At 44.9% G+C, this 57671-nt stretch carries 25 protein-coding genes (1 of these 25 cut by a window edge); 10 read left to right on the forward strand and 15 right to left on the reverse strand.

Annotated features, from left to right (window positions below; translation table 11 throughout):
• Positions 1-330: 330 nt before the first annotated feature.
• The gene (ppsA, locus tag QZW82_RS16500; protein WP_293149983.1) at positions 331-2808 is read right to left on the reverse strand and encodes a phosphoenolpyruvate synthase; all 2478 of its coding nucleotides are present in this window, start codon (positions 2806-2808) and stop codon (positions 331-333) included.
• Between the two features lie 332 nt (positions 2809-3140).
• Positions 3141-3473: a hypothetical protein gene (locus QZW82_RS16505; protein WP_293149985.1), complete on the reverse strand. Its 333-nt coding sequence runs from the start codon at positions 3471-3473 to the stop codon at positions 3141-3143.
• A gap of 112 nt (positions 3474-3585) precedes the next feature.
• On the opposite strand from QZW82_RS16505, the gene QZW82_RS16510 reads away from it, so the two are divergent.
• The 4 genes from QZW82_RS16510 to QZW82_RS16525 all read left to right on the forward strand — a co-directional run bounded on the left by QZW82_RS16510 (position 3586) and on the right by QZW82_RS16525 (position 20386).
• Positions 3586-10062, forward strand: coding sequence for a PAS domain S-box protein (locus QZW82_RS16510; protein WP_293149987.1), 6477 nt, complete (start codon positions 3586-3588; stop codon positions 10060-10062).
• A 368-nt stretch (positions 10063-10430) separates the two neighbouring features.
• A complete protein-coding gene (locus QZW82_RS16515; RefSeq protein WP_293149989.1) occupies positions 10431-11678 on the forward strand; it encodes a response regulator in 1248 nt (415 codons plus the stop codon).
• 1193 nt (positions 11679-12871) lie between these two features.
• A complete protein-coding gene (locus tag QZW82_RS16520; protein WP_293149991.1) occupies positions 12872-17881 on the forward strand; it encodes a PAS domain S-box protein in 5010 nt (1669 codons plus the stop codon).
• Positions 17882-18808: 927 nt separating this feature from the next.
• Entirely contained in the window at positions 18809-20386 is a 1578-nt protein-coding gene (locus QZW82_RS16525; RefSeq protein ID WP_293149993.1) for a reverse transcriptase domain-containing protein, read from the forward strand.
• 207 nt (positions 20387-20593) lie between these two features.
• Here the strand turns inward: QZW82_RS16525 and QZW82_RS16530 are convergent, their stop codons facing one another.
• The 9 genes from QZW82_RS16530 to QZW82_RS16570 form a co-directional block, all read right to left on the reverse strand.
• On the reverse strand, positions 20594-22261 hold the full coding sequence (locus QZW82_RS16530; RefSeq protein WP_293149995.1) for a diguanylate cyclase: 1668 nt from the start codon (positions 22259-22261) through the stop codon (positions 20594-20596).
• Between the two features lie 560 nt (positions 22262-22821).
• Entirely contained in the window at positions 22822-23289 is a 468-nt protein-coding gene (locus tag QZW82_RS16535) for a response regulator (protein WP_293149997.1), read from the reverse strand.
• Positions 23286-23435, reverse strand: coding sequence for a hypothetical protein (locus QZW82_RS16540; RefSeq protein ID WP_293149999.1), 150 nt, complete (start codon positions 23433-23435; stop codon positions 23286-23288). Before QZW82_RS16540 ends, QZW82_RS16535 begins: the two co-directional genes overlap by 4 nt.
• Before the next feature lie 342 nt (positions 23436-23777).
• Positions 23778-25685 (reverse strand): ATP-binding protein, encoded by a 1908-nt coding sequence (locus tag QZW82_RS16545; protein ID WP_293150001.1) that lies wholly within the window; start codon positions 25683-25685, stop codon positions 23778-23780.
• Positions 25686-27623, reverse strand: a complete 1938-nt coding sequence (locus QZW82_RS16550) for a response regulator (protein ID WP_293150003.1) — start codon at positions 27621-27623, stop codon at positions 25686-25688.
• 978 nt (positions 27624-28601) lie between these two features.
• Positions 28602-31760, reverse strand: a complete 3159-nt coding sequence (locus tag QZW82_RS16555) for a PAS domain S-box protein (protein WP_293150005.1) — start codon at positions 31758-31760, stop codon at positions 28602-28604.
• Positions 31757-32155, reverse strand: a complete 399-nt coding sequence (locus QZW82_RS16560; RefSeq protein WP_293150007.1) for a response regulator — start codon at positions 32153-32155, stop codon at positions 31757-31759. The genes QZW82_RS16555 and QZW82_RS16560 overlap by 4 nt, the downstream gene beginning before the upstream one ends.
• Positions 32156-32207: 52 nt before the next feature.
• Positions 32208-34760: a CBS domain-containing protein gene (locus tag QZW82_RS16565; protein ID WP_293150009.1), complete on the reverse strand. Its 2553-nt coding sequence runs from the start codon at positions 34758-34760 to the stop codon at positions 32208-32210.
• 409 nt (positions 34761-35169) lie between these two features.
• Positions 35170-41256 (reverse strand): trifunctional serine/threonine-protein kinase/ATP-binding protein/sensor histidine kinase, encoded by a 6087-nt coding sequence (locus tag QZW82_RS16570; protein ID WP_293150011.1) that lies wholly within the window; start codon positions 41254-41256, stop codon positions 35170-35172.
• A 1385-nt stretch (positions 41257-42641) separates the two neighbouring features.
• On the opposite strand from QZW82_RS16570, the gene sds reads away from it, so the two are divergent.
• Positions 42642-43613, forward strand: coding sequence for a solanesyl diphosphate synthase (gene sds, locus QZW82_RS16575; RefSeq protein WP_293150013.1), 972 nt, complete (start codon positions 42642-42644; stop codon positions 43611-43613).
• A 303-nt stretch (positions 43614-43916) separates the two neighbouring features.
• Here sds and QZW82_RS16580 read toward each other — a convergent pair whose 3' ends face one another.
• Positions 43917-44381: a hypothetical protein gene (locus tag QZW82_RS16580; protein ID WP_293150015.1), complete on the reverse strand. Its 465-nt coding sequence runs from the start codon at positions 44379-44381 to the stop codon at positions 43917-43919.
• Between the two features lie 169 nt (positions 44382-44550).
• Complete coding sequence (locus QZW82_RS16585; protein WP_293150017.1) at positions 44551-45819, reverse strand: transposase; 1269 nt, start codon at positions 45817-45819, stop codon at positions 44551-44553.
• A gap of 634 nt (positions 45820-46453) precedes the next feature.
• Between QZW82_RS16585 and hetZ the strand changes: the two genes are divergently transcribed.
• From hetZ to QZW82_RS16610, 5 genes are all read left to right on the forward strand, one after another.
• Positions 46454-47635: a heterocyst differentiation protein HetZ gene (hetZ, locus tag QZW82_RS16590; RefSeq protein ID WP_293150019.1), complete on the forward strand. Its 1182-nt coding sequence runs from the start codon at positions 46454-46456 to the stop codon at positions 47633-47635.
• The gene (locus QZW82_RS16595; RefSeq protein ID WP_293150021.1) at positions 47628-48701 is read left to right on the forward strand and encodes a hypothetical protein; all 1074 of its coding nucleotides are present in this window, start codon (positions 47628-47630) and stop codon (positions 48699-48701) included. Before hetZ ends, QZW82_RS16595 begins: the two co-directional genes overlap by 8 nt.
• 202 nt (positions 48702-48903) lie before the next feature.
• Positions 48904-51297 carry a transglutaminaseTgpA domain-containing protein gene (locus tag QZW82_RS16600; RefSeq protein ID WP_293150023.1) on the forward strand — a complete coding sequence of 798 codons (2394 nt, stop codon included), beginning with the start codon at positions 48904-48906 and terminating at the stop codon, positions 51295-51297.
• 609 nt (positions 51298-51906) lie between these two features.
• Positions 51907-52515, forward strand: a complete 609-nt coding sequence (locus QZW82_RS16605; protein WP_293150025.1) for a Uma2 family endonuclease — start codon at positions 51907-51909, stop codon at positions 52513-52515.
• A 401-nt stretch (positions 52516-52916) separates the two neighbouring features.
• Positions 52917-56783, forward strand: coding sequence for a CHAT domain-containing protein (locus QZW82_RS16610; protein WP_293150027.1), 3867 nt, complete (start codon positions 52917-52919; stop codon positions 56781-56783).
• Here the strand turns inward: QZW82_RS16610 and QZW82_RS16615 are convergent.
• Together QZW82_RS16615 and QZW82_RS16620 are read right to left on the reverse strand one after the other, a co-directional pair.
• The gene (locus QZW82_RS16615) at positions 56780-57166 is read right to left on the reverse strand and encodes a hypothetical protein (RefSeq protein ID WP_293150029.1); all 387 of its coding nucleotides are present in this window, start codon (positions 57164-57166) and stop codon (positions 56780-56782) included. The two genes, QZW82_RS16610 and QZW82_RS16615, sit on opposite strands and share 4 nt — an antisense overlap.
• A 98-nt stretch (positions 57167-57264) precedes the next feature.
• A protein-coding gene (locus QZW82_RS16620) for a type II toxin-antitoxin system PemK/MazF family toxin (protein WP_293150031.1) crosses the window boundary here: on the reverse strand, positions 57265-57671 show its 3' portion. The gene runs 208 nt beyond the window's last position; the window shows 407 of its 615 coding nt (coding positions 209-615); its start codon lies beyond the right edge, outside the window; its stop codon occupies positions 57265-57267.

The following is a 57671-nucleotide window of genomic DNA, read 5'->3' on the forward strand; positions in this document are numbered from 1 at the left end:
CGTAGTGAGGACTTTAGTCCTTTCTAAATCAGAGGACTAAAGTCCTCACTACGAAGGGTAATAGGTTCGTAGTGAGGACTTTAGTCCTTTCTAAATCAGAGGACTAAAGTCCTCACTACGAAGGGTAATAGGCGTAGTGAGGACTTTAGTCCTTTCTAAATCAGAGGACTAAAGTCCTCACTACGAAGGGTAATAGGTTCGTAGTGAGGACTTTAGTCCTTTCTAAATCAGAGGACTAAAGTCCTCACTACGAAGGGTAATAGGCGTAGTGAGGACTTTAGTCCTTTCTAAATCAGAGGGCTAAAGTCCTCACTACGAAGGGGAGATGGATTAAACTTTAGCAACCTGGGCCGCTAAATCCATTACCGTACCGGAAGCCTCCACCTTAGCAACATCAAGCAAAGTCTTCAAAACCGAATCGGGATTCAAACTAATCGAATCAATTCCCAACTCCACCAAAAAGCGAGCAAACTCAGGATAATCGCTGGGCGCTTGGCCGCAAATGCCTATCTTGCGATCGTACTTTTTGGCGGCTTTAATGGCAATTTCGACCATCCGCTTCACAGCTTCATTGCGTTCGTCAAAGATGTGGGCGACTAAGGCAGAATCCCGGTCTAATCCTAATGTTAGCTGAGTTAAGTCGTTAGAGCCGATCGAGAATCCGTCAAACACCCTGGCAAATTCGTCAGCAAATATGACATTGCTGGGCAATTCGCACATCACGTACACCTGCAAGCCATTTTCACCCTTGACTAAACCGTGTTTTGCCATCTCGGCCAACACTTTGCGGCCTTCCTCCGGCGTGCGACAAAACGGAATCATCGGAATCACATTTGTCAAGCCCATTTCGTCGCGAACGCGCTTCAATGCCTTGCATTCCAAAGCATAAGCTTCGCGGTAATTCGGGTCATAATAACGAGAAGCGCCGCGCCACCCGATCATCGGGTTTTCTTCCTTCGGTTCAAACTGCCGCCCTCCCAGCAGATTAGCATATTCGTTGCTCTTGAAATCGCTCATCCGCACGATGACAGGATTGGGATAAAATGCGGCGGCGATGGTGGCAATTCCGCGGGCTAGTTTGTCGGTAAAGAAATCGGGTTTGTGTTTGTAAAGTGCTGTGAGTTTGGCAATTTGGCGCTTGACTGATGTGTCGGTCAATTCGTCAAAGTGAATCAGTGCCAAGGGATGCGCTTTGATGTGGTTGGCGATGATGAATTCTAGCCGCGCTAACCCTACGCCATCGCAAGGAATTGCTGACAAACCAAAAGCTTCTTCTGGGTTGCCGACATTCATTAAAATTTGAGTGCGGGTGCGGGGCAAATTGTCGATCGCAGTTTCTTGAATTTCAAAAGGCACTAAACCAGAATAAACTTTGCCTTCCTCTCCTTCGGCACAAGAAACAGTAATTTCTTGATTGTTTTGCAAGACTTTGGTACCGTCGCCGGTGCCGACAATGGCGGGGATTCCCATTTCCCGGGCAATGATCGCAGCATGGCAAGTACGGCCGCCGGAATTGGTGACAATCGCGCTGGCTTTTTTCATGATCGGTTCCCAATCCGGGTCAGTTTTGTTGGTAACAAGAACTTCCCCTGCTTCAAAGTCAGCGATTTGGTGAACGTCTAAAATTACGCGGGCTTTACCTTGTCCGATAGCTTCACCAACGGCACGCCCTGTTGCCAAAACTGCGCTGGAACCTTGCAATTTGTAGTTGCGTAAAACTGTAGCAGATTTTTGTGCTTGTACTGTTTCCGGCCGCGCTTGGACGATGAATAGTTCGCCTGTATTGCCATCTTTTGCCCACTCGATGTCCATCGGCGTGTAGGTGCCGCGGACTTGAGAGTAGTGTTCTTCTATCTGTACGGCCCAACGTGCTAGTTGCAGAATTTCTTCATCGTTAAGGGCGTATTTGCCGCGTTCTGCTGGGGCTACCGAGAGGTTTTTGGTGTATTTGGAACCGCCGAGATCGTACACCATTTTGATGTCTTTGGTGCCGAGGCGTTTGTCGAGAATTGGGCGGAAACCTTGTTTTAATGTGGGTTTAAAAACTAGGTATTCGTCGGGATTTACTGCTCCTTGAACGATGTTTTCTCCTAATCCGTAGGCGGCGGTGATTAAGGCGGCATTTTTGAAGCCGGTTTCGGTGTCGATGCTGAACATGACGCCGGAGGATGCTAAGTCCGATCGCACCATTTTCTGCACGCCGACGGATAAGGCGACTTCAAAGTGGTCGAAACCTCGCTGTTGGCGGTAAGAAATCGCTCTGTCGGTGAAGGTGGAGGCGAAGCATTTGTGGCAGCATTGGAGGACGCTGGTGCAGCCGTGGACGTTGAGGTAGGTTTCTTGCTGTCCGGCGAAACTGGCGTCTGGTAAGTCTTCGGCGGTGGCGGACGAACGGACTGCTACGTCTGTACTGTCGCCGTAGCGATCGCACAGTCGATCGTAAGCATCTGCGATCGCCGCTTGCAAGTCTCGCGGAAACGGTGTATCGAGAATTAACGCCCGCGCTTGCTTCCCTTTGATGCGGAGGTTCTGGAGATTTTCTACGTCTAAATCGGCAAAGATTTCGCGCAATTTTGCTTCTAAACCCGCTGACTCGATGAAGTACCGATAAGCGTATGCTGTAGTTGCAAATCCATTGGGGACGCTGACTCCTTTGGGGGTTAACTGTTGAATCATTTCCCCCAATGAAGCATTTTTACCCCCTACTAATGGGATGTCGGCTATCCCGACTTCATCAAACCACAATATTAAGGCTTTTTCTTTGGGAATTAAAACTTGTTTTTCTTGAATTGCTAATTTTTCTGGCATTATTTTTTTCCTCAATTTCAGCTCAGTTCGCTCAGAGAATTTGAGATTTGATATGTGAGATTTACTCCACCACAGATGAATCTGCTAGCTTGAACAAGAGTCTAAAATTTTGCGCTGCTGGCGACTCGTTTTGGGAGCCTGTCTCCGTTTTTTGGTGGGATAAAAGGACGGTAAACCAAGGACGGTCATTTTTTTAATGTCGTTCTGTTTCGCCAACTGTTTCGCCAATTATCGGATGTTTCGAGAGGCGGTATCCACCCGAGTTTTTGATTGCCTCTATTTCAATATTATAACTTTTTTCCTAAATGGCAATACCCCAAGGGAAGATTTATTTAATAAATTGCAAATAGTAAAGAAATGGCAGTGGGGAGTTTCTGTAAGCTATCATAAAAAAGAGGAGTAAAAATGTGAACATCAAAAATAATTCCTACCGTTTTTTGGGCGGGCGCAGTGGTGCGGGGATACCGCTCGGATTGTGTTGGTAGTGTAAAGGGAAACCAAGGGGCCGTTGCCGGGGGCGATCGGCTGCCGGGGGCGATCGCCCAAAAAACACAACACCAAGCAGCTTCGTTTACCTCAAAAAACCTAGCTTCTAAAAAATGTAAAAGTTTGACCTCTAATTGAGTTGACGTACTTGGAGCAAAAACACAGTCGATGTAGAGCATTGTAGTTATTGAACAAAAAATATCTTATTTTTTATAACCGAGATTTTTGGCATTCAATTATTTTTATGCTATAATAGTTAGCTCGACTGCCTTACGATCATTAACAAGGTATATGATATCAGTTTTGAGCTCAACCGCAAAGCGAAACGGCTTTAAGGTTCTCCTGGTCGAAGACAATCAAGCCGAAGCCGATCTAATCGAAGAATTGTTATTAGAAACAAATGTCAGCCGAGCCGAACCCCAAAGGCTGTCAGTAAGCTGTACAGACCGTCTCAGCAAAGCGCAGCAAATTTTGCTCGGCGAACATTTTGATGTGATTTTACTTGACCTTTCGCTGCCCGACAGCCAAGACATAAGTACAATTGTTAACATACAAGAATACAGCCTCAATACTCCGATCGTCGTACTGACGGCGCACAACGATGAAGAACTCGCCGTGCAGTCAATCCAAGCAGGAGCTCAGGATTATCTAGTCAAGCGAAAAATCGACAGTGAGGTGTTAATGCGATCGCTCCGCTACGCAGTTGAGCGGCAGCACAACCAAGAAGCTTTGCAAAAAAGTGAAGCAAAATATCGCTCCGTAGTCGAAAATTCCCTCGTCGGAATTGCGATTATTGCTCCTCCAGTTTCCCTCTCAGAACCCACACAATGCCAGTGGTTGGAAGTTAACGATGCTTTGTGCAATTTGCTGGGATACGAGCGCCAAGAACTTTTGCACGGAAATTGGGAACAGTGGGGCTATCCTGAAGACTGGCAGGCTAGTTTAGAGCAGTTAAATAAAATTTTTGCCGGGGAGAGCGAAGGCTATATTTTAGACAAAAGATGGCGCAAAAAAGATGGAAAAATAGTTTATACTCGGGTTTCCCTGCGCTGCATCCGGGGCCGCGACGGCTCGATCGACCGGATGATTAAAGTAATTTTGGACGTGAGCGACCGCTATCACTACGAAGCCGAACTAAAAGCATCAGAAGAGTTTTTAAATCACACGATTAATGCTACTCCTGACCCAATTTTTGTCAAAGACGAGCAACATAGGTGGGTTGTACTAAACGATGCTTTTTGCGAATTGATGGGAAAAGGGCGATCGGAACTTATAGGTACGTCGGGATACGAGTTTTTGGGCGCAGCACAAGCCAAAGTTTTTGAGCAACAAGACGAGCAAGTATTGCAAAGAAGTATTCCCAAACAAACGGAAGAGACTTTTACAGATAGCGCAGGTCAAGAACGCATTATATCTACCAAAAAAACAGTTTTTAATAAAGCTAACGGCACTAAAATGTTGGTCGGAATCATGCGAGATGTGACCGAATACAAGCGCCAACAAATAGCATTGCAGGAAAGCGAAGCTCGATTTAAGATAATCAGCACCAACGTGCCGGGAATGATTTATCAATACAGGCTTTATGTGGATGGCAAAACATCTTTTACTTATGTTTCTTCTGGGAGTTGGCAGCTCTACAATTTAAGACCTGAAGAAATAGAAGAAAATGCCAGCTTGGCTTTTGCTACAGTTCACGCCGATGACATCTCAGACTTGCATCGAACGATCGCAACTTCAGCGGCGAGTCAGGAATCTTGGCAGCACCAGTGGCGACAAGTTACGGGAGAACGAGTGAAATGGCTGCAAGGCGCGGCTAAGCCCTCCAAGCAAGCCAATGGGGATATAGTTTGGGACGGTTTGGTGATGGATGTCACCGAATTAAAACAAACACAACAAGAGCGCGATCGCTTCTTTAGCATTTCGCTAGATTTACTTTGCATTGCAGGTTTTGACGGCTATTTCAAACGCTTAAACCCTGCTTGGTCAAATGTATTAGGTTACAGCCGAGACGAACTTCTAGCCAAACCTTTTATAGAATTCGTGCATCCAGAAGACAGAGCAATAACTATAGCAGAATTAGAAAAACTTCAAAATTCTCACCCCGTTATTAACTTAGAAAACCGCTGTATTTGCCCAGATGGTACTTATAAATGGCTGTCGTGGACGGCATCACCTTTTGCTGAAGAAAGTTTAATTTATGCAGTTGCCAGAGATATTACATTGAGCAAGCAAGCTGAAGCTGAATTGCGTAAAAGCGAAGCCACTAATCGCGCTCTTTTAAACGCGATACCCGATATGATATTCCGCTGTCGCGCCGACGGCACTTTTGTAGACTTCAAACCCGCAAAAGATATCCAAACCCTGGTACCGGAAAACATATTTATTGGTCAAAAAGCACAAGACATCTTGCCTGCTGCCTTTGCTAAAAAAATCTTGTCCGGCAATCAACAAGCGATCGAGATCGGCGAGATTCAAGTTGTAGAATATCAACTGCCAATTCAGGATGTACTGTGCGATTTTGAAGCGAGAATAGTCTTCTGTACGGATGACGAAATTATTGCGATCGTCCGGGACATCACCAGCCGCAAGCGTTTTGAGTCAAAACTCCAGCGACAAGCAGCAGCAATGGCTGCCGCTTCCGAAGGTATCGGTATTGTCAATGCCAGCGGAGAGCTGATTTATGCCAACGCAGCTAAACTCAAAATCTACGGTTACAATGCCCTAGAAGAAATATTGGGTAAAAGTTGGAAAATATTTTATGAAGGTGCAGAACTCGCAAGGTTTGAGCGGGAAATTATGCCGACTTTAGCGCGCCAAGGTTATTGCAGCACAGAAGCAGTAGGCTGCCGCCGCGATGGCTCTCAATTCCCTCAAGAAGTCTCGCTGACAGTCCTGCCTGAGGGCGAAATAATTTGCATTGTTCGCGATATTGCTGAGAAAAAGAAAGCAGAAGCAGATTTGGAAGATAGCAAGCGGTTCGGCGATCGCATTGCTGAGGCAAGTCCTAATATTTTGTATGTTTACGACTTGATAGAACAAAAAAATATTTATGCGAATGCTTCTATCTCTCAGATTATTGGCTATACAGTAGATGAGATTCAGGCAATGGGGCCGTTGATGTTAACTTTAATGCACCCGGAAGATGCCATCAAAATGCCTGATTATTTACAGCAAGTCGCAACGGGTACAGAAGGAGAGATCTTTGAAATTGAATACCGCATCCGGCACAAGGATGGTTCTTGGCGCTGGATTGTCAGCCGAGATACTGTATTTGCAAAAACAGCAGATGGCAAGTTAAAACAAATTCTCGGCACGGGAACTGATATTACAGAAAGCAAGCAAGCAGAAGATGAAATTAAGCTGTTGCTTGCAGCAACTCAAGCCATTAGTAAGTCTGTAGATTTTCACAGCGCTCTCCCTGATATCCTCCGGTTGCTGTGCACTGCGATCGGCTGGAATTTTGCTGAAGCTTGGATACCAGTTGCTAATGGTACTGTTTTGGGACACAGCGAAACTTGGTATGCTAGCGATCGCGATTTAGATAGGTTTGGCCACGAAAGTAAGAAAATTAGGTTCGCGCCTGGATTGGGAGTACCCGGACGGATTTGGTCAACCAAAAAGATGGAATGGATTGAAGATGTTTCTGTAGTCAATAATGCATTTTTTGCCCGATCGCAAATGGCGGGAGCAGTCGGATTGAAAGCTTGTTTCGGAGTGCCGATTCGCGCCAATTCAGAGGTGCTGGCAGTTTTACTGTTCTGCAAGCGCGATCGATCGATTATGGAACCGCGTATAGTAGAATTGGTCAATGCGGTAGCGACTCAGTTGGGTTCTCACATTCAGCGCAAACAAGCCGAAGAAGAATTGCGTAAAAGTGAAGAACGCTGGCAGTTAGTTCTTAAAGGCAATCAAGACGGAATTTGGGACTTGAATCTTCAAACAGATGAAGCTTTTCGATCGGCCCGCTGGCAAGAAATTATGGGTTACGCAGACGGCGAAATCGACAGCAGCAACAGCGAATGGATCGATCGCATCCATCCAGACGATCGCGATCGAGTGCAAGCCACAATCCAAGATTATCTCGATCGCCAAACCCCCAATTACGCCGCCGAATACCGCTTGCAGTGCAAAGACGGCAGCTACAAGTGGGTGCTCGCCCGCGCTCAAGCAGTCTGGGACGAAGCCGGAAACCCCCTGCGGATGGTGGGTTCGATGACCGATATCAGCGATCGCAAAGCAGCAGAATTAGCTTTGCTGCGGGTCACTCAAGCTGTGGAAAGTACCAGCGACGCGATCGCGATCGCCGACTTGAAAGGGCAGTCTATTTACCACAATCAAGCCTTCATTCAGCGTTACGGCTACACCGTGGAAGAACTCAACGAATTAGGCGATAGCGCCGCGCTTTACATCCGGCCTAAAAGTTACAAAAAAATCTATAAAAACATTCGCAAAGGTCGCTCTTGGTGCGGCGAAGTTGCCCTGCGAACCAAGAGCGATGAAGCTGTTACCGCTCTAGTGCGAGCCGATAGCATTAAAGACACAAACAACCATTCGGTTGGGTTAATTGCCGTCATTACAGACATCACAAAACGCAAAGAATCAGAAGCATTTTTGCGCCAGCAATTAAAGCGCGAACAGTTGGCAGTAGCCATGCTGGAACGCATTCGCTCTTCTCTTAATTTAGAACAAATCCTCACCAAAGCAGTTGAAGAAGTTCGCCAGTTTTTGCAAGTAAACCGGACTGTAATTTACCAATTTAATCCGGATTGGAGCGGGTTTGTTGCAGTCGAATCTGTTGACGAAAATACCCTATCAATTATAGGAATGGAAATTTATGACCCCTGTTTTGGGGAAGCCTACGTTCCTCTTTACCTAGATGGCAGAATTAGAGCTACAGAAGATGTTTGCAATGCCGGCCTCGCCGACTGTTACTTGAGTTTGTTGACTCGCCTCCAAGTGAGAGCAAGTCTAGTAGTCCCGATTTTGCAAGGCGAAAAATTGTGGGGGCTGTTGATAGCCCACCACTGCACTGGCCCCCATCCCTGGCAAAAATTGGAGGCAGAGTGCCTGAAACAATTGGGCGTGCAGTTGGCGATCGCCATTCAGCAATCGACCCTATTTGAACAAGCACAAATCGAAATAGCCGATCGCAAACAAGCAGAAGCCGCCCTGCAATTAGCCAAAGAAGCCGCCGAAACTGCCAACCGCGCTAAAAGCGACTTTCTCGCCAACATGAGCCACGAATTGCGGACGCCTTTGAACGGGATTTTAGGATACATTCAACTGCTCAAACCGGATAAGAATTTAACTGCGGAGCAACAAGAAAGTCTCAACAACGTTCACCAGTGCGGCAACCACCTGCTAACCCTGATTAATGACGTTTTAGACCTCTCGAAAATCGAAGCTAGTAAAATGGAACTGTCACCGACAAACCTGCATTTTCCTAGCTTTGTTAAAAGTATTGTCGATCTGTTCCAGATGCGCTCCCATCAAAAAGGAATTGCGTTTAATTACGAGCAGGTGTCGGCGCTGCCAGACTACGTTTTTGTTGATGAAATCAGATTGCGCCAAGTTTTGATTAATTTGCTCAGCAATGCGGTTAAGTTTACGGTGAGCGGTGGCGTGACCTTCAAAGTCGGTTACGCAGAAAATTATCCTCAAACCCACTGTGCGAAGTCTAGTTTGACAGCAGAAGTTGCTACTCAAACAATCAATTTGACTGCGAATGCAGACGATCCGAAAAAGTCGATCGCCCTGCGGGAAACCACAGAAGCGCCCGAAGCGATCGCCACAACTATTGGCGATCGGGCCCCAACCGCTAAAATTCGCTTTCAAATCGAAGATACCGGGATCGGCATCCGGCAGAATAAACTAGAAGAAATATTTTTGCCTTTTCATCAAGTGGGCGATCGTAACAATTTCGTCGAAGGTACCGGACTAGGACTTTCCATCAGCCAAAAATTAGTCAAAATAATGGGCAGTGACATTCACGTCCAAAGTACCCCCGGCAAAGGTAGCATATTTTGGTTGGATATAGACTTGCCCGCAGTCGCCGAATATTCTGAAACCCCCTCCACACAAGAAAAACGCCGGCTTATCGGTTTTAGAGGCAGCCACCGGAAAGTCCTGATCGTAGACGATCACGAAGTAAATCGTGCCATGCTGCACAGACTGCTTTCTCGTTTGGGCTTTGACATTGCAGAAGCCACAGACGGCGCAGACTGTTTGCACAAAGCACAGGAATTTCTACCGGATCTAATTTTAATGGACTTGCTGATGCCAGTAATGGACGGCTGGGAAGCCACCAGGCGGCTGCGACAGTTGCCGGAATTAAAAGATGCGGTTATCCTTGCTTTGTCCGCTAGCGTTTACGAGACTACCAGGCAAAAAAGCATACTTGCAGGTTGCGATAATTTTGTCACCAAACCGATTCAAACTAACGACCTTTTAGAATTATTGCGCCTGCATTTGAGACTAGAATGGATTTACGAAGAGGGATCGGAAACCAAAAAACGCAAAGCTCAAACTCCCAAAGCATTATCGGAGATTGCGATTGCTGACTCAACAATAGTGTCTCCTGGTTCAGAGTCAGTCTTTGTCTTGTTAAGATTGGCTGCTATGGGCGATATTGAAGCTATTCTGGAGGAAACTGCTAAACTAGAAAATTCTGACCCGACATTAGTCCCTTTCGTTCAGCACGTTCGCCAACTTGCTAAAGGATTTCAGCTCAGGCAAATTCGAGATTTTTTGAAGCAACATTTGCCCTAAAATTGAGGGTAGCCAACCGATAAATTAAAATCAGTTAAATCTCACGCCCCGATCGTGATTGTCAATAACGCAATACGCTTGGATTAAACCCGATCCCCCCTTAGCTTGCCCCCTACTCGACCCCTACCCCCCTTAAAAAGGGGGGTACAGGATTCTTCTCAAAGTCCCCCGACTATCCGGGGGATGCGAGGGGGATCTCCGGAAAATAAACACTGTTAACTGAACAGTATTGCCCTATAAAGAGGCTATTGCCAACGTCGGCATCTACCCAGCAACCTGGTTTCTAGAAGCACGGAAAATCCCTTGAATCTGATGTAAAATTACAACCGACAACTCACAACTCAATCATTTTAATTTTTACCTTGAATATGAACGATAAGAATTCCGAAAGAAGCATCATACTAATTGTCGATGACAACCAAACAAATCTTGACGTACTTTTCGAGTTGTTAAGAAATTACGGATTTAAAGTATTAGTGGCTCTAGACGGCGAAAGTGCGATCGAGCAAATTGAATACATCCATCCCGACTTGATTCTTTTGGATATCATGATGCCCGGAATTGACGGTTTTGAAACTTGCCTGCGTTTGAAAGCAGACCCGTCAACCCGAGACATTCCAATCATCTTCATGAGCGCCCTTTCCGAGACCCTTGATAAAGTAAAAGGCTTTCAGACAGGAGCAGTTGACTACATCACTAAGCCTTTCCAGCACGAAGAAGTGTTGAGCCGCATAGAAACTCACTTGACAATCCGCAACTTGCAACAAAAACTCGAAGAAAAAAACCTAGAACTAGCCCAGCTCAACCAAAATCTGGAAAGACTTGTCGAACAAAAAACCAAGCAATTAATCGACCAGGAAAAAACAGCCATCATCGGACGTTTGACCCAGGGAATGGTGCACAACCTCAAAAGCCCGCTACAAGTGATCCAGACTAGCGTCGATTTGATTGAAACAAAAGCCACAAAAATTCAAGAAGACTCTTTTTTAAATTATACCAAATACATCTTTCAAGCTGTCTCAAAAATTAATCAGATTATGGATACTCTGATGATGAAAAGCAGGAAAGAACAAAACCAAGATTTGCATCCTGTAAATATCAACGATTTAGTCCAGCGAGAAATTCAACTATTGGAAGGAAATATGTTTTTCAAGAATAAGATTAGAAAAAAATACTTTTATGACGAACAGATTCCGAACCTTCCCTTAATTTATTCCTATATGTCTCAAGTATTTTATAACTTAATAAATAATGCAATGGATGCTATGTGGGAAAGAAAAAGTAGGGAACTAACTATCGTGACTCGGCAAGATAACTCGAACATATACATGGATATTGCAGATACGGGATGCGGCATAGCACCTGAAGATTTGTCAAAACTTTTTGACCCTTTTTATACGTCGAAGCCACCTAAAGGGGAAGAAAAAAACGAAGGGGAACCAACAGGAACTGGCCTCGGACTTTATACTTGTATTGAACTTTTAAAACCTTTTAATGGCGAGATTGCTATTAGCAGCAATCTCGGTCAAGGCAGCGTATTTACAGTCGTGCTTCCCAAACAGCCGAAAAATTTATCTGCTCAACTCAGTAAAATCCCCTCCGGTGAGAAAACCTGAATTAAGTTCGGCATCAGGTTCGTAGTGAGGACTTTAGTCCTTCTTTATTAAGGGTTCGTAGTGAGGACTTTAGTCCTTCTTTATCAAGGGTTCGTAGTGAGGACTTTAGTCCTTCTTTATTAAGGGTTCGTAGTGAGGACTTTAGTCCTTCTTTATCAAGGGTTCGTAGTGAGGACTTTAGTCCTTCTTTATCAAGGGTTCGTAGTGAGGACTTTAGTCCTTCTTTATCAAGGGTTCGTAGTGAGGACTTTAGTCCTTCTTTATCAAGGGTTCGTAGTGAAGACTTTAGTCCTTCTTTATTAAAGGTTCGTAGTGAGGACTTTAGTCCTTCTTTATCAAGGGTTCGTAGTGAGGACTTTAGTCCTTCTTTATTAAAGGTTCGTAGTGAGGACTTTAGTCCTTCTTTATTAAAGGTTCGTAGTGAGGACTTTAGTCCTTCTTTATACAAAAGATAGGAATAAAGTTCTCACTACAAACTGGCGTTACTTGTCAGTAATTCAACCGAGACAATTTGATAGTATGTTCCGTAAATTCACTGTAACTGAGCTAGGTTCGCAGTCAGGAATGTAGTCCTTCTCCATCTGCGATGTTTTGCCCAGTCTCTTGCTATTTCCTTGCCAAAAGTTGTAAATTAAAATAGAGTAGATTTGCAAGATCGCTAAAACTACGATAAATTTGGGTCACCAGGTTTGGAGTGAGGCCGACAAATTGCAGCAAATAGCTCAATTATATAGTAACCGCCACATCGGCGCGGACGTAAATAACCTCATCAATAAAGCCTAGACTTGTTTATGCCTCAACGCTTTAATTCCCCTACTTAAATGTCAACTGTCCCAGGTCAACTGTCAAGGCATACAAATAAATCTCGGGCGTCTGCAAGCACTCAGCCACCCTACAGCCTGCGGTTCAAGTTTCCCAAAAATGATGCCATTCCCTCAAAAGAATGCAACTCGCCGTACTCTCAACCATGAGAGTCATCCACTATTTCCAATTATTCAATTTTTAAAATTTTTAATATAAAATGATAGGAGCTAGGTAGCTGCATCCGCAGCAGTTTTTATTGGATAAATAAAAGTAGCAAACTGATATCGCTCGAAAAAAATAATGCAACTTTAGACAAGCGCGAAACCGGACACTCATCAGTAATTCCCAAATCTAAAATCTAAAATCTAAAATCTAAAATCTAAAATGGTATGACCTCTGTTCTTGAATCAACTTTAACGCCTGCTTGCTTGAAAGTTCTTTTAGTAGAAGACTGTGCCCAAGATGCAGCACTAATTCAAGAACTGCTGTCCGACGATCGCGAACTGAGAGTATCAATTGAGACAACCAATGTAGTTCGCATCGGGGAAGCGATAGAAATTTTAACCAGCGATGTTTTTGATGTAATTTTATTAGATTTAACCCTCCCTGATAGCCCAAAATTTAATACTTTCTTCCGCCTCCAAGATGGCGGAATCAATATTCCGATCGTCATTTTGATAGGGGCGGATGAAGAAGAATTGGCTGTCAATTTAATTGCCGCCGGCGCTCAAGATTATCTGGTGAAAAAAGAATTAGACAGCCGACTGCTGGTGCGGACGATCGAGTGCGCGATCGCCCGCCAGAAGCGACAAGCAGAATGGCAAAAAAGTCAAGGAAAATACCCCCAGGTTTTTGACAAGATCAAAGAAGTAGTTTTTGAAACAAATATTGCGGGCAATTGGACTTTTCTCAATCTTGCTTGGACGAAAATTACCGGATTTACGGTTGATGAAAGTTTAGGAAATTCCTGTTTGAGTTACATTCATGTTGACGACCAACACCAATATTTAAATTCCTCTAAAAATCTGACCAAAAATCAAGAAATATCCTGTTGCTATCAAATTCGATATCTTACCAAAAATGGCGAAATTCGCTGGGTAGAAGTTCAGGAATTTTTGATTTTTGGCGAAAACGGCGCGGCGCAGGGAACTACTGGAACTATTAACGATATTACGGAGAAAATTTTAGCCAGAGAGGAAGCGGAAGCTAATAAATCTTTTTTGAATTATACGATCGATGCAGTTGCCGATCCAATTTTTGTCAAAGATGAACAGCACCGCTGGATACTGTTAAATGATGCTTTTTGCAAGCTGATAGGCAAGCAGCGCGAGGAACTGCTAGGTAAATCGGATTACGATTTTTTTCCCAAAGAAGAAGCTGATTTTTTTTGGGAGAAAGACGAACAAGTGTTTGGAACCGGGGAAGAAAACAACAGCGAGGAAATATTTACGGATGTGAGCGGTGCTAAGCACATTCTGTCTACAAAAAAAACCGTATTTAAAAATACTGACGGCAGTAAAATACTCGTCGGAATAATTCGAGAGGTAACAGAGGATAAGCGGAAACTATTAGCACTGCAAGAAACCCAAGCTAGACTCCAGCAAATTGCTGCCAATTTGCCGGGAGTAATTTATCAATTTCGCTTCTCAAGCGACGGCAAACAATGTTTTCCTTACATTTCTTCTGGCAGCCGCGATTTATATGAATTGGAACCTGAAGATATTCAGGAAAATTCCGAACTTATGTTCAGTTGCATTCATCCAGATGACCTCCCAAAAATTCAAGAATCTATTGTTTATTCTGCGGCAAATATGGAGCCGTGGCAGCAGGAATGGCGCGCGATTATGCGGTCTGGAAAACTTAAATGGATGCGAGGTGTTTCGAGACCGGAACGAGTTAATTTGACGGCGCTCATAGGGGCCGAAGGCGATATTGTTTGGGAAGGGATGATACTGGATATTACTGATTTAAAAGAGACGGAAGCGGCTTTGCGGGAGAGCGAAGCAAGATTTCGATCGCTAATTGAGAATATTCCGGGCGCTATCTGCCGCAACTTATACGATGCTGATTGGACGATGGTGTTTGTGAGTGACGAACTTGAGGCAATTAGCGGCTATGCTGCTGGGGATTTTATTCACAACAACCGCTTGAGTTTTGCTAGCATCATCCATAAGGCAGACGGGGAAATGCTCGATCGACAAATCAGAGCGGCGGTAGACTCGAAACAGCCGTATCATGTAGAATACCGGATTGTGCGCGCTGACAGGTCGGTGCGCTGGGTGTCCCAAAGGGGTAGGGCGACTTACAATCCAGAAGGGTTGGTTTTGTGGCTTGACGGAGCGATTTTTGATATTACCGATCGCAAAAACGCCGAATATACCCTGTGTTTGGTAACTCAAGCTGTAGACAGTGCTAGCGATGCGATCGCGATCGCAGATTTAGACGGCTATTCAATTTATCACAATCAAGCATTTATTCAACGCTACGGCTATACAGTTGAGGAACTAAATAATGCCGGTGGCCCAGCAGTAATGTACGCCAAATCTCAAGAGTTAAGAAAATTATTTAAAGTCCTGCGGAAAGGTTTGTCATGGAGCAATGAAATTGCACTCAGGGCTAAAAACGGCGAAATTATCGAAACTCAATTGCGAGCTGACTGCATTAAAGATAGCGCCAGCAAACCAATAGGAATGATGGCAATCATTGCTGACCTTACAGACCTAAAACGCGCCGAATCAGCCTTAAAATTCAGTCAAGAGCGATTGCAGTTAGCGGTTTCAGGCAGCTCTTTGGGGCTGTGGGATTGGAATATAGCTACTGGCGAAACTTATTTCGACTCGCAGTGGAAATCAATGCTCGGTTACGCAGACACTGAAATTGACAACAACTTCCAAGGTTGGGAAAATTTGCTGCATCCCGAAGACAGAATCAGAGCAAGAGAATCTTTAAATTTATATTTTGAAGGTGGCATCGAGATCTATGAATTTGAATTTAGGCTCCTCAACAAAGCCGGAAATTGGCAGTGGATTTTGGGGATGGGCAAAGTAGTCGAGTACGACGAATGGGGTGCGCCATTGCGGATGACGGGTACTCACAAAGATATCAGCGCCCGCGTTGAAGCCGAAGCCGAAAAAACGCAGTTAATCGCATCTCTACAAGAACTTGCCGACCAATTGCAATATGCACAAGAAATTGGCCGCATGGGAAATTGGGAATTCGACATAGATACCGGTATTGTTAATTGGTCTACCGAAGTGTTTCGCATTTACTGTAGAGAATTTAATTGGCAGCCGACAATGACACAAATTTTAGAGCAAATTCATCCCGATGATAAGGAAAGCGTTACAGAAGCTTTGCAAAAGGCGGTGAATGAAGGGATAGCTTTCGACATCGACCACCGCATATATTGTCCACCAGCAGAAATCCGGCACGTTAACTGTAAAGGACAAGCTGTTAAAAATGACTTCGGTCAGGTGGTGCGACTGTTTGGCACGGAAATCGATATTACCGATCGCAAAAAAGCAGAAATTGCTTTGCAAGAAAGCGAACAGCGATTTCGGGCTGTATTTGAACAAGCGGCGATCGGGATTGTTAAAGTGTCGCCCGAAGGTAGTTTCTTGAATGCAAATCAAGGCTTCTGCAAGATTATCGGATACTCAGAATTGGAACTAAAACTGCGAAATGTTTGGGAAATTTCTCACCCCGAAGATGTAGAAGCAGATGTCGAGTCTGCCCAAAGACTGTTAGCTGGGGAAATTTTGAATTATTCACTTGAGAAACGCTTTGTGCACAAAGACGGTTCATTTGTTTGGGCTAATGTGACTGTATCTTTAGTGCGGGACGGGTTTGGGGAACCAAGCTACGGAATTGCTGTGATTGAAGATATTAATCACCGCAAACTTGCCGAGTCTATCTTGCGCCAGCAATTAAAACAAGAACGCTTGGTGGTAGGGATGCTGGAACGCATTCGCTCTTCTCTAAATTTAGAAGAAATCTTGACAAAAGCTGTTGCTGAAGTACGACATTTTCTGCAAACAGACCGGACAATTATTTATCGGTTTAATCCCGATTGGAGCGGTTTTGTAGCAGTTGAGGCGGTGGGTGAAAATTGGCGGTCGCTTCAGGGAATAAGTATTAACGATTCTTGCTTTAAAGACAGCTATGGTTCTGCTTACCAAAACGGTCGCACTGTAGCTGTGGATGATATTTATAAAGCTGGTCTTTCTGAGTGCTACATTAATTTATTAGCTCAATTTCAGGTGCGAGCTAATTTGGTAGTGCCGATTTTGCAAGGTGAGAAGTTGTGGGGCTTGTTGATTGCTCACGAGTGCGCTGGCTGCCGCCAATGGCTAAAAATTGAGGTGGAGTGTCTCAAACAAATTAGCGTGCAGTTAGCAATCGCGATCCAGCAATCGACGCTTTTTGAGCAAGCACAAACTGAAATTGCCGATCGCAGACAAGCGGAGTCAGCTTTGCAGGAATCGGAAGCGCGCGAACGTTCAAAAGCGCGAGAGTTGGAAGCAGCTATTAACAAACTCAGAACCACTCAAGCTCAGCTCGTTCAAAATGAAAAAATGGTGAGTTTGGGTCAGTTAGTTGCTGGTGTCGCTCACGAAATTAATAACCCAGTTAGCTTTATTCACGGCAATCTCAGTCCGGCTCGCCGTTACAGTTTAGATTTGTTGGAATTGATTAAAATTTATCAAGATTACTGTCCTAATCCTCCGGCTCAAGTGTTAGATAAACTCAATGAAATAGACTTGGATTATATTGCTGACGATTTCCCGAAATTGTTTACTTCTATGCAAGTAGGAACCGAGCGAATTGTCGAAATTGTCAAATCATTACGCAATTTTTCCCGGTTGGACGAGTCTGCTGGTAAGTCGGCGAACATTCACGAGGGAATTGACAGCACTTTGATGATTTTGCAAAATCGCTTGAAATCTCACAGCAGCCGTCCGGGGATTCAGATTGTTAAAGATTACCAGTTATTGCCGCAAGTTGAATGTTTTCCGGGCGAGTTGAATCAGGTATTTATGAATATTTTGATTAATGCGATCGATGCTTTGGAGGAACGGGACAAGGGGCGGACGATCGAGGAGTGCGATCGACATCCCAGTACGATCGCGATTCGGACTTATGAGGCTGCTGCGGGCTTCGTAGCGGTATCTATTGCGGACAACGGCGGGGGGATACCGGAGCCAGTGCGATCGAGGCTGTTTGACCCGTTTTTCACGACTAAGCCTGTGGGCAAGGGTACGGGTTTGGGACTGTCGATTTCTCACTCGATTGTAGTCGATCGCCACGGTGGCAGATTGACCTGTATTTCGACACTGGGAGAGGGATCGGAGTTTTTGATTGAAATTCCCGTGCGATCGAATTTAGCGAATACAAACTAAAATTTGGGAGATTTGGTAATACTAATTTTATCGTGGTCATTCATGTAACTGGATCAGATATCAACCCAAAAAACCCGGCGGTTGGAAACCGCGTCTACACAAACAAAACCTGCCTCCGCAGGTTGAAGAGTCACTCGCACATTTCTCTCAAATTCCATATTTCTTAGTCCGCAGAGGCGGACAGATATCAACCCAAAAAACCCGGCGGTTGGAAACCGCGTCTACACAAACAAAACCTGCCTCCGCAGGTTGAAGAGTCACTCGCACATTTCTCTCAAATTCCATATTTCTTAGTCCGCAGAGGCGGACATCGTTTGTGTAGATGCGGTTTCCAACCGCCGAGTATTTCAATGGTAACGAATATTAATTCCGGTTGTATCGGAATGATTAGTGCGATTCGTTGAAACGTGAATCACGGTGAAAGCCCGTACATAGCGTTTCCAGCCACAAGGCTGAACTCTCGGTCTGATAAGGGTGCAAGTCCCTTCTGCCAGACTCAGGCATGACTCCTTACCTGCCCACACCGACCGAGCTCGATTCTCGGAGAGTGAAGCTGGGAACAGGGCGCAATCAGACATCTACTGTGAGATGACAATGGCGCTAATGGGGAGTTCCAATGGTGCAACAGAGCCTAGAAAAGTAACTTATCCGAGAGCGGGACACAGACCAACCTCCCGACTCCACTGGAGTTCATTCCCGCCGAATTATTGATCGAATATCGGCAAGAGTCTAGGGAATCCAGTAGTTAAATTGGCTCCACCTAAAGGAACAATCAATCACGCCCGAAGGAACGAAGAAAAACGAGCTGAGGGTCAAGGGGAAGTCGAACCCTTTCGTAGGCTAGACGAGCAGCGGAATCCCCTCAGTTCGGGTAGGACAGACCGTAATTGGTCTGAGGTGTTCAGAAAACATAAGTTAGAGCAGAGCATGATTAGACACAACAGCAATATTAGTGAATCTTGGAAGACGTTACCGTGGAAGAAATTCCGAAGGGACTTATTTCGCCTACAAAAACGAGTGTTTAAAGCGATTCAGGTTGGAGACAAGCCCAAAGCGAAGTCCCTTCAAAAGCTAATTCTGAAATCTCGGGCTGCAAGAATGTTGGCGATACGTCAAGTAACTCAACTAAACGGTGGCAAAAAGACTGCGGGAATCGATAGAAAAGCCTCACTCACATTTGAGGAAAGGTTTACTCTGAGTGAAGAACTCAGAGCCAAAAGTAACAACTGGAAACATCAGAAGTTACGTTCAATACCAATCCCTAAAAAGGATGGGAGTACCCGCCTCCTTAAGATACCGACTATCGCTGATAGAGCATGGCAATGCCTCGCAAAATACGCGCTAGAGCCAGCGCATGAAGCAACTTTCCACGCCCGGAGTTATGGATTTAGAACAGGAAGGTCGGCGCATGACGCGCAGAAAACTCTGTTCAACAATCTACGCTCTCAGAGCAATGGAATAGAGAAACGGGTTATCGAGCTTGATATCGAAAAATGCTTCGACAGGATAAGCCACGCCAGCATAATGGAACGACTCATCGCCCCAAAAGGCATCAAGACCGGGATATTCCGCTGTCTAAAATCAGGAGTCAATCCAGAATTTCCCGAACAAGGAACCTCACAAGGGGGCGTGGTAAGTCCATTACTAGCCAATATTGCTCTCAATGGGATTGAGGAAATACATCAATCAGTCCGTTACGCGGATGACATGGTAATAATTCTGAAACCTAAAGATGATGCGGAGGCAATACTTGATAAAGTCAGCGAATTTCTGGCAGAACGAGGTATGAAGGTTAGTGAAAAGAAAACCAAGCTAACTGCTACGACAGATGGGTTTGACTTCCTCGGTTGGCATTTCAAAGTGCAGAACAACGGGAAATTTAGATGCGTTCCATCAGTGGACAATTTTAAAGCGTTCCGTCAGAAGGTAAAACACATCGTTAACAACTCGAATTATGGTGCTACGGTCAAAGCTGAGAAATTAGCCCCTGTGGTTAGAGGTTGGAGAAATTACCACCGCTACTGTAAATTGGAAGGGTCGCGGTTATCACTGTGGTTTATCCAAAATAGAGCCTTCAAGGTATTCAATAAGGAATCGAAACAATCTCGCTACACCAGCAAGAAACTGCTTGATAAAGCATTCCCGACGGTTCCTTACTCCGAAAACAAATTTGTCAATGTCAAAGGAGAGAAATCTCCCTACGACGGAGATATAGCCTACTGGAGTGAGCGTAACAGCAAGCTCTATAACGGCGAAACCTCTAAAGCTTTAAAACGGCAAAACCATAAATGTGGAAAATGTGGTCTAAAAATGCTAGGCGATGAAAAGGTACATCTGCATCACACAGATGGAAACCATAGTAACTCGAAAACTAATAACCTCTTAGCGGTTCACGAAAGCTGCCACGATTATCTCCACATGAGCAAAGGCGCAAGCCAAGAACATCGGGAGCCGGATGCGGGGAAACCAGCACGTCCGGATCTAACTGAGAGGTGCGAAGGATAATACCTTCCATCGACTCAACCAATCGCTCTTGACGTAGAGGAAGATATCAACCCAAAAAACCCGGCGGTTGGAAACCGCGTCTACACAAACAAAACCTGCCTCCGCAGGTTGAAGAGTCACTCGCACATTTCTCTCAAATTCCATATTTCTTAGTCCGCAGAGGCGGACATCGTTTGTGTAGATGCGGTTTCCAACCGCCGAGCATTTCTACAAACCGAGAGCGGTTAAAGGGGAAGATTCCGGCTTGCTGGCGTGACAAATACGATTTTTGCCTTCGGTTTTGGCTTGATAAAGGGCGCTGTCAGCGCTGCGAATTAGGCTGTCAGGAGATTGCTGGGCAGAAGGAATCGCTGTGGCAATTCCGCAACTGACGGTAACGTAGGAGCCGATCGAAGATCGCGCGTGGGGCACTTGCAAGCTGGCAATGCGATCGCAAATTTTCCGGGCGACAATGTTTGCCCCTTCAGCGCTGGTGTTGGGCAGCACTATGGCAAATTCTTCGCCGCCGTAGCGGGCCGGCAAATCCCCAGCCCGCTTGGCACAAGAGGCGATCGCCTTGGCAACTTGGCGCAAACAATCGTCGCCGCCGAGGTGCCCGTAAAAGTCGTTATAAAGTTTAAAAAAGTCGATGTCAAACATAATTAAAGACAGCGGCAGTTCCTCTCTTGCCAATCTGCGCCACTCTAACATCAAAACGCGATCGAACTGGCGGCGGTTGGCAATGCCCGTCAGTCCGTCAGTCGTGGCCAGTTCCTGCAATTTTTGATTGGCTATTGCTAACTGGCGGTAAAGTTGAGATTGTTCGATCGCGATCGCTACTTGATTCGCCAAGTGCTGTAAAAAATCTATTTCCCACTGCTGCCATTCCCTCGTCTCGCTGCAATTGTATGCTGTCAGCATTCCCCACAAATTATTGCGATTTTCTCTCTCTAAATCCGGCGCACTTTTTCCCTGTGCCTGCGGTTTGCCAACAGCCGGCAGCGAGAGATAATTTTCGGCTGCATATTGATTTTTTTCGGCTTCCCAAACAGTGCCTTCTAGTCTTTGGTTTGCCGTTTCCCAGTCGCCCGATTGCCAAATTGGCACGCTTAAAACTGCTGCAATTTCACAATCTGCCAGCAATTCTCTGCAACTCCCAGACAATGCGGCAGTGTTGACATCTGCTATTGCTTGTACAGACTGGGATTCAACCAAAACTAAACATGACACCGCCAAAGCAGCATTAATATTTTGGTTTTCAATATAACCGTCTGGCAAACCGTCACCTGCGACGATCGCACCTTTTTGCTCTTCCCCGTCAAATTGAGACGCCCAATCCTGACAGCGATAAATTAAAACCCGGTCTGTTTTGAGAAATTGGCGCACTTCTGCTACGGTACTTTGAAGAATGCTTGCCGCGTCTATTGACGATCGAATATGTTCGATCATTTGTCCCAACAGCCGCTCTCGGATCGCCTGCTGTCGCAATTGTTCTTCGACTTGCTGGCGTTCGATCGCGTAATGGATTGCTCGCACCAGCAGAGTTCTCTGAAATCTTCCCTTTACCAAACAATCTTGAGCGCCCGATCGCAATACCGACAGCGCCGTATTCTCATCATTGCTATCCGTCAGCACCACAACTGGCACTGTGGGCGATCGGGCTTTCAAGACGGCGAGATCCTCGCTTCCCCCCAAGCCGTCTGACACTGACAAGTCTAATAGTACGGCGTCAAACTTTTCTGCTTCCAGACACGCGAGTCCCCTCTCTAGAGATGTAACAGTTTGGAGGCGAAACAGAGCATCGCTGAATGACCCTAAAAGATCTTCGATCAGCGTCGCATCTGCGAGGTCATCCTCAACCAACAAAATTTTCAGACATTGGTTACGTGTTAACACAACTATAGCGTTTGGAGCAGGTTTAAGGAAAGTTTTTGTTTTGAGAGCGATACGGGCGATCGGCACTAAACAACAATAATATCTTCTAGTGGCGGGTTGAACCCGGATGTTTAACTAGCAGGCCGTGGAGCCTTGCTCTCACCCAACCTCCCCATCAGCCTGTTTATTTGTACCTACCTACTTATTTGCTTATTTGCGATCGGGCTATTTATTCCCCGAATATCCCCTAAATCCCCCTTAAGAAGCGGAACTTCGATCGGATTCTTATCCCCACCTTTTTAAGGGCAGTTAGGCAGGATCTGCCTTAATAGAATCGTATTGCAGCAATATGTCGGTCTATCAAATTCAGTTTAGCAGAAATAATTGGTTGAAAGCCTCTACTTTTTAGGAAGAAGTTAAAAGAAGACTATTCATTACTCCAATCCTCTTCCTTTTAAGTAGAGGTCGCCCTCTTGCGGTCAACTGTCAACTGTCAACTGTCAACTATCAACTGTCAACTATCAACTGTCAACTGTCAACTGTCAACTGTCAACTGAAACTATCTAGCCATCAATTAAAGCTTACAGATCGGGGGGCGGGAGCGAAACGATTTCAAACCAATACTGGCATAAAATCTTCATTACTTCCACCAATCCTTGAAAAGTGACTGGTTTAGATATGAAAGAATTCGCACCCAAGCGGTAGCAAAGCAAGATATCTCCGCTGCGGTGCGACGTTGTGAGAATCACCACCGGAATTTGTTGAAACTGGGGGTCAGATCTGATCGAAGTTAGTGCTTCTCGCCCGTCAAGCCTCGGCATATTCAGATCCAAAAGTATCAGGTCTGGTCGATGCCAATTGCTGCCACCAGCATATTGACGGCGACGGTACAAATAGTCTAGCACTTGTTCTCCATTTTCCACAAATTCGCTTCTGATTGGTAATCGAACTTCTCGCAGTGCTTCCTCCACCAAAAAGCGCGTGTCCTCGTCATCGTTTGCTATTAAAATAGTAAATTTTTTCTTTTCATTTTTCTTTGGATAATTCACAGCTTGGCCTCACGACTAACTAATTTTGTGAGGTAGCGGGACTTGAAGCGGTTTGCGATCGCCTGCAAAGCATCTGTTGCCACGACGATCTGGCAAATCTGGCCCATAACACTGAATTTGTGTTGCAGCAATTGGCGGTTTTGCATAATGTGCAAATGTTTGTCACTAATCTTTGTTTCACTTGGCAGTCTCTCCGAGCACCGGCAAACGGCAAAGACATCAGAAATGCTTGTCCGCAAATTACTACTAAAACTACTGCATCCCAAAGCCAGATGATCTGGATACAGTGGAAACAAACTGACAAGTCTGGCGCACACCGCTGATTTTTAAGTTGTATAGAGATCGAGCTAATATCATTATACTGAACGATTTTTAGCTTGATGTCATCAGTGAATATGCTAAAATTTATGAGTATTTGTGTAAAAAATGATAAAAATATTTATTGTTTAACTAAATGACTGCTGACCGATCCAAGCAGAATGCTGATTTCACGGTGCAACAGGAACAGAAAAATAAAAAGTCGAGCCTCGACCGGGTGCTGATTCTACCCAAAGCCGGCCGCCATGCCGCTCGACAATTCTCAGACAAATCGCTAAACCGATACCTGTTCCCGAATACTCTTTTTGGGTGTGCAAGCGCTGAAAAATCTGAAAAATTCGTGGATGGTGCTGTTCGGGAATGCCAATACCGTTGTCCTGCACCGCAAACACCCAGTTATCTCCCTGACGCGCAGCGCCCACCTGTACCACCGGCGCCTCGCTGGTACGGTATTTAATGGCATTGCCAATTAAATTTTGAAACAGTTGCAACAGTTGAAAACAGTCACCTCTTACCATTGGCAAATCGCCCCTAGTTACAGTAGCTTGATGCTTGCGGATTGCCAACTGCAAATTAGCGCAAGCATCCTCAAAAACCTGATTGCAATTTATCAGCTCAAAAGGTTTCTGACTGCGGCCCACTCGCGAATACTCCAGCAAGTCATCAATCAGCGCCTGCATCCGCACGCAAGAATTAACAATATTGCCGACAAATTTATTCCCCTGGGCATCAAGTTGGTTTTGATAGCGCCGTTCTAATAGTTGAGCGTAGCCTGCAATCGTGCCCAAAGGTGCTTGCAAATCGTGAGAAGCCACGTAGGCAAACTGTTCTAATTCGGCATTAGAACGAGTCAGTTCTTCAGCATAACGGGTTTGAGTTTCTAAACTCGCTTGCAGCAATTCTTGTACCAGCTTGCGCTCGGAAACATCCTCGATCGCACAAATCAAATATTGCGCGGTTCCCTCAGCATCGCGCATTACCGAAACAGTAACATTCGCCCAGCACACTTCCCGATCTTTGCAGATCAAACGCTTTTCCCGAGAAAAAGTTTGAATTTCCCCGGATAACAGCAACCGCACGTATTCTCTGCCAGCTTCGATGTCATCAGGGTGAGTAATTGCCTGCCAATCAAGCTGCAACAATTCCGATTCTGCATAGCGGACAATTTGGCAAAAGCCAGGATTTACTCGCAAAAATTCGCCTAAAAGTGTGGTTTGAGCGATGCCGACTGCTGCTTGCTCAAATATCGCGCGGAAACGTTCTTCACTTTCTCGCAGGGCAATTTCTCCTCGTTTGCGATCGGTGATATTGCGAAATGTTACTGCCAGACCGTCGTTTAATTTGACCGCGACAATGTGCAGCCAAGCACTTGTCTCTGAATTGTGTTCGTAATAAAATTCTTGGTCTAAAATTTCTCCGGTTTCTACGACAGAAACGTACAAATCAAATAATCCATTATTGCGAACCTCGGGAATTTCTGCCAACAAATGATTGCCAACGATCGCATTTAATGGCCTACCAGAAATATTGTTGGCAGCAGGGTTGACTAACAGCCACAGGAAATCTACAATCTTTCCCTGACTGTTGCGGACGGCAGAATAAGCCACCACACCATCTAAGGAACTATTTAAGATGCTAGCAAGCAGCGACTGCGACTGTTGCAGTTCAGTGTTTTGCTCTTTTAGTTGCTGTTGCAGTTTTTGCAAGCAGACTTGCTTGTCGATGCGCGCTAAAACTTCTTCTACTTGAAATGGCTTGAGAATATAGTCGGCGCCGCCCACTCGAAAAGCTTGTAATTTATCATTAATCTCATCTAATACACTTAAAAAAATCACCGGAATTTGTTCGGTTTCCGGTGTAGCTTTCAGTCTCCGACAAACTTCATAACCGTTCATTTCCGGCATTCTGATGTCGAGCAAAATTAAATCGGGGCAATGGGCGATCGCAGCCTTCAACGCCAGTTTACCGCAAATAGCCCGACAAACTTGATACCCCTGGGCAGTTAGCAGCTCGGATAAGAACCGCAGATTGCTCGGTTGGTCGTCAACCACCAATACTTTAATTTCACTATGCTCCATTTATTTTAAAATAGATTGAGTTAAATCCATTATCCTGTCGAGTCGGTAATCTGCCAGCAAATCTTTTAAGGCCTCAGCTAACGTTGGATGAGTTTCCGAAATGCGATCGACAATTTGAATCGCCAGATCTTCATCAACATCATTAACTGCGTCGTAGAGTTCCTGCACCCAACTTCGAGGCATCTGGGCGAGCAGCGGCGAGAAAAATGAATCTGGTTTTTCGCTCACAAAATAACGCCGTAAAGCCCCGATAGGGAGCGCGGGCCATTCTTGATAGATATAGCGCACTCCCAAGTAAGAAGCCATCTTATCAAAGAGCATTTGCTCTTGAAAAGGTTTCCGCACAAAATCGTCGCAACCTGCGGCAAGAATTTCGCCTTTTTTTTCCTCAAAGGTGCTAGCAGTCAGAGCAATAATTACAGTTCGACGCTCAGATGCTTTCTCTTTAGCTCTAATTTGTCTGACGGCTTCAAAACCGTTCATTACAGGCATTCGCGTATCCAGCCAAATTAAATCAGGGTGCCAACTTTCCCAAAGTTCAACAGCTTGGAGGCCGTTTTCCGCTTCTCGGACTTCAAAACCAATTGGTTGCAGCATTTTCACCAGCAGCAGCCGATTTTCTTGATTGTCGTCAACTGCTAAAATCCGATAAACCGGTTGATCTGGTTGTAGTGCGATCGCCCGCTGCAATGTCGCCACTGTTATTTCAGACGAAGTAGCGGGAAATACTCGGATATTAAATTTAAAAATGGTTCCCTCACCTAAAACACTGTCTACCTCAATATCTCCGCCCATGATCTCTACATATTTTTTAGTGATTGTCAAACCCAATCCCGTACCGTCAGCCGCTTGTTTGCCAGCTTCTGTTTGCACGAAAGCCTCAAATAACTTGTCAATTTCTGCTGTTGCTATGCCAACTCCCGTGTCTTCAACTTCAAACAAAATAAAATAGGAATCGTCCGAATTAGAATTAGGATCCACCTCCGATTTTGCAGGCTGCTGGTTGGCTTGCACGCTCGCGCGCAGCCAAATACTACCGCAATTTGGTGTAAATTTTATGGCATTTCCCAGCAAATTAATTAAACATACGCGCAGCTTTTTTTCATCAGTTTTGATGTATTGGGGAACATTCGGCTGCACGGAAAATCTTAGTTGCAAATTTTTGGTTTCAGCTTTGATTTGAAACATCTCTTCGAGAGTGTCGAGAACTTGATAAAGGTCAAAGCTGCGTTCATCTAAGCCAATGATCCCAGCTTCTATTTTGGACAAGTCTAAAACATCGTTAATTAATTCCAGCAAATGTTGACCGCTGCGGTTGATAATTCGGAGATTTTCAATATTTTCGTGGCTGAGCAAAGAGTCGCGGCTCATGACTTGGGTAAAACCCAGGATGGCGTTCAGGGGAGTCCGCAATTCGTGGCTCATGTTGGCAACGAATTGACTTTTTGCTAGGGATGCAGCGGCTGCGGCTTCTTCGGCTTTTTTGCGTTCTATTATTTCTTGTTGCAGTTCTGTATTGCGATCCATCAATTGTTTTTTCAGTCTTTGGATGGTCAGTTGATGTTCGATTCTCGCTAAAACTTCTGCTACATGAAATGGTTTGGTTATAAAATCTACCCCTCCTACTTTAAAGGCGGTTACTTTGTCTAATACTTCATCTAAAGCGCTAATAAAAATAACTGGAATTTCTGATGTTTTCGGATCGACCTTGAGCTGCGTGCAGACTTCATAGCCGTCCATTTCTGGCATTTTTATGTCGAGCAAAATCAAGTCTGGAGAACCTGAACGCGCGGCTCTGATTGCCATTTTGCCGTTGATTACGCCCCGGACTTTGTAGCCGCGATCCGACAGCGTTGCTGATAAAACTTGCAAATTTTCGGGAGTGTCGTCAACAATTAATATGTTGCCTTTATTATTGTGTGTTTGAGTGGTGGTCATTGATGGTATTTTTGTTAAATTTATAATTGCTGAAATTATGAAAACCAATTAAATCGTCATAAAAAATCGGTAAGTGGGAAAGGAGCGAGTCTTTAGACCTGAGAGGAAAACGACTCGGCGATTTCAATCGCCTTGAATCCCCTTTCGGGGTTAGAGGGGTATGGTTGCCCCTCTGTGGAGATATGGTTGTCTCCGAATCCCTTTCGGGTAATGTTCGCCTCGACCTGGTTATAAAGGCTTGTTAGACCTGCAACACTGTTTCAGTGACTTTAAAACTATTTAATTGCAGATGACAGAGCGGAAAACTGGCGTCGCATTCTCCGGTGTCGTGACCTAAATAACGTCTCCTCGACAAGAGGGGTCTGGTCAGAACAGCTTGCAATTTCTTACAAGCTCAGTGGCTTGAGCCCTGAGTTCCTGACTATAGCACTCGCTCCAGCATCAACTACTTCTATATTTACAGAACTTACCTACAAAAAACCGAGAAACCGGGTTTTTCAACCAAGATAGAGAGCCTTCAACAGTTGACAGTTGATAGTTGACAGAAGGAGAGCGACCTCTACCTAGAAAGAAGAGGATTGGAGTAATGAATAGTCTGATTTTAATTTCTCCCTCGAAGGCGGGCGGGCTTTCAACCAATTCTTTCTGGTAATACGATTTTAGATTTTAGATGGGGAATGAATGATTCTATAAGGGTTTGGAGCGCTGGCAAAGCAGTTGCTTTTTTTGTGTAACTGGTATAACGAGATATTTTCGTTATAAGACCCAGTTTCTTCGTCCACCTTTATACTGATTTAAATAATTATCAAAGATAGTTTAGCCGATCGCCCAGGAGCAAGTTTAGCAATAGTCGATCGACCTCAACCATCAACAATCCCGAACCCGCCCCTCTCCCCTCGAACCTCTCCCCTCTAACCTCAACATCCGTTAAATCCGTTACATCCGTTATAAAATCCGTTGCCGAACTTCCTTCTTCCCTCAAACATTTCTAAATTCCTCAATCAAATCAATAATCCGATCGCACCGGAAGTTATTCGCCAAATCGGCGATCGCGCTGCGGTAACCAGCATCAACAGGAGGAATCGACAACAGCAGCCGAAAAATCTCCTCGTTATCAACCGAATCCGCCGCCTCGTACAACTCATCAACCCATTGGAGAGGCATAGCTTCAAAAAATGAAGAATTCAGCGCAACAGGCAAAGGAGCCGTCACAGTCGGCGCCGAAACGTCACCACCAGCAACAGGATCGGAACTTAGCGAAGCTTCTCGATCGTAAACATAGCGGACACCCAGATACTTAGCCATCTTTTCCAGAATGACTTGTTCCCGAAAAGGCTTCGCGACAAAATCATCGCACCCAGCAGACAAAATCACCGATCGCTCCTCATCAAAAGCACTCGCCGTCAGAGCAATAATCACCGTTGCTTGACCCTTCAAATGCGCTTTAATCTGTTTAGTAGCTTCGTAGCCATCCATCACCGGCATCCGCATATCCATCCAAATCAAATGAGGCTCCCAACTCGACCACACGGACAAAGCTTCAACGCCATTTTCAGCCTGCCGCACAGTAAAACCGAGAGATGACAGCATTCTCACCAGCAACAAACGGCTTTCCAGGCGATCGTCCACAGCTAAAATGCGGTATTCCGGCTGTCCGGGTTCCAGGCCCACAACGCGACGAGTTGTTTGAGCAACCTGAATTTCCACTGCATTAGGGAGCGAAACTTTAACATCAAATCTAAAAATACTGCCGTTAGCGACGCTGCTTGTCACCGTCATTTCTCCTCCCATTAACTCAACGAACTGTTTGCTGATCGGCAAGCCTAAACCAGTTCCTTCATGAGCTTTTCTTCCGCTTTCTGTCTGAGCAAAAGGCTTAAACAAACTATCCATTTCTTGGGCAGAAATTCCCGCCCCCGTGTCTTCCACTTCAAAGAGCAAGCAGCAATTTGCGATCGGCCCAATCTCTTCGTTATTTCTGTTTGACAACAGCTCATGTTTGATTCTCAAGTTAACACCACCTTCTGCCGTAAACTTGATCGCATTTCCCACCACATTAATTAATACTTGACGCAACTTACTTTCATCTGTTTCTACATATTGAGGGAGGTTGGGCGCAGCATCACAAATTAACTGCAACCCTTTTTTTTCGGCTTGCAGCTTCAGCATATCTTCAGTATTTTCTAGCATTCTGTGCAAGTCGAAGGTGCTGTTATTGAGTGTCACCAGCCCGACTTCGATTTTTGACATTTGCAGAATATTGTTGATCAGATCGAGCAAATGTTCCCCGCTGCGGCTAATAATTCCTAAATATTGCTGTTGGTCACTACCGAGGGCTGCGTCGCGCGCCAGCAGTTGACTGAAACCGAGAATCGCGTTGAGGGGAGTTCGCAATTCGTGGCTCATATTCGAGAGAAATTCACTTTTAGCCTTGTTGGCTCTGTCGGCTTCTTCTTTGGCTTTTTGCAGCGATATTTCTGCTTGTTTGCGCTCAGTAATATCGCTGGCTGTGCCTGTGGTACCGATGATATTTCCTGCTGCATCCAATCGCGCGATCGCCTTTGTATTGACATCTATCTGCCTGCCGTCTTTCCCTAATACTATACTTTCGTACTGAAACACAGCATCTCCCGTCAGCAAGTGCTGCTGAAGTTCTCGGTTCCGGTCTATTTGGGCAGGCGCCAAGAAATCGCTAAAAGAATAGCCTAGCATTTCTTCCGGCTCATAACCGTAGATTTGTTTGACAGCTTGGTTGACAAAAGTCAGGTGTCCTTGGGCATCGCAAGACCAGATAATATCTTGGGAAGTTTCAACTAAATGACGGTATTTTTCTTCGCTTTCTGCTAATGCTATTTCCGCCAGCTTGCGGGCAGTAATGTCCATCAAAGTTGTGAAGAGTTTAGTCACTTGCCCTTGTTGGTTGACAACTACTTCTCCTTTGGATTCAATGTAGCGGATCGAGCCGCCTTCACTTGTCTGTGACGGGCAAGTATCCGCAGCAATTGTCGGTTCCGGGCGCAGGATGCGATATTCCAAACTGTAGGATTTGCCGCTAGCAATAGCAGCGTCGATCGTTGTTTGCCATTTTTGGCGATCGTCCGGATGCACGTATTGTGCAAATTCACTTAGTGTTGGCGCAGCCTCGGTTGCATCGAGATCGAAAATATGAGATAATTCTTCCGACCAAGTAGTTGTATTGGCAGAAAAATCGCATTCCCAATTGCCGACGCGGGCGATTCTCTGCGCTGCTGCTAAGGATGCAGCTAGAGCCCGGAGTTTTTCTTCGGCCAATTTGCGATCGCTAATATCTTGAATCACAGAAATCACGCAGGTTTCGCCGTGAATGTCAATGATTTCAGCAGACACCAGCCCGGTTCTGAGTTCCCCAGTTTTCGTGCGCCAATCAAATTCGTAGTTACGAACAATTTTTTGTTCGTCTAACATTGCAAACAACTTGGCGCGGGCTGGTTCGCTTTCCCAAAGATTCAAATCAAGCGCCGTGCGATCGATAATTTCTGCTATCGAATAACCAATTGTCTGACAAAAAGCCTCATTGACTTCCAAATAACGACCGTCTTTAAGTCGGGCAATAGTAATCGGGTTGGGAGAAGAACGAAAAGCTTTAGCAAACTTTTCCTCAGACAAGCTCAGTTGTGCAGTCCGCTCCTCAACTAAAGTTTCCAATTCTTGATTCAGCTTTTGGAGTTGAGCATTTTGTTCCCCTAATTGCTTCTCCATAAAATAGCTGTTGACCGCTTCTTTTAAGGTCAACTTCAAATCTTCTGACTGCCAAGGCTTAGATATGTAGCGGTACAATTTAGCATATTTAATAGTATTCGCCACAGCTTCGAGGTCTGCTTGCCCCGTCAGCATGATTTTGATGGTTTTTGGTGAAATTATGTGAATCTGCTTCAGTAATTCGTCCCCTTTGATATTGGGCATCAGGTAGTCGGAAATCACAGCCACGATTTCGCAACCCTCTTCCAGCAATTCATCTATCAACTCTAAAGCCTCTTCGCCGCCTTCGGCTGTTTCTAATAAATGTTCTTCTCCTAGGGCTTTTTTTAACTCAATCTTCAAACTTTCAAGAATGATCGGTTCGTCATCCACGCAAATAATCACAGGTTTATTGTTCATATTTTTGCTAAACCAGATTTTATAGTTTCTACTAATTCTTGACCGTCCCACGGCTTGTACAAACAGCGGTGCAAGTTTGCCTGCTCTTTCACCCGTTCTATTGCTATTTCGTCAGCTTGCCCGGTCAGCATAACTTTCACAATATTGGGATATTTTTGGTGAACCCGGATCAAAAATTCATCTCCTTTAAGACCCGGCATCAACCAGTCAGATACTATGACCAAAATATCGCTTTCCTCTTCTCCTTGAATTTCCTCAATAATTTCGAGAGCTTCATCGGCATTTTCTGCTACTTCATAGAGGTAATCATCACCAAATTCTTTTTTCAGTTGAATCTTCAAGCTGTTTAAGATTACAACTTCATCGTCAACACACAAAATTACTGGTTTTGGCATAAAATTTTACTCTTTTTTTATTTTAAAATGGACGGGCAGATTGAGCCAGATTTTAATTTCTCTCAGTGATTTCGATAGGCAAGGATACAGTAAATTTGGTTTGACCTGGCACGCTTTCTACTTGCAGTTTACCTTGGTGTTTTTTAATGATTTTATGAACGATATCCAATCCCAAACCGCTGCCTTCTCCAGGAGGTTTAGTAGTGAAAAATGGCTCAAAAATTCTAGGCATAATCTCTGGAGGAATGCCGGGGCCGCTGTCGGTAATACTGACTGATATTGCGTTATCTTGGTGTTTGACCTCAATTTTTAACATTCCTTTGTTGCCCATCGCTTGTAAAGCATTATGAAGCAAATTTGTCCAAACTTGATTTAGTTCATCAGGATAGCATAGCATAGAGGGTAAATCATTACCATAATTCCTGACGACTTCCACACCATGTTTGATTTGGTAGTGGTAAAGCGTTAAAACAGTATCAATCCCGTCGGTAATATTGGCGATCGCCTTGGAACCCGACTGGTCGTAACGAGAATAGCTTTTCAAGGCAAAAACAATTTTGGCTGCCCTATCTGTCGCAGTAACAATATTTTTAGTGCTTTTTTGTACCGTAGCAAATTCGTAAGCGGTTTGTAAAATATTTGGACTTGCGCTGTCTTTCAACAAAGGTAAAAAACGTTCGAGATTATTGCAAATACCAATATCTAACAAGGTACAAGCAAGGCTGTCAGCGTCGTCTATTTTTTCTGATTCTAATTGCCGCTGCAAAAGTTTTTTCAACTGACGTTTTTCTTTACTAGATAAGTTGTCTGTTTCCTTACTTGAGTTGTACAGCAGGGCAAAGAAATCCTGCTGCCGTTCCGGAGATAGTTGCTTGAAAAATATCGGTAACTGGTGCAATTGTTCGGCCCAGAAGTCGGCGATGTTCTGCACCGAGGAGCGAATCGCCCCTAAAGGAGAATTGATTTCGTGGGCAACTCCGGCAATTAACTGTCCGAGGGCTGCCATTTTTTCTGATTGAATCAGCTCTTGTTGAGTGCGCTTCAGTTCTTCCAGGGTATGAGCTAATTCTACATTTTTTTTGCACAGCGCTGACTCTGCTAGTTTGCGGGCGCTGATGTTGCGGGCAACCCAAATCACTGCATCTTTTGAGAACAGAGAAATACAGGCGGAAAACCAAATTTCGCGATCGCCAACTGTTAAACTGTAGTCGAAATTGAGCGTTTGTTGCGTCTCTAAAACTTGCTGAACTAGCATCCACCAATCATCGGGGTTGTCGTCGTCAAAAAAATGTTCGACCGTCAGGCTGACTAGATCGCAATCCGGCTCATAAACTGCCGCCGTATTAGTCGGCAAAACCTCTATGTTGCCATGAGTATTTAGTACGAGAACGATGTCTGTCATCGCTTCAAAAACTGCACGAACTTTGGTTTCAGAAAAGTGTAATTTTTCTTCTAGCAGTTTGCGATCGCAAATTTCTTGCTGTAATTCTTGGTTGCTGGCTCCTAGTTGAACCGTGCGCTCTCGAACTCGCTGCTCCAGTTCGGTGTTGAGGCGGCGCACTTCAGCTTCGGCGGTGGCGCGGTCTTGTATTTCCTTCTTTAATTGACTGTTCGTGTTAATTAATTCTACAGTACGCAGCTTAATTTGCTCTTCTAAGTTTTCATTTAATAACCGCAACTCTTCCTCTATTTCGGTTCTGCGAAGCGCTTCTTTTTGCAATTGTTCGTTCACTTTTTTTAACTCCAGGATATTTTCGGCAACTGTTTCCTGCAAAAGCTCGACATTCGCGTGCATTTCTACCGGATCTAAGGCGTGCAGCAGGCTACTTTGGGTGATAATTCCGGCTAAATATCCTCCCTCGTCCACCACCACCAAGCGCCGGATGTGGTGCTTTTGCATGAACTGGTGAGCCTCCCACAATGTGGCTTTTGCCTGCAACGGCATCAGGGGAAAACTCATCGCGGCGGCGGCGCGAGTGCCAGCGAAATCGAGTCCGGCAGCTTGGAATTTAACAATGTCCCGTTCTGTAATTATGCCCACTGGTTTCTGATTTTTGTTGTCGCACTCATTGCAAATGACTATGCAGCTTTTGCGCTGAGTTGCCATCTGTTTTGCCACTTCTAAAACTGAGGTGTTAGTTGAGGCAACTCTTACTTCTGCCGTCATAATTTCTTCGGCGCGCCGCATTTGCAGCAAGTCGCCCGGTTTCAGGATTTGACGGATGCTTTCTCCAGTGATGGCGCCCAGCAAGTTTCCGCTGTTGTCTGTGACGGGCAAGTGACGGATTTTTGCAGATCGCAATATACTCAATATTTTGAAGATATTCCCCGCTTTATCCAGGGAAATGGCGATCGGCTTTTGTGTCATTACCTCAGAAATTGTCATCCCTGCTAGCGGTATTTCGCTCGCAGTTATTTTCACAACATCGCGCTCTGTAAAAATTCCCATCAGTTGCCGATCGAACGCGATTAAAATGCAACTAGCCCTCGCCTGAGTCATGGCGGCGATCGCGACTTTCAAGGGTGTATCAGGAGGGAGTACCGGCGGTTTGCGGTCGATCGCCTGTTCTAAGAAGCTTTGGCTATCAGAAACTGTTATTGACATGGGCAAATCAAGGGGGAGATGCAGGTGGAACCGACAATTAATGCCATTTTAGATCTGAGCTTTGACAATGGCCGCACCCTGACCACCATCGAAGTCTGACATCCGTCTCATACCATTTTAGATTTTAGATTTGAGATTTGAGATTAAAGAATTGAAGAATGGGAAATCATCACCGATCGCATAACGGTTTGGAACACTGGCCTAATTTCCATTTTAGTTTGACCTTCCAAAAAATGGATACCGTCCCACCGACTCAAGTCATAGAGCACGAAAAATTTTAGACTCCTGTTCAAGCTCCCAGATTCACGGCACTACAACTACATCTAAATTCTCAAATCTTAAATCGAATGACATCGGTCTAGAGTGGCATTTTTGGTCGCGCCTCGGTAAAATTTCTAGTGCTATAGCGCTAAAAGGCGATCGGAATTGACACGATAAAGCTCGTTTGACCGATCGCAGATGTTACTTCTATATTACCCGAATGTTTTTCGACAATTTTCTTAACAATATCCAGTCCCAAGCCGCTGCCTTCTCCGGCGGGTTTTGTGGTAAAGAAGGGTTCAAATATTCGCGGCAAAATTTCCGGGGGAATTCCTGTGCCGTTATCCCTAACGCCCACCAACAGGAGCTGATTTTCTACTCTAACATCTACTGTTAAAATTCCGCAATTGTTCATTGCTTGTAAAGCATTGTGAATCAGATTTGTCCAAACTTGATTGAGTTCGTCTGGATAGCACAGCAATTCCGGCAGTCCATCTTGATAATTCCTCACAACTTCTACTCCGTGTTTGAGTTGGTTGTAATAAAGAGTTAATATAGTTTCAATCCCCTCAGTAATATTGGCAGTAACTTTTTCTCCCATAGAGTTAGAGCGAGAATATGCTTTTAAAGCAAAAACTACTTTTGCAGCTCTATCTGTAGCTGTGATAATAGTATTCGTACTTCTTTGCAAAGCAGTAAATTGATAGGCTTGCTGTAAAATATCCGAGCTAGTGGGGTCTTGCAGCAAAGGCAAAATTGATTCGATATTGTCGTAAATGCCGATATCAACTAAGGTGTCTGCTACTGTTTCTGAATTTGCCACAGAATTGTTTGATAGCTGCTGAATCAAAGCTCTTTTAAACTGGCGTTTTTCTCGGTTGGAAAAGAGCATCGCCTGCGACTGGTATTTGGGGAGCAGCGTCAATAAATCAGAGTAACGTTCCGGGGACATTTTGTGGAAAAAATCCGCGATTTGGGCCAGATCTTGATTGAAAAAATCGGCTAAATTCTCGACAGACGATCGAATCGCACCCAGGGGAGTATTGATTTCGTGAGCCACACCAGCAACTAGCTGTCCCAATGCTGCCATTTTTTCGGATTGAATGAGTTCTCGTTGCGTTGCTTGCAGGTGTTGCAGGGCTTCCGAGAGTTCTCTGGTGCGATCGGCTACTTGCATTTCCAAGGTTCTGTTGTACTCTGCTACCAGTTTCTCAGCTTGTTTGCGATCGGTGATATCGCTGAAAGCAGTAATCGCATAGACAATATTGTTTTTGTTGTCAAAAATCGGTTGCGAGTGCATTTCCAAAGGCACAATCTTCCCATCTCTGCGGACTTCTAAATTATCGGCGATCGCACTTTCGCCATTGAGAGCTCGCCAAGCCGGCAATTGTTGCTCAGAACAGGGGCTTTCCCTTCCTGATATATAAATTTCAGAAGCTGATATCAACTCTTCACCTGTAGCTGACGGCGCCAAAATTTGATCCAGCAACCGCTGTCCAGTTTCATTGATGTAAGATACCTTACCCTGGGGATTATGTACCGTTATTCCCACAGGTAAAGCTTCTAAAAACTGCGTCAACTTACTTTGACTTTCCCGCACTTCTGCGTAAAGTTTAGCATTAGCAATAGAAACAGCAGCCTGCGTCGATAACAGTTGCAAAACCTCTACCCTGTCATCAGTAAAAGCACTCGTAGTCAGATTATTTTCTAAATAAACCATCCCAATTAATTGACCTTGATTCAGCAATGGCGCACACAATATAGATTGAGAATGATGTCTAACAATATACGGATCGCGCGTAAATCTTCCTTTATTAGCGGCATCACTTTCTACAACATTTTTTTTCCTGCGAGCGACATAATTAATAATCGAAACAGGCAAGCACTTTTCAGCAGGAACCGACTGCAAAACATCCACGCGATCGCCATCTAATTTTCCCGAAGCTTCTACCAAAAACTTACCTCGGCTTTCCAAAATCAAAAAACCATTTTCTGCCCCCGCATTTTGCAGCATAATTCTCATCAACTTCGCCAGCAACTTGTCCAGCACAATCTCGCTAGCGATCGCACCAAAGGCTTTCATCACTGCCGCCAAATCAAAAGTTTGGCCCGAATCGTGGCTGCTGGAAATATTAGTAACTGTAGCGCTGTCGCTGGTAATGCTAGTTGACACTGGAATTCTGATTAAAAATTGGGGATACTGTGTTTCCAAATCCTCAACTTTAGCTTGAGCTCCCCAGTGAGTGTAACCATAGTGAGCATCAGCCAAATAAACTCGTGCAATCTTCTCTTTTCCCCAACCGATATAGAACTTAGCTGCAAGTTCGTTAGCGAGAGCTTCTTCGTTAAGATATTCGTTTTGCTTCGCCAAACCAATCGCGCGATCGTACTCCTCCATTGCCTGAAAATTATCGCCCAAAACCCGATATTTCTCAGCCTCAACCAGATGAAATTTGTGCAAGTGATTCATGGGGGCGCGTGCAGCCCATGTCTGCATTTTCTTTTGGTTTTCTCCTACTCTTTCGAGCAGCATCTCTCTCTCCAATACATCCGCCTCAGAACAAGCAGCTAGTGCAGCCAAAGAATCATAAAAATGGAACACCGGCACAGTTAAAAAACCAGTTCCTCCCATTAAACCTTGTCTAAATTTACCTGCATTTTCCAGTGCTTGGCACAAATCCCCGAATAAATAACACAGTATTAGCTTGTGCAAATAAAAGTAATGTATTCCCGTGCGATCGTTCGCTTTCGCCAGCAACGGTAGCAGATGCTCTTCTTCGCAAGCTGTCCCCGATAAATTGCAAGGATTCTCTGCTTCACCCAGCAAGTTAAGCACCGCTTGATGAAATATTTGATTGCACTGCAAGTTGATTGATTGCTTGAGTTGAGCCAGCAGGTTGCTAGATTCAGCAATTTCGACTTTTAGATTTGTAAGTTCTTGCCCTACCAAATAAGCATATTGAGATTTTTGTTTTGCACAATAAGCGACAAACTCAAAATCTCCGTTTTTGAGTGCACTTTGATAGCTTTCTCGGAACATTGGCAGGGTTTCCCTGACATGATATTTGCTGTGAGCGATACAAGCTGCTACTATATATAATATCTTCCCTCGGAGGCTTTTTGCATTGAACATTGATGCTAAGTTTAAAGCCAATTCCCCTAACTTATTTGCCGATTCAATGTCTTGAGATGCGTAGTTCATAACTACGCCCCAAGCTGCGTAGAAAAAGGCAGAAAGCGGTGAATTTCCATACTGAATACATGAATTAATCTGTGACAAAACCAACGGAGTTAATAGTTGAGGATCGCAGTGAAATACCGCAGGAACTATGCTTGCTGCGATCCGCCTTGCTGCCAATTGTTCGGGAGATGTGATCAAAGGCAGATTAATTAAGTCTTCGATCTTCTTTCCGGCTAATTTTGCCGCTGTTTGCTCTAATTCCCACTGAATGTTTAACTCGCTAGGATTATCGGGAAAAGTTACGCCAAATTGTGCTAGCACTTCTCGGCCGATCGCGATCGCTTCTGGCTGTCTCCTCTGCACGATATAAGCTTGAATTTTTACCTCATAAACTTTGATTTTGTCCAGCAGAGTTCTGCCTTGTTGCAGCACAGTCCCAGCTAACTGTTCCATCAGCTCAAATGCGCCGCTAAAGTACGCTACCTCAACGGATTCTATATAAAGATTTAAAGTTAACTCGTACTGATTTTCCCAGCTAGAATCTGCCAGCAATCGACGGCTGACATTTAAATACATCACCGCAGCAGCATAAGCGGTAGCAGCCTTAGCTTTTCTGCCAGCAATCAAATTCAAATTAGCGATTCGATCTCGCTCTTCCTGAGTAAATGTCGATGTTAAATCTAAACCATTTTCTATGCCAATGTTAATCTGATCGACTATTTTAAAGATATCATCTGTCAGCGGATTTCCCTCCGTATTTTTCCATAAAAAGCAACCTATTTGCCAGTGAACTATTTTTTTATGGTCCTCGTCAATCAAAGCATAAGCGGCTTGTTGTACTCGATCGTGCAAAAACTTAAAATTCACAGTTAACAGCTCGGCATTTACCTCAGAAACTGCTAAAATCAAACCAGATGCCAGTGCTGCCTGGAGGTCAGCAAACACTAACTGAGGAGACTTTTCGCAAATCGCAGACAGCACGTGCAAATCAAAATCTATTCCCACGCAAGCTGCTAAGCGTAAAATTTGCTGCGTTGACTCTGGCAGTTTTTGCAATTTGCCAATCATCAACTCCACCACATTATCGGTAATTTCCATCTCCTCAATTTGAGCTAGATCCCACTGCCAGCCGGCTTGAAATTCGGCGCAATTATTGACATAATCTGAGGCAGAAGTTGCGAATGAGGTAGCATCAAAAGTCAACTGTGGACAGCTAGGAAAACTAAAATTTATTAAGTTTTCGGAGTGCAGCATTTTCAGGAATTCGCTAACAAAGAAAGGATTGCCCCCTGTTTTTCGTTTCACCAATGCTGCTAGGGGTGCTGCTGATTTTTTGTCGCTGCGTAATGTGTCAGCAATCAAATTAGTAATATCTGCTATTTCCAACGGAGGTAAGGTAATTTGATTTACTGTTGCTCCCTGTTCTCGCAATTCTGCCACGGCCACCATCAAAGGATGAACAGGACTGACATCTTTGTCGCAATATGCTCCAACAATCAATAAATATTCGGGCTGTATCAGAGATAAATTCTCAAGGCTTATTGGTTGTGAAATTTCAATATTTTCGTGGTTTGGGCTTGTCATTGAGCCTGCCACCATTAGTTGAATTAATTTGAGGCTAGCGGAGTCAGCCCACTGCAAATCGTCTAGAAAAATAACTAAGGGATGTTTCTCTGAAGAAAATACCCGCAGAAATTGGATAAATACTAAGTTAAAACGATTGGTAGCCTCATTTGGATCTAACTCTGGTACAGCAGGTTGTTTGCCGAGAATCAATTCTAGATCGGGCATCACATCAATAATGACTTGAGCGTTTGGTGCGAGAGCAGCTAAGAGTTTGGCGCGCCAGTGCTGAAATCTATGTTCGCTTTCGGCGAGAATTTGTTGGAGCAGTTCTTCGCAAGCTTTGACGAGGGCGCTGTAAGGAATTCTTGGCTGCGATTTGTCGAATTTTCCGGCGATTGAATAGCCATGTTTTTCGATAATTGGCTGGTAAATTTCTTGTACCAGCGATGACTTTCCTGTACCGAAATCACCTGCTACTAACATCAATTCTACCCGTTTTTGCCTGGGAAAGCGGGGGTTATTGTTGGTGATTCGCTCAAATGCTGCCAGTAATGTTTGAATTTGTGTTTCGCGTCCGTACAGTTTTTGCGGAATTTGAAATTTATCGGAAATATCTTGGTTGGCTATGGAGATTTCTGATATTTTACCGTGGGTGTTTAATTGGTTGAGACATTCTTCTAAGTCTGCTTTGATGCCCCAAGCACTTTGGTAGCGGTCTTCTGCGTTTTTGGCTAATAATTTGGCGACGATATGAGAAACTGCTGCCGGAATTTGTCGATCGACTTCGGCGACCGGTTTTGGCTGTTTGGCAATGTGGCAATGTACTAATTCTAGGGCACTACTGGTTTCAAACGGCAGTTGGCCCGTCAGCATTTCATAGAGAGTTGCGCCGAGAGAGTAATAGTCGGTGCGATAATCTAGGCTGCGGTTCATTCTGCCAGTTTGTTCTGGAGAGATATAGGCGAGAGTGCCTTCTAGAATATGGGGATGCTTGAGGGTGGGTTGTTCGGTTAATTTGTCGGGCGCGAAGACGCTGGCTATCCCAAAGTCAATGATTTTGAGTTGGTTGGTGCTGGGATTGAAAACTATGTTGGCAGGGTTGATATCTTTGTGTATAATATTGGCGCTGTGAATGTCGCCCAAAATGTCAGCTATTTGAATGGCAAAGCTGAGAGATTCGGATAGAGTAAAGGGGCGAGAGTGCATCAACCTTTTGAAAGATTCTCCTCCGAAGTCTTCGAGTACGATCGCCAAAGTGCGATCGTACTGTTCTAAGCTGTAAGCTTGGACAACTCCTGGGTGATTTAAGCTGCGGATGATGTCATATTCTTGCTTGTGACGGGCGAGTGCAGCCGGAGTGGGGTACTCTTGCTTGAGTATCTTGAAGATTACGCGCTGACCGTCGGCCGATCGCACGCCCCGGTAAACTAGAGATCGATCGCTTTGATAGATTTTCCTGAAAATTTTGTAGCCTGGAAAGTGAAGCATAACCGCAGAATCTTAGAGAGCAGCAGCGTTTATCCTAGTGTAGCCACTGATATGTGTTCGCAGCTACCGCCACCAATATTCTCAGACTCGCTGTGACCCACATTCGGCACCCGCTTAACGGTACACAGTATAATTATTCATAATAATAATAGATGTTTAAAGTAATAAATAATACCTTTCAACAAAAGATATCCGTCGATCTACGGTATAAAAGTATAATTTATAGATTAATTGCTAGATAAAAATAAGTAAAAACCGATTGTGACAGTTGAGGGTGCCGAATGTGTGCTGCCAGCTCTAAATCACGACCTTCATCAATCATTCGCCAATGTTCAGTGTAAAATCTAAAGTCTAAAATCATATAACCCTGCCTTTGTACGCAAGCATTTAAGGCAGGGTTATTGTTGAATATTCGGAATTCTGAGCGAGTAGTCCATGGCGGGCGAGGCCGGATTCGGCTGCCAAGCATTGCACTACTCGCCCAATCGAGTTATTTTAGAGCTACGTTCGGCCAACATTAGCACTATATAAATAGTCATTACATAACCGGCGGCTAGAATGGGAATAATTAGAGGAATATCGCGATAAATCATAATTAGAACCAAAAGTCAAGGACGAGGAGGAGGACGGGACAAGTTCAAGACCTACTACATTAAGTCAGCACGCAAGACTATGCCTTGGTTCTGAAGGCTACTTTTCCATATCAGGCTTGCCGAAAAACTTAGGCGTTCCCGGTGAGTCGATTTGAGATTTTCCATTTTTCGATTTTAGATTTACTCGGCAGATAAATCTGGGAGCTTCAACTAAGATCTAAAATTTTGGGCTACCCACGACAATTGTCGTGGCTTCTACCCGTTTTTGGGCGAGGTCAATAATGATTTACTGCTTTACAGATGCTGGAACAGCGTAAAACCATCCACTTTAGCTGCTTTGAGCTACCGTGCACATCTCATGCGCTAGTCTTAACTCCTGAAAATTTTTAGCCACAAGGAACTAAAAATCTGTCCCAGAAATTTTCGCTGCGATCGACTAACAAGGCTGGCTCTACGAAACTCTTACAGGCATCTGAAAGCTACCTGCCAGCCAGGCTCAATTACAGCCTGTACTTAATGTATAGAATTGTTTAAATCCTTAATACCTATAATAACACAGGGTTTCTGGGATTTAGCTATTTTTTGGCAGTGTACTTAACAATTCGATACAATAGGGGCAACCGCTCTGCCAGCGGGCCACTCACCGGAGGTAGTGGGGTGACTCTTAGCCCCTAGCAGATGACAAATAACTGCCGATCGGCTAGATTTTTCTTCCCTATTGCAGAGAATTGTCTTAAAATAAAGATATGATATGTAAAATTTTGTTACTTTACGGCTTGAGTCGGCGTATCCATGATCTCTAGCACTCTCCTATTTTCCTCGGTTGAAGAAGACCTGCGACTGTTGACAGAAAACTTAAAACAGTTAGTGGGTGCCCGTCATCCCATCTTGTACGCGGCTGCAGAATACTTATTCGGCACAAAGGGAAAACGGGTGAGACCCGCAATAGTCTTGTTGATGGCCAAGGCGACGATGCCCGATCGGGAAATCACCGAAAAACACCGCCGCCTCGCGGAAATCACAGAAATGATCCACACAGCCAGTCTAGTCCACGACGACGTGGTGGACGAGTCGGATCTGCGACGGGGAGTACCGACAGTACACAGTCGGTTTAACAACCGAGTGGCAGTATTGGCGGGAGATTTTCTGTTTGCTCAATCTTCGTGGCACTTGGCAAATCTGGACAACCTGCCAGTAGTCAAACTGCTTTCAGAAGTGATTATGGATTTAGCTGAGGGCGAAATTCAACAGGGACTAAATGGATTTGACACCAGTTTGTCGATCGAAGCGTACTTAGAAAAAAGTTATTACAAAACAGCGTCTTTAATTGCCAACAGCTCTAAAGCAGCGGGCTGTTTGAGCGAGGTTCCAGCAGAAATAGCAGACGATTTGTACAACTACGGTCGCAACATTGGTTTAGCATTCCAAATAGTAGATGATATATTGGATTTCACTGCTTCAACGGAAACTTTGGGGAAACCCGCAGGCTCGGATCTGATCGGCGGTAATCTGACAGCACCAGCGCTATTTGCCCTAGAAGAAAAGCCTTATTTGGAAGTTCTCATAGAACGCGAATTTGCCCAAGAAGGAGATATCGAGCAGGCTCTGGCACTGGTATACGACTCTCGGGGCATAGAGCGATCGCGAGAACTAGCAACAAGTCACGCACAGAAAGCTGTTGAATACTTAGTTGGGCTGCCCAATTCAGAATCCCGTCAAGCCTTGATTGATTTGGCAGATTACGTTTTGAGCCGGCTGTATTAGAGGTTAAAAAGTTGCACTTTATTGGTAATGGGTAATTGGTGTAAACAACCAGGTCAAATGTAGTCCCAGACTGCTTTGACGCTGAGGCCCAGATCCCCCCTAACCCCCCTTCTTAAGGGGGGAACAAGAATTTTCTCAAAGTCCCGCTTATTTAGGGGGATTTAGGGGGATTTAGACTCAGCGTCAAGCGAGATTTATCAATGGTTTCAGTCTTAAGTTGACACTAATTGGTAATGGGTAATTGGTAATGGGTAATACCCGAGGCCTAATGCCCGATCGCCAATTAATAACAAATTGATTTGTTTAAGCAATATCCGACGGTGGAGCCGATCGATACTGTTGCAAGTAAACATTGATTAAGTCCTGCACTTGTCGGCGAGGGATTTCCACCCCGACTTCTTGATTGCCGGGATTTTCAAAAAAAACAATACTGTCGAGACCTTCAAGAGCAATCATCTGAAATAAAATGTGAGTGACAGGCAACTGTACGGGCTTGACGCTCCCGCCCCCAGCCGCCGCAGCCGAGGACGCATCTTTAAGAGTGGGAAAAGCATAAATCACCTTCTTCTCCTGTCCCGGTTGCTTGAGATTGCTCAAAACTACGATCGCCCAACTTTCGTCTACCGATTGCAGGATCGAGTATTCGAGGTGCTGTAGCTGTTGGGCAATTAAAACCAGCGCCGGGGCGATCGCCTTTAAGATTTGTGGCGTCGAACCGTCAGGCGGAGCTTGCTCGATTAGTGCTTGAATCTGTAGATCTAAATCCATCAGTCAGTTAATTTGAGATTTGAGGTTTAATAATGTCAGGGTAACGGCTGAAGGTGCAAGTATGTAATAACTGGCACTGCCCCATATTAAGCTAAAATGCGAAATCTGAAGTCCCATAAATTTGATTGATAAATATGAAACATATAGCTGGTAAAAGTATAGTCATTTATTACATGACACGGGAGGCGTTAAATCCCTCCCCCTTCGCTTTTACTTTGAGCGGATTGACCCGCCTCGGCCCAAGTACGCAGCTCTCTATCCCATTGCTAAAAGCATTTGGGATTGCTTTTCTGAGGATGTTGTAAGAACCATTAACATCGGAGTTAATTAATTTACCGACTGATGTTCTGTATAATCCTCTTTTGATTCGCCTGCCACTAAATATGACATTCGACGCATCAGTATGTCCGTACACAGGAATTGGATCTAGGTTCAAAAAGCTCGACTTAGAGGTGTAAGATTCTTCTTGAACTATCACTTTAATTCCCACCAATCTAGTTTTGTATTCCAACATCTCAATTAGTCTAGCGTGAGGAATACTGACAAAGTTTTGATTAGTTCGTTTGGACAATTCAATTCCGGTTTTCCACTGTGCATTTTTGCCAATTATTAGCGTCCCAATTTGATGCGCCGTCAAAATATCGACGATTAATCGGCTGGTGTGATGCAAGTAATTATCTACTTTTTGGTGGCGACACCGGGTCAAGCGTTGAATCCGTGATGAGTAGGAGCGATTTCCTTTTAATTGAGACTGCAATTGGGCTTTACGTTTGTTGTAGAACTGGTTAATTGACTTTAATGGTCGCCCGTTAATCAACAAAGGGATAAATCCCGGTTGATTTGAAGTTAGCGCCGCTAAATTGTCCAGTCCCAAATCAATACTAGCTACGAAGTTGTTAATTCTAGCGGTGGACTCCGGTTCATTGTAAATTACCTCAATTACATAAGCATCGCATTTGGGAACCAATCTAACTTGACAGATTTGTTCGGGATTTATTTTGGTTTTGATTGAAATCTCAGTACCCGACAGTTTAATAATTCCACTTTTCAACTGCCTGCTGCTAATTGCTTGAATCGTATAAACCAGGATGTTTCGACCTTTTACTTTATCTTTGTACTTAGGTAGTTTTGGACGACCCGTAAATTTAGAGGCATCTTTTTTGTAAGCTTTGAGAGCTTCAAAAAATGATTTCCAGTTTTTATCTAACAACATCAAGATTTGCTGGCTTACTTTGGCGGGCATTGCTTTGTAAGCTTCGTGAGATTTCATCAAGCGATTCATTTCGTTGTAATTGATGTAGCCCCATCCATAAATGAAACTTTGACGGAGCGCATAATTGGCAGCATTGTAGAGATTCTTCGATTTAAAAGCTAGTTCGTCAATCTGAGCAAAACGGTGTTCGGTAGATTTGATGATGTGACGTTCTGTTAGCTGCATTCTGAACCTCTGTCTTTCAGTTCGGCGATTGTGGGGAGTAGTCAACTATAATCAAACGACTTTCTGTCTGTCGTGCTGGATGTGGCAACGCTAGAGGGCTTGGAAGCCTCGCCATGCGGGGGGTTGTGTAACTTATACTTATTGCTTTAGCATAGTTTGATAGTTTTATTTTTAACATCCTGACTACACAATACCATAATCGCTTATCCCTGCTTACAAACTGAATGAAGTTTTACAATACCCAAATATAGCCTTTTTTAGCAAAAATTCTGCATTTTTTAGATTGATTCACCCTTGACCCTTCAAGTCGAAAAATATCGTGCCTCATGCTCGATTTAATTGATGCTGGTGTCGGTGGCGGATCCAAATTTTATATTTATGTACGAAAAAAAAACGGTTTCTGCTAAAAATTATCTCGTCCTCACTACCAAAAACCCCTGATTAAACCTGGTTGGTGGCGGATAGTACATCTGGGACACATCAAGAAAAAACAGCCGTCACTGTTTTTGTAGAACAGGAGATCGAGGACATTGCAGTTTGTCCTGTGCCGGGAATCCCGGAGCAAGTAGCGGTAGAAAAAAAATCTCCATACTGCTACTAACTGTGCTAATTTCAATGTGAGCTGTAAACAATCATGCGGGAAATCTGCCAGAGCGTGGAAACCATATTTCAACTGCTGTTAGACGAACTCAAAAAGTCCACTCGCGCGTCTGAGCAAAACTGCCAAGATGTAGCAGGGCGACTCGCAGCAGAAGTCAACAGGATATGCACAGAAAGTCAGCGGATTCAAAACTCCGGAGACATAGAGGGTTCAGCCCAGAGCCTAGCTCAGCACCGCTTGCAACAATGCCTCCACTATTATAGTTTAGGCTCCGGGCCCGGGCGAGTAGAATTGCACAGTACCCTCAGCGCGATCGTCTATCGCTACATCACCCCTCCACAGGTGCAGTCTAGCTATCAGGCGCGAGTAGAACTGATCAAAGATTTCTTGCAAGGATTTTATCTGGAAGCTTTAAAGGCATTCCGGCGGGAAACCCAACTGCCACCTACCTACAGTCCTCGCACTCGCTTAGAACTAGCAGAGTACATGGCCTTTGTAGAGCGTTTTGGCAAGCGGCGCATTCCCTTACCTCGCAACCGGAGCCAGCAACTAATTATTTTGCGGGCCCAAACCTTTTCCCAGCAGCAACCCAAAGAAACCTCGGTGGATATGGAACAAGCCGCCGATGGAGGGGCTTCAGATTCCGACCAAACTTGGAACGACACGTCGGTGCACTCGGTGCGGGAAGCGATGGCAGGACAGGGTTCCTCGGCAATTCGCCCCCAAGGCGAAGAGTCAGAATCTCTGCGGCAAAATGTGATTGATGAATTAGTGGCGTATTTGAAAGAGCGCAACCAACAAGAATGCGCTGATTATTTCATATTGCGCTTGCAAGACTTGCCGACTAATGAAATAGAGTCGCTTCTCAACATAACTCCCCGTCAAAGAGACTATTTGCAGCAACGCTTTAAGTACCATTTGCTCAGGTTTGCCATGTCGCACCGCTGGGAACTGGTTCACCAGTGGCTGGAAGCAGACTTAGATAAAAATCTGGGTTTGCTGCCTTCCCAGTGGCAGATCTTTGGCGAGCAAATCGGCCCAGAGGGGCAGCGTTTGTTAAAGTTGAAGCAACAGGGTCTGTCAGAGTCAGCGATCGCGCAAACCCTCGGCAGCACGGTAGCCCAGGTACAGAAACGGTGGTTTAAATTACTCGAACTTGCCTGGGAATTACGAAATCGTTCAGATTCCGGAGAAGGGGCATCTAGTGATGAATAACGAAACGAACAGGGATGCAGAGGCTTTCGAGCGCCATTTCTTAGACTGGGTATTGCAGGCGCCGATCGAGAATGCCTCTAGCGAAGATGAGGAGAGCTTCAATCTGCCCCCTTATTCAGAAGAGTGGGGCAACGAAGACAATTCTGGGGTGGAATACTGGGAATGGGACGAACCAGACCCGCTGGATTATCAAGTGAGGGCGCACAGCAATGCACCCGCACAACCGCTGACTATTGGAGATATACCGACCGTGCAAGACCGTTTTCAGACCTTGTTAAAAGAAAGGCTTAGAGCCGAAATCGAATCCAACCCGCCTCTGTTCCCCTGGGAAACAGAAATTAAAAGTTACGACCACGACTACCCAGACGATGTAGCCCCCCAATGGGTTCCCCCCCTACATATCTGGACTCCCCAACTACAAAATATTAGATGGGGTCGCCTGCCAATTCCGATCGCCCAAGGGGTGTTTGCTCAACTGCTAGAACCTTGTCAGGAATTGGTCATGTCGTCACTGCGGGAAGGAGCAAAGTTAGTCCGTGCTGTAGATAGCTTGTTTCCCGACCAATCTCAGGAACTTAACGAATTAGCTGGTATCGTACTCCTGGGTGCGACAAGAGGAATTACTGCTTCAGAAGTAGAAGATTTACCGAATTACTCCGAGGCAACTACCGATCAACAAATGCTCATGTCGCTGTTGGCCGCCCGAGAAATCATTGACTCTCTAACTTTGGATTGTCCTGTAAATCAGCCGCCAGTTTCCCGAGAATGGTTGACAGCTTTGGGTTCGCTGACTCTGCAAGCTCAATACCTGTCCAACCGCAATACAGAACCACCAAGGCCGTGTTTAAGAGTTGAATGCGAATTTCCTGGGGGAGGAAGTTTGGAACTCAAGGGAGGAGATGCCGAAGCAACTGCACATCGTCCGAATTCCGGGCATTTAAGTGTGGAGTTGTTCGATCCGCAACCGGATAAGATTTATGCCTTAGAAGTTCGATTCCAAAACTTCGAGACTAGACCTCTGATGTTTGCTATTCGTCCAGTTTTGTCAGGACAAGATAGCAACTAAAAAAATACAATTAGAGTAAATCATGTATATTTTTACTCTGTGGTTTGACCTCACACACACAAAAACAAATTCAATCCCCCGACCTCGCTCGTGGGAAGCCAAAAAAATTAGATTTTAGTTAAAACCGTCTCAGATTTATCTGTGGAGTTAATCTAAAATCTAAAATCTAAAATCTACAATCGACTGACTTGGATGGGTGCACATGACAACTGATAACCTGCGAAAAATACCTGTTTTGGGTAAGCTGTGGGAGCAGATTGAGGCGATGCCTCCGCCGGTGATTGAGGATTCTTTACTGCTGCGAATCCTGGTTCAGTTGTTGGTAATTGTGGGGATTGTGGCGACAGACGTTGCTGCTGAAGAAGCGCTGAACCTGTGGGCTGTGCCTGTTAGCATTGTGGGAGCAACTTGGAGTTGGTACCGCCGCCGCGATCGCAATGTGGCTGCTAAGTTCTGCATAGCTATTGCCATGCTGGTGGCGCTGTTCGCTTTTTTTACCCGTTTGATAGGGGAATTGAACGATACCCGGTTAGTTTTGGCGCAACTGTTAATTCACATTCAAGTGCTGCACAGCTTCGATTTGCCCCGCCGCAAAGATTTGGGCTATTCGATCGTGATCGGGTTGATTTTGTTGAGTGTAGCGGCGACTATCAGTCAAACGCTGACTTTTGGGCCGTTGCTAGTGGTGTTTTTGGCTTTAGCGCTGCCGACTTTGGTGTTGGATTATCGATCGCGCTTGGGACTTTCCAAAGCAGACGATAGCAAGCAGAAAGTAGAAGGTGCAGCCAAAAATAAGAACTGGTCACTATTTGCTGCTACTCTATCCCCCAAGTATTTTGGTTGGCTGCTAGCGATAACTGTTGGGTTGGGGCTGACTATTTTTGCGTTTTTGCCGCGCCTCCCAGGCTATCAGTTGCGGACTTTTCCTGTCAGTGCTCCCATTGAATATCAGGGGGAATTTGACTCGCGCAGCATTTTAAATCCGGGGTATGTCAGAGGGGGAAATGAACAAGGGACTGGCGGAGGAAGGGGGAGAAACCCAGACAAAGGGCCAGGAGAGGTGGACTCTACTTTTTATTACGGTTTCAACCAGCGCATCAATCAGAATTTGCGGGGGGAAATGAAACCCCAAGTGGTGATGCGGGTGCGATCGCAAGCGGCGGGTTTTTGGCGGGTGTTGGGCTTTGACAAGTACACTGGTCAGGGTTGGGAAATTTCTCGCAACGAACAAGCTCAAAAGGTTACTAGACCTAGCTGGTCTTATCAATTTTACCTGAATCCATTTCCGAATGCGCCTCGGACTCAAGAGGTGATTCAAAGTTATACTATTATTGCTCAGTTGCCGAATTTGATTCCGGCTTTAAACAAACCAAAGGAACTTTATTTTCCAAGTCCAGAGGTGGCGGTTGATGCGGAGGGGGGTTTGCGAGCGCCTGCGGAATTGGGAGAGGGCGTGACTTATACGGTGATTTCTAATGTGCCTTTCCGCGAGCGGGCTGAGTTGAATAAAACTGGTACAGATTACCCGAAAAACATTCGCAAGTTCTATTTGGACGTGCCGCCGAAAATTGCAGCCAAGGTGCGGGCAAAAACTGAGGAAATTTTGCAGGCTAGAACTAGAGTAGCTAAGTCGGAAAGGGCGATCGACTCTCCCTACGAAAAAGCTTTGTATTTAGCTCAATATTTGAAGCAAAACCCTAATTATAAAATTGAAAAAGCCTTGCCTTATTTAGAAGAAACTGAAGATTTGGTTGAGGGTTTTCTGTTTGGCTATCAAAACACCCAGGATGGCAAAAAAGTGACTGGTGGATATCCAGATCACTTTGCGACGGTACTGGCAATTATGCTCAGATCGATCGGGATTCCGGCGCGAGTGGCTGGCGGTTTCGACACGGGGGAGTTCAACCCGTTTACTGGTTTGTATGTGGTGAAAAATACCGACGCTTTCATGATGACGGAAGTATATTTTCCCAATTACGGCTGGTTTGGTTTTAATCCGATTCCAGGTTATCCACTGATTCCCGCTTCGGTGGAAGACAACCAGACTTTTAGCGCGCTGGAATGGTTTTGGAAGTGGATCGCGGGTTGGCTACCGACGCCTCTGAGAAGCGGATTAGATTCAGTCATCGGTTTTGTAATTCGCTGGATAACTTTGATTCTGGGCTGGTTTCTGGGACAGTTTGCGAAGGGTTGGGTGGGGTTGTTTACTGGGTTAATTAGTGCGATCGCATTTGGCTTCATTGGCTGGTTAATGTGGCAAGGGTGGCGCAAGTGGCGCTACCGGCGTTGGCTGGGTAAGTTGGCGCCCGTGGAAGGAGTTTATCAGCAAATGTTGCAGGATTTGGCGAGTCGGGGATTTCCCAAGCAGAAAGCTCAAACGCCTTTGGAGTATGCTGAGGCAATGCGCGGCCATCATGCAATCGATGAAGCTGAGGTAATTGAGGAAGTTTCGCAAGCTTACGTGCGGTGGAAGTACGGTGGCGAAGCGGGAAATTTGGATCAGTTGCGGCGGTTGGTGGATAATTTAAGGCGATCGCACTTAAAGAAACTGAAAAACCGCTGGTTGTCAAAATTCGCAACCCCCAACGTCAGGTAAAGGTTCGTAGTGAGGACTTTAGTCCTTCTTAAAGGTTCGTAGTGAGGACTTTAGTCCGCAAATAAAGGTTCGTAGTGAGGACTTTAGTCCGCATCAATCAGAGGACTCACATTCCCAGCGATCGAACCAATTGTATTAGGGTTTGTAGCCCACATTCCGCACCCCAACATATTCCAGGTATAGCGGATCGAGCTCTCATATGAGGTACGTAGTTGGGCTTTAGCCCTCCAGGTTTAGTGGTTATATAAGCTGTCAGTCATGCCTCAATACGGTTCACTTAAGACAGATCCCCCCTAACTCCCCTAAAAAAGGGGGGGACAAGAATGCTCTCAAAGTGGGTCTTCTTAAGGGGGATGCGAGGGGGATCTCCGGCGCATAAATAGTGTTAAGTGAACCGTATTGAGTCATGCCTCATCTTTTTGAGAAAGGCTATATAATATTTATTTTCAGTGCGAATTTAAGCATTGGGCAAAACATAGATGAATTAATTTTGATTGCGGAATGTTTTTCTAATGAATATCAAAATCAAATTATTCATCTACCTCTAACTCAAATAGAATACTAATTATTCTTATGTTAAACTGATATTAGAACATTGGAGGTTTTCCCATGATTCAAGCAATATCCAAGTTAATAACTTTCGATGAGTTTCTGGAGTGGAAGCCAGAAAGCGGACGCTATGAACTACGTAACGGAGTTATTGTTGAGATGCCTAATCCAACTGGTAAACATTCAGTCATCGCAGGTTTCCAGGCCCTAGAATTTGGTTTTGAAATTAGGCGATTACAACTTCCTTACTTTATTCCCAAGGAATGTACAATTAAATTCAGCGATAACTTAGGCTACGATCCAGATGTGATTGTATTAGATAAACAAGCCGTAGAAGCCAATGAGTCTCGATGGGAACGAGAATCAGTTATTACTCAGGGAGATTCTGTTAAGTTAGTTGTGGAAGTTGTCAGCACAAATTGGCGCGATGATTATGCACATAAGATGATCGAATATGAAGCATTAGGCATTTCTGAATACTGGATTGTCGATTATCTGGGTTTGGGAGGTAGCCGTTATATTGGTTCTCCAAAACAGCCTACTTTGTCGGTTTGTCAATTGGTAGATGGTGAATATCAGGTTAAGCTGTTTCGGGGAGATGAGAGAATTGAGTCGGCGGTATTTCCCGAGTTGACTTTGACAGCGGAACAAATTTTTAATGGCGGGTAAAAAAGCCGGGTTTCTCTGCATTACACCCGCAGTCCGCGAGGGGTTTAAACTCCTACCTAAAAGCAAAAGTCCTCTCGGACTGATTATTTATTTAGTTTTCTTGAGAGGACTTTCGCTATAAGAGGGGGAATTAATTCCCTGGCGGACTTTGGGGTTAAGTTAGCATATATCGGCACTGCGATGTCCCGTATTTTCTCGAATCGCAAACTACTTATCTCATCAAAATCGACCAACTAGGAACGTCAGACAAACCTTCATATACACAAATCAAGTAATCTGTCAATACAACTTGAGCAAATAGGCCGCCAGATTGGAAAATTAAATAATTCTTGCAGTTGAGCTGGGGCTGCTTGTATTTGTGGTACAAATGAGGGAATAAAGAATGTTGAAGGTCACGCCTCATGGATGAAAACCGCGTCCGAGCTTACCTGAATCTGATTCAATTGCTGCTGAGTTGTCCGGCTGGGGAAGAGGGGAATGTATTGCAGGATCACTCTGAGTTAGTTGACTCAGGCTTGATTGAAGTGATGCAGGAAGTGGCGAGTCGGATGGCGGCGGATGGCGAACAAAATGCGGCTTTTTTGCAGCAATTGGCGGATCAAATTAGTCAAGCTTTGGCTCAAAAGACGCAGGGAGGAGATGCAGACCGCAATTCTGCTTATCTGCAATTGATTAATGCGCTGCTGAGTTGTCCTAGTGATCGAGAACAGCAGATTTTACAGACTAACTCGGAATTGCTGGATCACGGGTTTCTGCAAGCTTGCGAGGACGTAGCGACAAATTTTGAAGAACAAGGAGAGAAGAAGGGTGCTAATTTTTTGCGAAATCTTGCCAGTCGGCTAGGGAAACTCTTGGGCTTAACATCCTCTGGGGGTAATGATGTTGAGAATAAATCACCAAGGGATTATCTAGCATTTTTACAATTACTATTGCAGACAGAAGCTAAGAATTATGGTGGGGATTCCGAACCGATTCATGCAGTATTGCAAGCAAATCTAGACAAGCTAAATCTCAATTTAATTCCTTTTTTTCAACAAAAGATACCTATAATTCTGGCTGGAATAGATGAACCAGAGCAAAGTCAAATAATTGCTGCTTTAATTGAAAGTATTGCTGTTAGGATTTACGAATTTATCAGAGGCAGTAGGGCTGACAATCTGGAAATTGCGATTGCTGCCTACAAATTCGTGCTTTCGATTCGTACCTTTGAAACTAACCCAGAAAAATGGGCGCAGACGCAAAATAATCTGGGAAATGCTTACTATTTAAGAATCAGGGGAGAAAAGGCAGAGAATATCGAACAGGCGATCGCATCTTACACCGCCGCACTGAAAGTCTACAGCCACGAAGGCTTTCCCGAACAATGGGCAATGACCCAAAATAATCTGGCTACCGCCTACAGTGACAGAATTAGGGGAGAGAGGGCAGAGAATATCGAACAGGCGATCGCATCTTACACCGCCGCACTGAAAGTCTACAGCCATGAAGGCTTTCCCCAACAATGGGCAATGACCCAAAATAATCTGGCTACTGCCTACAGTGACAGAATTAGGGGAGAGAGGGCAGAGAATATCGAACAGGCGATCGCATCTTACACCGCCGCACTGAAAGTCTACAGCCGCGAAGGCTTTCCCGAACAGTTGGCAATGACCCAAAATAATCTGGCAAACGCCTACAGTAAAAGAATCATGGGAGAGAGAACAGAGAATATCGAACAGGCGATCGCATCTTATACCGCCGCACTAGAAGTCCTGACTCGCGAAGCCTTTCCCCAAGATTGGGCAATGACCCAAAATAATCTGGCTGCTGCCTACAGTAACAGAATCAGGGGAGACAGGGCAGACAATATCGAACAGGCGATCGCATCTTACACTGCCACACTCGAACTCTATACCCGCGAAGCCTTTCCCCAAGATTGGGCAACGACCCAAAATAATCTGGCAAATGCGTACAGTAACAGAATCAGGGGAGACAGGGCAGACAATATCGAAATGGCGATCGCATCTTACACTATCGCACTTGTCCAAGTCCTGACCCGCGAAGCCTTTCCCGAACAATGGGCAACGACGCAAAATAATCTGGCTACTGCCTACAGTAACAGAATCAGGGGAGACAGGGCAGACAATATCGAAATGGCGATCGCATCTTACACTGCAACACTTGTCGAAGTCCGCACCCGCGAAGCCTTTCCCGAACAATGGGCAACGACGCAAAATAATCTGGCTGCTGCCTACTATTTCAGAATCAGGGAAAACAGGGCAAACAATATCGAAATGGCGATCGCATTGTACACTGCTGCACTCGAAGTCCGCACCTGCGAAGCCTTTCCTGAAGATTGGGCAACGACGCAAAATAATCTGGCTGCTGCCTACAGTGACAGAATCATTGGAGAAAGGGTAGACAATATTAAAATGGCCATCGCATCTTACACTGCTGCACTCGAAGTCTACACCCGCGAGGCTTTCCCGCAAGACCATGCTGAAACCTTATTTAATTTAGGGCTTGCCTATCGAGAAGTTCCCAACTTACAGCAAGCGCACGATACTTTTGCTCATGCAATTGATACCGTAGAATTTCTGCGAGGCGAGATTCATTCGGGAGATGAAACCAAGCAGAAATTAGCCGAAGAATGGAATAAACTTTATCAGGAAATGGTAAAACTTTGCATAGAAATAAAAAACTACACCGCAGCCATAGAATACGCCGAACGCAGCAAAGCCCGCAACTTAGTAGAACTCCTTGCCACCCGCGACCTCTACCCCAAAGGTAACATTCCCGAAACCGTTCTAAACGAACTCTCGCGCCTGCGTCGAGAAATTGATGCCGAACAGCGACAACTCGAAATAGAACAGACAAATCATAACAGCAATGGTGTCACGATATCGGGAGAACGCAGCCCCCAAATCGACAACCTACAAATCACCATTCGCGAGCGTCGATCCTATCTAACCCAATTACGGCAACAACTAGATGAATTAATTGTCCGCGACATCACACCCATCGACCCCGACTTCGCACTCACCCAAGAAGTTAAAAGCATCTCCTACAGCGAAATTCAATCCCTCACAGCAGAAAACACCGCTATCCTTCAGTGGTACATTACAAACGAGAAATTCCTTGCTTTCATCATCACCCCAAAATCATCAACTCCTATTGTCTGGCAATCTTCAACAGCAGACTTTGAAGCCTTGGAAAATTTGGATAACGAGTATCAGAAAGACTATAAAAACTACACAGAGAGCAAATCACCAAACAAAGATCTCCAATGGCAGCAAAAACTCACCTCCCGCCTTCAAAACCTAGCTGAGATTTTGCATCTTGATGAGATTTTAAAGAATATTCCGAAACAGTGCAGCCAACTAATTCTAATTCCCCACCGCTTCCTGCACCTGTTTCCCCTTCACGCCTTGCCAGTTAGCCATGAAACCTGGCAGCGGTTTAATTCAGAAACCCCGTCTCCAGAACCCACTAATCCTTGCCCGCTAGATTGCTTCAAACAAGGTGTCCGCTACGCCCCCAGTTGCCAACTCCTGCAACAGGCACAAAGCCGAAAACGTCCTAATTTTACACACCTATTTGCGATCGCCAATCCTACCAAAGACCGCTATTTAATTGAACTTGAAGCCGCCAACATTTGTGAACTATTCAAGCCTAATGATTTCTTGGTAAAGAAAGATGATGCCAACAAGAAAGCCATCCAAAGCCAACAACTCAGCCTTGCCAACTGCGCCCATTTCGGTTGTCACGGTAAGTTTGAGCCTGACTCGCCTTTGGAATCAGCCCTCCAATTGGCAAATAAGGAACGTTTGACACTGCTGGAAATATTGAATCTTGACCTAAATCAATGTCGCCTTGTCACCCTCTCCGCCTGCGAAACTGGATTGACAGAATCCAAAACCAGCGATGAATATATCGGCTTACCTTTTGGCTTTCTGTTGGCTGGTAGCCCTAGTATGGTTAGTACCCTTTGGGAAGTGGATCAACTAGCCAGCACTTTGTTACTGATGCGGTTCTATGAAAACCTAGAAACTCTGTCAACGGCTGCTGCTCTCAATGAAGCACAACAATGGCTGCGGAATTTGACCTCAGAGGAGCTTGAAGCAGTATTAGAACGCCTCAAACCCCAAATCGATCGAATATTTGAGCAACTGCCTCTAAAATACCGCACGCTTCACGTGGAAGCTCGTCTGAATCGCGCACGCAATCGCCAGCCGTTTCCCTTTGTTGAACCTCATTACTGGGCTGGCTTCACTGCGATCGGTGTTTAGCAATCCTTGCAAAACTTGTCCAGACCTCTTCTACTGATGTAAATAAGTACCAGTGTTAGTGGTAATGCTGGGTAAGCAGCGGCTGCTACTAGCCAACCCAATCCACCAGCAAAACTTTGACTCAATACTTCTTTAAAGGCGGGCGTACAAATATGAACACGCAATTTATCGGCTAATTTTTCTAACCAGCTAGGTTCATTCGGGTCTTCGTCACCCACACTATTGTTGTCATCTGATTCTCCTGACTCAATTGCTACCGTTTCGGCGGCATATTCTAAATCGCCTTCACACTTTTCAAGCAGATCAAGGGCTTTCAGCGCATCGGGATATTCTGCTAATTGCGAGCGGTATTGTTCTATTTCTGCTTGGGTAACGGTAGTCATATAATTTTTGCTATCCTGAGAGTTAACTATTCTTATTTTGCCATAAGCTACCAACAGCTTATCCAGAAAATTTATGGAAAAGGCCACAACTCATTCACTCACCATAATTCTAGATCGCTTATGACTTTTTCTAAATCAATCTTTTTCGTCATATCCTTCGGCAAATAATCAAAGACTTTCTCTAAAACTTCCACAGACACATTGTTCATCAACCAATCATCACTAGAATTATTCCCAAGATTCAAAAAATACTTTAAACGTTCCTCTATCGACTCCTTATCTCCTTTATCCACTTGTCCGACTCGATCGAGCCAATTTCCTTGGGAGTCCTTAAAACAATTAGCATCAACTGTACATATCTGATGCACTAAAGCCAATGAATTGCGATCGAGACCATTTTTGCTGGTCGAGTTAATCGGATACGCTGTTGGCAAACCTTTACAGGTTTCTTGGAAAGTTAAGGGAATCACCGTAAAAGTTTGCAAGCATTCAGACTTATCTTGAA

The sequence above is a fragment of the Microcoleus sp. bin48.metabat.b7b8b9.023 genome, assembly GCF_013299185.1.
Classification (GTDB): Bacteria; Cyanobacteriota; Cyanobacteriia; order Cyanobacteriales; family Microcoleaceae; genus Microcoleus.

Bases quoted from the DNA above. Each gene is read 5' to 3' on its own strand.
- ppsA (WP_293149983.1), bottom strand. From the start codon at position 2,808: ATGCCAGAAAAATTAGCAATTCAAGAAAAACAAGTTTTAATTCCCAAA.
- QZW82_RS16505 (WP_293149985.1), bottom strand. From the start codon at position 3,473: ATGCTCTACATCGACTGTGTTTTTGCTCCAAGTACGTCAACTCAATTA.
- QZW82_RS16510 (WP_293149987.1), top strand. From the start codon at position 3,586: ATGATATCAGTTTTGAGCTCAACCGCAAAGCGAAACGGCTTTAAGGTT.
- QZW82_RS16515 (WP_293149989.1), top strand. From the start codon at position 10,431: ATGAACGATAAGAATTCCGAAAGAAGCATCATACTAATTGTCGATGAC.
- QZW82_RS16520 (WP_293149991.1), top strand. From the start codon at position 12,872: ATGACCTCTGTTCTTGAATCAACTTTAACGCCTGCTTGCTTGAAAGTT.
- QZW82_RS16525 (WP_293149993.1), top strand. From the start codon at position 18,809: ATGATTAGACACAACAGCAATATTAGTGAATCTTGGAAGACGTTACCG.
- QZW82_RS16540 (WP_293149999.1), bottom strand. From the start codon at position 23,435: ATGCAAAACCGCCAATTGCTGCAACACAAATTCAGTGTTATGGGCCAG.
- QZW82_RS16545 (WP_293150001.1), bottom strand. From the start codon at position 25,685: ATGGAGCATAGTGAAATTAAAGTATTGGTGGTTGACGACCAACCGAGC.
- QZW82_RS16550 (WP_293150003.1), bottom strand. From the start codon at position 27,623: ATGACCACCACTCAAACACACAATAATAAAGGCAACATATTAATTGTT.
- QZW82_RS16555 (WP_293150005.1), bottom strand. From the start codon at position 31,760: ATGAACAATAAACCTGTGATTATTTGCGTGGATGACGAACCGATCATT.
- QZW82_RS16560 (WP_293150007.1), bottom strand. From the start codon at position 32,155: ATGCCAAAACCAGTAATTTTGTGTGTTGACGATGAAGTTGTAATCTTA.
- QZW82_RS16565 (WP_293150009.1), bottom strand. From the start codon at position 34,760: ATGTCAATAACAGTTTCTGATAGCCAAAGCTTCTTAGAACAGGCGATC.
- QZW82_RS16570 (WP_293150011.1), bottom strand. From the start codon at position 41,256: ATGCTTCACTTTCCAGGCTACAAAATTTTCAGGAAAATCTATCAAAGC.
- sds (WP_293150013.1), top strand. From the start codon at position 42,642: ATGATCTCTAGCACTCTCCTATTTTCCTCGGTTGAAGAAGACCTGCGA.
- QZW82_RS16580 (WP_293150015.1), bottom strand. From the start codon at position 44,381: ATGGATTTAGATCTACAGATTCAAGCACTAATCGAGCAAGCTCCGCCT.
- QZW82_RS16585 (WP_293150017.1), bottom strand. From the start codon at position 45,819: ATGCAGCTAACAGAACGTCACATCATCAAATCTACCGAACACCGTTTT.
- hetZ (WP_293150019.1), top strand. From the start codon at position 46,454: ATGCGGGAAATCTGCCAGAGCGTGGAAACCATATTTCAACTGCTGTTA.
- QZW82_RS16595 (WP_293150021.1), top strand. From the start codon at position 47,628: ATGAATAACGAAACGAACAGGGATGCAGAGGCTTTCGAGCGCCATTTC.
- QZW82_RS16600 (WP_293150023.1), top strand. From the start codon at position 48,904: ATGACAACTGATAACCTGCGAAAAATACCTGTTTTGGGTAAGCTGTGG.
- QZW82_RS16605 (WP_293150025.1), top strand. From the start codon at position 51,907: ATGATTCAAGCAATATCCAAGTTAATAACTTTCGATGAGTTTCTGGAG.
- QZW82_RS16610 (WP_293150027.1), top strand. From the start codon at position 52,917: ATGGATGAAAACCGCGTCCGAGCTTACCTGAATCTGATTCAATTGCTG.
- QZW82_RS16615 (WP_293150029.1), bottom strand. From the start codon at position 57,166: ATGACTACCGTTACCCAAGCAGAAATAGAACAATACCGCTCGCAATTA.